54 protein-coding genes and 4 tRNA genes are annotated in these 55,184 nt (G+C 67.2%); 38 read left to right on the top strand and 20 right to left on the bottom strand.

The genetic code is table 11. The annotated features are described in order from the left end of the window. The first annotated feature begins 36 nt into the window (after positions 1-36). Together FHR94_RS20105 and FHR94_RS17065 are read left to right on the top strand one after the other, a co-directional pair. The gene (locus tag FHR94_RS20105) at positions 37-492 is read left to right on the top strand and encodes a type II toxin-antitoxin system Phd/YefM family antitoxin (protein ID WP_425485398.1); all 456 of its coding nucleotides are present in this window, start codon (positions 37-39) and stop codon (positions 490-492) included. After that, complete coding sequence (locus FHR94_RS17065) at positions 489-752, top strand: Txe/YoeB family addiction module toxin (protein WP_183327508.1); 264 nt, start codon at positions 489-491, stop codon at positions 750-752. The genes FHR94_RS20105 and FHR94_RS17065 overlap by 4 nt, the downstream gene beginning before the upstream one ends. Positions 753-902: 150 nt before the next feature. Here the strand turns inward: FHR94_RS17065 and FHR94_RS19895 are convergent, their stop codons facing one another. Then, entirely contained in the window at positions 903-1,322 is a 420-nt protein-coding gene (locus FHR94_RS19895) for a type IV pilin protein (protein ID WP_281376067.1), read from the bottom strand. Positions 1,323-1,624: 302 nt separating this feature from the next. Here FHR94_RS19895 and pilB point away from each other — a divergent pair, with 302 nt between their 5' ends. From pilB to FHR94_RS17045, 3 genes are all read left to right on the top strand, one after another. Continuing rightward, entirely contained in the window at positions 1,625-3,421 is a 1,797-nt protein-coding gene (gene pilB / locus FHR94_RS17055; RefSeq protein ID WP_183327507.1) for a type IV-A pilus assembly ATPase PilB, read from the top strand. Positions 3,422-3,716: 295 nt separating this feature from the next. Further along, on the top strand, positions 3,717-4,949 hold the full coding sequence (locus FHR94_RS17050) for a type II secretion system F family protein (RefSeq protein ID WP_183327536.1): 1,233 nt from the start codon (positions 3,717-3,719) through the stop codon (positions 4,947-4,949). A 175-nt stretch (positions 4,950-5,124) separates the two neighbouring features. Continuing rightward, complete coding sequence (locus FHR94_RS17045; protein WP_183327505.1) at positions 5,125-5,910, top strand: ribonuclease H family protein; 786 nt, start codon at positions 5,125-5,127, stop codon at positions 5,908-5,910. Positions 5,911-5,991: 81 nt separating this feature from the next. On the opposite strand, the gene FHR94_RS17040 is transcribed toward FHR94_RS17045, so the two are convergent. Further along, a tRNA-Ala gene (locus FHR94_RS17040) sits at positions 5,992-6,067 on the bottom strand. 236 nt (positions 6,068-6,303) lie between these two features. Between FHR94_RS17040 and uvrY the strand changes: the two genes are divergently transcribed. From uvrY to nadB, 8 genes are all read left to right on the top strand, one after another. Beyond that, positions 6,304-6,954 carry a UvrY/SirA/GacA family response regulator transcription factor gene (gene uvrY / locus FHR94_RS17035; protein ID WP_183327503.1) on the top strand — a complete coding sequence of 217 codons (651 nt, stop codon included), beginning with the start codon at positions 6,304-6,306 and terminating at the stop codon, positions 6,952-6,954. A gap of 76 nt (positions 6,955-7,030) precedes the next feature. Further along, positions 7,031-8,845, top strand: a complete 1,815-nt coding sequence (gene uvrC, locus FHR94_RS17030) for an excinuclease ABC subunit UvrC (RefSeq protein WP_183327501.1) — start codon at positions 7,031-7,033, stop codon at positions 8,843-8,845. Between the two features lie 67 nt (positions 8,846-8,912). Next, positions 8,913-9,461: a CDP-diacylglycerol--glycerol-3-phosphate 3-phosphatidyltransferase gene (pgsA, locus tag FHR94_RS17025; RefSeq protein WP_183327499.1), complete on the top strand. Its 549-nt coding sequence runs from the start codon at positions 8,913-8,915 to the stop codon at positions 9,459-9,461. 63 nt (positions 9,462-9,524) lie between these two features. Beyond that, positions 9,525-9,599: transfer RNA gene (locus tag FHR94_RS17020), tRNA-Gly, on the top strand. Between the two features lie 27 nt (positions 9,600-9,626). Beyond that, a tRNA-Cys gene (locus FHR94_RS17015) sits at positions 9,627-9,700 on the top strand. A gap of 33 nt (positions 9,701-9,733) precedes the next feature. Next, positions 9,734-9,820, top strand: a tRNA-Leu gene (locus tag FHR94_RS17010). Positions 9,821-9,877: 57 nt separating this feature from the next. After that, a complete protein-coding gene (locus FHR94_RS17005) occupies positions 9,878-11,014 on the top strand; it encodes an FUSC family protein (RefSeq protein ID WP_183327497.1) in 1,137 nt (378 codons plus the stop codon). Beyond that, on the top strand, positions 11,014-12,594 hold the full coding sequence (gene nadB / locus FHR94_RS17000) for an L-aspartate oxidase (protein WP_183327495.1): 1,581 nt from the start codon (positions 11,014-11,016) through the stop codon (positions 12,592-12,594). The genes FHR94_RS17005 and nadB overlap by 1 nt, the downstream gene beginning before the upstream one ends. Positions 12,595-12,604: 10 nt before the next feature. On the opposite strand, the gene FHR94_RS16995 is transcribed toward nadB, so the two are convergent. Together FHR94_RS16995 and FHR94_RS16990 are read right to left on the bottom strand one after the other, a co-directional pair. Next, on the bottom strand, positions 12,605-13,003 hold the full coding sequence (locus FHR94_RS16995; RefSeq protein ID WP_183327493.1) for a protein YgfX: 399 nt from the start codon (positions 13,001-13,003) through the stop codon (positions 12,605-12,607). Then, positions 12,963-13,256, bottom strand: a complete 294-nt coding sequence (locus FHR94_RS16990) for an FAD assembly factor SdhE (protein ID WP_183327491.1) — start codon at positions 13,254-13,256, stop codon at positions 12,963-12,965. The genes FHR94_RS16995 and FHR94_RS16990 overlap by 41 nt, the downstream gene beginning before the upstream one ends. A 135-nt stretch (positions 13,257-13,391) precedes the next feature. On the opposite strand from FHR94_RS16990, the gene FHR94_RS16985 reads away from it, so the two are divergent. The 3 genes from FHR94_RS16985 to lapB all read left to right on the top strand — a co-directional run bounded on the left by FHR94_RS16985 (position 13,392) and on the right by lapB (position 15,307). Continuing rightward, the gene (locus tag FHR94_RS16985; RefSeq protein ID WP_281376066.1) at positions 13,392-13,754 is read left to right on the top strand and encodes an integration host factor subunit beta; all 363 of its coding nucleotides are present in this window, start codon (positions 13,392-13,394) and stop codon (positions 13,752-13,754) included. Positions 13,755-13,815: 61 nt separating this feature from the next. Next, on the top strand, positions 13,816-14,121 hold the full coding sequence (locus FHR94_RS16980) for a lipopolysaccharide assembly protein LapA domain-containing protein (protein WP_183327486.1): 306 nt from the start codon (positions 13,816-13,818) through the stop codon (positions 14,119-14,121). A 1-nt stretch (position 14,122) separates the two neighbouring features. Further along, on the top strand, positions 14,123-15,307 hold the full coding sequence (lapB, locus tag FHR94_RS16975) for a lipopolysaccharide assembly protein LapB (protein ID WP_183327485.1): 1,185 nt from the start codon (positions 14,123-14,125) through the stop codon (positions 15,305-15,307). A 53-nt stretch (positions 15,308-15,360) separates the two neighbouring features. Here lapB and pyrF read toward each other — a convergent pair whose 3' ends face one another. Then, positions 15,361-16,062: an orotidine-5'-phosphate decarboxylase gene (gene pyrF, locus FHR94_RS16970; protein WP_183327483.1), complete on the bottom strand. Its 702-nt coding sequence runs from the start codon at positions 16,060-16,062 to the stop codon at positions 15,361-15,363. Positions 16,063-16,355: 293 nt separating this feature from the next. Between pyrF and FHR94_RS16965 the strand changes: the two genes are divergently transcribed. From FHR94_RS16965 to FHR94_RS16940, 6 genes are all read left to right on the top strand, one after another. Next, positions 16,356-16,634, top strand: coding sequence for a ComEA family DNA-binding protein (locus tag FHR94_RS16965; protein WP_183327481.1), 279 nt, complete (start codon positions 16,356-16,358; stop codon positions 16,632-16,634). 183 nt (positions 16,635-16,817) lie between these two features. Further along, positions 16,818-17,339, top strand: coding sequence for an FxsA family protein (locus FHR94_RS16960; RefSeq protein WP_183327478.1), 522 nt, complete (start codon positions 16,818-16,820; stop codon positions 17,337-17,339). A gap of 212 nt (positions 17,340-17,551) precedes the next feature. Beyond that, positions 17,552-17,845 carry a co-chaperone GroES gene (locus tag FHR94_RS16955; RefSeq protein ID WP_183327476.1) on the top strand — a complete coding sequence of 98 codons (294 nt, stop codon included), beginning with the start codon at positions 17,552-17,554 and terminating at the stop codon, positions 17,843-17,845. Positions 17,846-17,903: 58 nt separating this feature from the next. Continuing rightward, on the top strand, positions 17,904-19,547 hold the full coding sequence (groL, locus tag FHR94_RS16950) for a chaperonin GroEL (protein ID WP_183327474.1): 1,644 nt from the start codon (positions 17,904-17,906) through the stop codon (positions 19,545-19,547). A gap of 290 nt (positions 19,548-19,837) precedes the next feature. Then, positions 19,838-20,572, top strand: coding sequence for an RNA methyltransferase (locus tag FHR94_RS16945; RefSeq protein WP_183327473.1), 735 nt, complete (start codon positions 19,838-19,840; stop codon positions 20,570-20,572). 136 nt (positions 20,573-20,708) lie between these two features. Further along, positions 20,709-21,188 (top strand): phosphate-starvation-inducible PsiE family protein, encoded by a 480-nt coding sequence (locus FHR94_RS16940; RefSeq protein WP_183327470.1) that lies wholly within the window; start codon positions 20,709-20,711, stop codon positions 21,186-21,188. A 47-nt stretch (positions 21,189-21,235) separates the two neighbouring features. Here FHR94_RS16940 and FHR94_RS16935 read toward each other — a convergent pair whose 3' ends face one another. From FHR94_RS16935 to FHR94_RS16885, 11 genes are all read right to left on the bottom strand, one after another. Next, positions 21,236-22,588, bottom strand: coding sequence for a Na+/H+ antiporter family protein (locus tag FHR94_RS16935; protein ID WP_183327468.1), 1,353 nt, complete (start codon positions 22,586-22,588; stop codon positions 21,236-21,238). 299 nt (positions 22,589-22,887) lie between these two features. Further along, positions 22,888-23,913 (bottom strand): Lnb N-terminal periplasmic domain-containing protein, encoded by a 1,026-nt coding sequence (locus FHR94_RS16930; RefSeq protein WP_246390027.1) that lies wholly within the window; start codon positions 23,911-23,913, stop codon positions 22,888-22,890. Positions 23,914-23,974: 61 nt separating this feature from the next. Beyond that, complete coding sequence (locus FHR94_RS16925; protein ID WP_183327466.1) at positions 23,975-24,958, bottom strand: branched-chain amino acid transaminase; 984 nt, start codon at positions 24,956-24,958, stop codon at positions 23,975-23,977. Then, the gene (locus FHR94_RS16920) at positions 24,955-26,118 is read right to left on the bottom strand and encodes an arginase family protein (RefSeq protein WP_183327533.1); all 1,164 of its coding nucleotides are present in this window, start codon (positions 26,116-26,118) and stop codon (positions 24,955-24,957) included. Before FHR94_RS16920 ends, FHR94_RS16925 begins: the two co-directional genes overlap by 4 nt. Positions 26,119-26,165: 47 nt before the next feature. Further along, entirely contained in the window at positions 26,166-27,107 is a 942-nt protein-coding gene (lhpI, locus tag FHR94_RS16915) for a bifunctional Delta(1)-pyrroline-2-carboxylate/Delta(1)-piperideine-2-carboxylate reductase (RefSeq protein ID WP_183327464.1), read from the bottom strand. A 1-nt stretch (position 27,108) separates the two neighbouring features. Beyond that, positions 27,109-27,465, bottom strand: a complete 357-nt coding sequence (locus FHR94_RS16910; RefSeq protein WP_183327462.1) for a RidA family protein — start codon at positions 27,463-27,465, stop codon at positions 27,109-27,111. A gap of 62 nt (positions 27,466-27,527) precedes the next feature. Beyond that, positions 27,528-28,562, bottom strand: coding sequence for a histone deacetylase family protein (locus FHR94_RS16905; protein ID WP_183327460.1), 1,035 nt, complete (start codon positions 28,560-28,562; stop codon positions 27,528-27,530). 16 nt (positions 28,563-28,578) lie between these two features. Then, a complete protein-coding gene (locus FHR94_RS16900; protein ID WP_183327458.1) occupies positions 28,579-29,856 on the bottom strand; it encodes a TRAP transporter large permease in 1,278 nt (425 codons plus the stop codon). Further along, positions 29,853-30,398, bottom strand: a complete 546-nt coding sequence (locus FHR94_RS16895) for a TRAP transporter small permease (RefSeq protein WP_183327456.1) — start codon at positions 30,396-30,398, stop codon at positions 29,853-29,855. The genes FHR94_RS16900 and FHR94_RS16895 overlap by 4 nt, the downstream gene beginning before the upstream one ends. Positions 30,399-30,475: 77 nt before the next feature. Beyond that, a complete protein-coding gene (gene dctP / locus FHR94_RS16890; RefSeq protein WP_183327454.1) occupies positions 30,476-31,549 on the bottom strand; it encodes a TRAP transporter substrate-binding protein DctP in 1,074 nt (357 codons plus the stop codon). Positions 31,550-31,752: 203 nt separating this feature from the next. Beyond that, on the bottom strand, positions 31,753-31,947 hold the full coding sequence (locus tag FHR94_RS16885; protein WP_221188521.1) for a hypothetical protein: 195 nt from the start codon (positions 31,945-31,947) through the stop codon (positions 31,753-31,755). 283 nt (positions 31,948-32,230) lie between these two features. On the opposite strand from FHR94_RS16885, the gene FHR94_RS16880 reads away from it, so the two are divergent. Together FHR94_RS16880 and FHR94_RS16875 are read left to right on the top strand one after the other, a co-directional pair. Further along, positions 32,231-32,752, top strand: coding sequence for a LabA-like NYN domain-containing protein (locus FHR94_RS16880; protein ID WP_183327529.1), 522 nt, complete (start codon positions 32,231-32,233; stop codon positions 32,750-32,752). Continuing rightward, a complete protein-coding gene (locus FHR94_RS16875) occupies positions 32,752-33,963 on the top strand; it encodes an alpha/beta hydrolase family protein (RefSeq protein WP_183327452.1) in 1,212 nt (403 codons plus the stop codon). The genes FHR94_RS16880 and FHR94_RS16875 overlap by 1 nt, the downstream gene beginning before the upstream one ends. Positions 33,964-33,988: 25 nt before the next feature. On the opposite strand, the gene FHR94_RS16870 is transcribed toward FHR94_RS16875, so the two are convergent. Continuing rightward, positions 33,989-34,993 carry a M23 family metallopeptidase gene (locus tag FHR94_RS16870; RefSeq protein WP_183327450.1) on the bottom strand — a complete coding sequence of 335 codons (1,005 nt, stop codon included), beginning with the start codon at positions 34,991-34,993 and terminating at the stop codon, positions 33,989-33,991. Next, positions 34,990-35,910: a DUF6544 family protein gene (locus tag FHR94_RS16865; protein WP_246390025.1), complete on the bottom strand. Its 921-nt coding sequence runs from the start codon at positions 35,908-35,910 to the stop codon at positions 34,990-34,992. The genes FHR94_RS16870 and FHR94_RS16865 overlap by 4 nt, the downstream gene beginning before the upstream one ends. A 170-nt stretch (positions 35,911-36,080) precedes the next feature. Here FHR94_RS16865 and FHR94_RS16860 point away from each other — a divergent pair, with 170 nt between their 5' ends. The 14 genes from FHR94_RS16860 (at position 36,081) to FHR94_RS16795 (ending at position 53,274) form a co-directional block, all read left to right on the top strand. After that, complete coding sequence (locus FHR94_RS16860; protein WP_183327448.1) at positions 36,081-36,620, top strand: (2Fe-2S)-binding protein; 540 nt, start codon at positions 36,081-36,083, stop codon at positions 36,618-36,620. Further along, on the top strand, positions 36,617-37,615 hold the full coding sequence (locus tag FHR94_RS16855; protein WP_183327446.1) for an FAD binding domain-containing protein: 999 nt from the start codon (positions 36,617-36,619) through the stop codon (positions 37,613-37,615). Before FHR94_RS16860 ends, FHR94_RS16855 begins: the two co-directional genes overlap by 4 nt. Then, complete coding sequence (locus tag FHR94_RS16850; protein ID WP_183327444.1) at positions 37,612-39,843, top strand: xanthine dehydrogenase family protein molybdopterin-binding subunit; 2,232 nt, start codon at positions 37,612-37,614, stop codon at positions 39,841-39,843. The genes FHR94_RS16855 and FHR94_RS16850 overlap by 4 nt, the downstream gene beginning before the upstream one ends. Positions 39,844-39,869: 26 nt before the next feature. Beyond that, entirely contained in the window at positions 39,870-40,529 is a 660-nt protein-coding gene (locus FHR94_RS16845; RefSeq protein WP_183327442.1) for a nucleotidyltransferase family protein, read from the top strand. Positions 40,530-40,624: 95 nt separating this feature from the next. After that, a complete protein-coding gene (locus FHR94_RS16840; RefSeq protein ID WP_343064681.1) occupies positions 40,625-41,605 on the top strand; it encodes an XdhC family protein in 981 nt (326 codons plus the stop codon). A gap of 105 nt (positions 41,606-41,710) precedes the next feature. Beyond that, a complete protein-coding gene (locus FHR94_RS19990; protein WP_183327440.1) occupies positions 41,711-42,688 on the top strand; it encodes a GNAT family N-acetyltransferase in 978 nt (325 codons plus the stop codon). A gap of 189 nt (positions 42,689-42,877) precedes the next feature. Continuing rightward, positions 42,878-43,717: a class I SAM-dependent methyltransferase gene (locus tag FHR94_RS16830; RefSeq protein ID WP_183327438.1), complete on the top strand. Its 840-nt coding sequence runs from the start codon at positions 42,878-42,880 to the stop codon at positions 43,715-43,717. Positions 43,718-43,787: 70 nt separating this feature from the next. Continuing rightward, positions 43,788-44,069 carry a DUF503 domain-containing protein gene (locus FHR94_RS16825; protein WP_183327436.1) on the top strand — a complete coding sequence of 94 codons (282 nt, stop codon included), beginning with the start codon at positions 43,788-43,790 and terminating at the stop codon, positions 44,067-44,069. Between the two features lie 302 nt (positions 44,070-44,371). After that, positions 44,372-45,535, top strand: a complete 1,164-nt coding sequence (locus tag FHR94_RS16820) for a TAXI family TRAP transporter solute-binding subunit (protein WP_183327434.1) — start codon at positions 44,372-44,374, stop codon at positions 45,533-45,535. Positions 45,536-45,609: 74 nt separating this feature from the next. After that, a complete protein-coding gene (locus tag FHR94_RS16815; RefSeq protein ID WP_183327431.1) occupies positions 45,610-47,619 on the top strand; it encodes a TRAP transporter permease in 2,010 nt (669 codons plus the stop codon). A gap of 170 nt (positions 47,620-47,789) precedes the next feature. After that, a complete protein-coding gene (locus FHR94_RS16810) occupies positions 47,790-49,214 on the top strand; it encodes an enoyl-CoA hydratase/isomerase family protein (protein WP_183327429.1) in 1,425 nt (474 codons plus the stop codon). Next, positions 49,211-50,407: an acyl-CoA dehydrogenase family protein gene (locus FHR94_RS16805; RefSeq protein WP_183327427.1), complete on the top strand. Its 1,197-nt coding sequence runs from the start codon at positions 49,211-49,213 to the stop codon at positions 50,405-50,407. Before FHR94_RS16810 ends, FHR94_RS16805 begins: the two co-directional genes overlap by 4 nt. A 31-nt stretch (positions 50,408-50,438) precedes the next feature. Next, a complete protein-coding gene (locus tag FHR94_RS16800) occupies positions 50,439-51,560 on the top strand; it encodes an acyl-CoA dehydrogenase family protein (RefSeq protein WP_183327425.1) in 1,122 nt (373 codons plus the stop codon). A gap of 55 nt (positions 51,561-51,615) precedes the next feature. After that, positions 51,616-53,274: an electron transfer flavoprotein-ubiquinone oxidoreductase gene (locus FHR94_RS16795; RefSeq protein ID WP_183327522.1), complete on the top strand. Its 1,659-nt coding sequence runs from the start codon at positions 51,616-51,618 to the stop codon at positions 53,272-53,274. Between the two features lie 104 nt (positions 53,275-53,378). On the opposite strand, the gene FHR94_RS16790 is transcribed toward FHR94_RS16795, so the two are convergent. Next, complete coding sequence (locus FHR94_RS16790) at positions 53,379-54,341, bottom strand: NAD(P)H-dependent flavin oxidoreductase (RefSeq protein ID WP_183327423.1); 963 nt, start codon at positions 54,339-54,341, stop codon at positions 53,379-53,381. A gap of 53 nt (positions 54,342-54,394) precedes the next feature. Further along, positions 54,395-55,184, bottom strand: a 790-nt coding sequence (locus tag FHR94_RS16785; RefSeq protein WP_183327421.1) for an electron transfer flavoprotein subunit alpha/FixB family protein, incomplete at its 5' end; no start/stop codon positions are given.

The raw sequence follows: 55,184 nt of genomic DNA, 5'->3' as shown, positions 1-55,184 counted from the left end.
CCAGGCATCGATTGGCCTGTCACGTCCCACCCCACGATGGCAGCCCTCGGCGCGACCCACGAGCAGCGTTGCCATCGCTACCGGGAACTTTTTCGCCACCAGCTCGCCCCCGGCATGGTCGACCCGATCCGCCAGACCACCCCCAGCGGCCTGATGCTCGAGGCTGCCATTGGGGTCTGTCCCCGATTGCCAAAAGCGTACGGCATAACGTACTATTCGACGCAGGTATCACCCGAGGAGGGCTTCCCCATGTCCACCATCACCGCCAGCGAAGCCCGTGCCAATCTTTACCGGCTGATCGACGAGGCTGCTGAATCGCATCAGCCGCTACTGATCACCGGCAAGCGCAACAAGGCCGTGCTGATTGCCGAGGAAGACTGGCAGGCGATCCAGGAGACCCTGTTTCTGCTCTCGGTCCCCGGCATGCGTGAATCGATTCGTGAGGGCATGGACACGCCTATCGAGGAATGCGATGAGGCGCTGGACTGGTGAGCTGGCGCCTGGTCTACACGAAACAGGCGCAGCAGGATGCCAGAAAGCTGGCCTCCAGCGGCCTCAAGCCGAAGGCGCAGGAGTTGTTGGCGCTGCTTGAGGAAAACCCTTACCAGACCCCGCCTCCTTACGAGAAGCTGATAGGCGACCTCGCCGGCGCCTACTCCCGCCGCATCAATATCCAGCACCGGCTGGTCTACCAGGTGCTGGATGAGGAGAAGACCGTCAAGGTGCTGCGACTCTGGAGTCACTACGAATAGCCAATCGTCGACAAGGGGCCGCAAGCCTCGGCGTCGCGAAGATTGACGCCCTGATAATAGAAAACGGCCGGCAAAGGCCGACCGTCTTCGTTAATTGGGGTCTGTCCCCGATTAGCTTCGTCCCCGATTAGCTTCGGGGTCCATCCCCGATTAGCCCGCAGTCTTTTCAACCACCGAAGCAGTTTGCACAGTTACTGTATATGCTTGTGAACTCGCATTAGAGGAGGGCGTAACCTCAAAAGTGCTAGTCAGTTCAGTCGGTTCACCACCAGTGGTATAAGTACATGCTCCATCCGAAGGAAAAGTTGGGACTGTTGTACTATCATCATCGTCCATCAGTGCTGCTGCTGCACTTGTAGCATATGCTTTTGCTTCTGCTTGACATGCCTTTTCGGCAGCACCTGTCCGATACTGGTTGTACTGCGGAATCGCCACCGCCGCCAACACCCCAATAATCGCCACCACGATCAGCAGTTCGATCAGGGTGAAACCGCCTTGGCCCCCCGGCCCGCCCTGCATCTTGCTCATGTGCTTCATGCCTTGCCTCTTCTGTCCTGTCATTTCGGTCATGGGTCGTCCCCTTGCGTCCACTTCGCCTGGCGCGGGTGCGCGGTCGCACCGCGATCCGTCGGTGGCACCCAGACGGTTTCGTGCCCACCTTGGCAGTTACAATAAATTACGCCCTGCAACCCCGCAAGCGAATTAGCGAGAAAAATCGTCATGCTCTTGCGCTAGGTCATACTTGGGCATGACACCATCCTGGTCAAGCCAGGGCCGAAGGTCGCATGGCTCACGCTGGGCGCGGGCGGTGGGGAGGGGGTAGAATCACCAGCCAGGACCCCGACGGACGACTGACTGCCCTGCGAGGCGCCATGAACGACTATCGCCCCCCCGCGCAAGAGACGCCGCCCACCCACGCCGCCGGTGGTGGTGAATCGCCGTTGGCCGGCGCGGCCGACCGGCGCGGCCGGCGGGGCCTCACCCGGCGCCTGGTGGCGGAGGGGCTGCTGAGCGAGGCGGCGGCGACCCGGGCCGAACTGGAGGCCCGCCAGGCCGAGATTTCGCTGATGCGTCACGTGATCGAGACCGGCATGGTGCCGGCCCGCCAGGCGACCCTGGCCGCGGCCCGGGAGTATGGCCTGCCGGTCATCGACCTGGACGCCCTGCGCCTGGAGAGCCTGCCGCCGGCCAAGGAGTTTCCCGAGAAGATCCTGCGCCAGCTGGGGGTGCTGCCGCTGACCCGCTACGGGCATCGCCTGACCGTGGCGGTGCCCTACCCCTCCACCCTGGCCCAGCTGGACGAGCTGCAGTTCGCCACCGGCCTCACGCCGGAGGGGGTGCTGGCCCCGGTGGACCAGCTCGGCCCGGTGCTCGAGAGCTACCTCACCCACGGCGAGCGGCATGCGCTCGAGGAGATGGCGGGCATCGACGACGCCGTGGGTCAGCTAGAGATCGACGAGGGGGTGGTGGACGCCGATGACGACCAGGCCGTGGCCGCCGCCGGCGACGACGCGCCGATCGTCAAGTTCGTCAACAAGATCCTGCTCGACGCCATCCGCCGCGGCGCCTCGGACATCCACTTCGAGCCCTACGAGACCAGCTACCGGGTGCGCTTTCGCATCGACGGCATCCTGCACGACGTGGCCCATCCGCCCTTCGCCATGCGCACCCGCATCGCCGCGCGCCTGAAGGTGATGTCGCGGCTCGACATCTCGGAGCGGCGCCTGCCCCAGGACGGCGCCATCAAGCTCAAGGTCTCCAGCGCCCGCTCCATCGACTTTCGTGTTAATACCCTGCCCACCGTCTACGGCGAGAAGGTGGTGCTGCGGATCCTCGATCCGGCCTCGGCGCAGCTGGGCATCGAGCAGCTGGGCTTTACCCCGGCGCAGAAGGCCATGTACGAGAGCGTGCTCGACGACCCCCAGGGCATGATCCTGGTCACCGGCCCCACCGGCAGCGGCAAGACGGTGACCCTCTATACCGGCATCAATTTGCTCAACCAGGTGGAGCGCAATATCTGCACCGCCGAGGACCCGGTAGAGATCAAGGTACCGGGGGTCAACCAGGTGAACGTGCTGCCCAAGATCGGGCTCGACTTCGCCAGCGCCCTGCGGGCCTTCCTGCGCCAGGACCCCGACGTGGTGATGGTCGGCGAGATCCGCGACCTGGAGACCGCCGAGATCGCCGTGAAGGCCTCCCAGACCGGCCACCTGGTGCTCTCTACCGTGCACACCAACTCGGCGGCCGAGACCCTGACCCGCCTGGCCAACATGGGGGTGGCGCCGTTCAATATCGCCAGCTCCGTGAGCCTGATCATCGCCCAGCGCCTGGCGCGACGGCTGTGCCGTCACTGCCGCCAGCCGGCGGAGATCCCCCGGGAGGCGCTGCTCAAGCAGGGCTTCACCGAGGCGGAGGTCGACAGCGCCACCATCTTCGAGCCGGTGGGCTGCAAGCACTGCACCCAGGGTTACAAGGGCCGAGTGGGCATCTACGAAGTGGTACCGATCTCGGATGCCATGAGCCAGCTGATCATGACCGAAGGCAACGCCCGAGACTTCGACCGCCAGGCCCGCGAGGAAGGCCACCCCGACCTGCGCCGCAGCGGGCTTTTGAAGGTGATGCAGGGGCAGACCAGCTTGTCCGAGGTCAATCGGGTGACGAAGGATTGAACAGCGCCCAGCGCCCAGCGCCCAGCGCCCAGCGCCCAGCGCCCAGCGCCCAGCGCCCAGCGCCCAGCGCCCAGCGCCCAGCGCCCAGGTAGCGTGAGGATCCGAGGTCCGGGAAGCAAGGGGCAAGGGCCGAGGGCTGAGAAGCAAGGGACAAGGGACAAGGGACAAGGGGCAAGGGGCAAGATGAAAGAGGCAAGGGGCAAGGATGTGGGAGTGGGGTTTCCTTGGCCCTAGGCCCTTGCACCTGGGCCCTTTTAGCCCTGGGCCCTGACAAACAGGAGCTTGAAGAATGAACATGGCGACAAAGCCCATGCAGAAACCTCAGAAGATCAAGCTCTACCGCTGGCGCTGGACGGGCAAGGGCCCGCAGGGGCGCAAGGTCAGCGGCGAGGTCATCGCGGCCCGCCGCTCGGAGGTCGAGCATGAGCTGGCCGGCCAGCGGATCATGGTCAACCGCATCCGCCGCAAGAGCGGGATCGGCGGTGGCATGGGCAAGATCAAGCCGCGCGATATCATGCTCTTCGCCCGCCAGATGGCGACCATGATCCGCGCCGGGATCCCGGTGCTGCAGGCCTTCCAGGTGGTGGCCGAGAGCCTGAAGAAACCGGCCATGCGCGCCTTGGTGCAGGAGCTGATGAACGATGTCTCGTCCGGGTCGAGCTTCTCGGAGGCGCTGCGCCGCCACCCGCTGCATTTCGACCGGCTGTTCGCCAACATGGTCGAGGCCGGCGAGCAGTCCGGCTCCCTCGACAACATGCTCGAGCGGGTGGCCAGCTACAAGGAGAAGATCGAGTCGCTCAAGAGCCGGGTCAAGAAGGCGCTGTGGTACCCGGCGGCGGTGATCTCGGTAGGGTTCGCCGTCACCGCGCTGCTGCTGGTCAAGGTGGTGCCGCAGTTCGAGAGCATGTTCCAGGGCTTCGGGGCCGAGCTGCCGGCGATGACCCAGATGACCATCGCACTGTCGGAATTCGCCCAGGCCTACTGGCTGTGGGGCGTGATCGGGGTGGTCGCCGCCGTATGGCTGGTGCGTGCCGGCATGCGCCGCTCCGAGCTCTTCGCCTACCGCATGCATGCCCTGGCGCTGCGCCTGCCGGTGCTCGGCGATATCCTCGACAAGTCCTCGGTGGCCCGCTACTCGCGCACCCTGGCCACCACCTTCGGCGCCGGGGTGCCGCTGATCGAGGCGCTGCAGACCGCCGAAGGCGCCTCGGGCAACAAGGTCTACGAGCGCGCCATCGCCCAGATCCGCGAGGACGTGGCGGCCGGCCAGCAGCTGCACTTCTCCATGCGCCTCACCGAGAAGTTTCCGGCCCTGGCGGTGCAGATGGTGGGCATCGGCGAGGAGGCCGGCTCGCTGGACGCAATGCTCAACCGGGTGGCGGACTACTACGAGGAGGAGGTCGACAACAAGGTCGATACCCTTACCTCGCTGCTCGAGCCCTTGATCATCGTGGTGCTGGGGGTGCTGGTCGGCGGCCTGGTGGTCTCGATGTATCTGCCGATCTTCGAGCTGGGCAGTGTGATGTAGCGCCCAGCGCCCAGCGCCCAGCGCCCAGCGCCCAGCGCCCAGCGCCCAGCGCCCAGCGCCCAGCGCCCAGCGCCCAGCGCCCAGCGCCCAGGTAGCGTGAGGGGCCGAGGAGCAAGGGGCAAGGCCCCGGCCACTATTATGATTCGTTGAACATTACCGCCACGGAGCGCACTGCATGGCAGCAAGGAAAGGCCCCAAGTTCTATGTCGTTTGGGTGGGACGGCAGACCGGTATCTTCACCACCTGGGAGGCGTGTAACCGCCAGGTGAAGGGCTACCCCCAGGCGCGTTACAAGTCCTTCGCCTCCCGGGACGACGCCGAAGCCGCCTTCGCGAAAGGCCCAGGCGGCGTCGCGCCCACTAAGCCGGCGAAGGCATCGAGCGGCGCGACGCGTCGGAAGAAGGCGCCAGCTCAGGACAGCTCTACCCTGCCGGGCAAGGCCTTCGACACGGAGATCTACTGCGACGGGGCCTGTGAGCCCAATCCTGGCGATGCCGGCTCGGGCATGGCCATCTACCGCCACGGCACCCTCGCCGAGCTCTGGTATGGGCTCCACAATCCCAGGGGGACCAACAACACCGCCGAGTTGAACGCCTTTCTGCAGGCGCTGCAGGTGGCCAAGGAAGAGATCACGCAAGGGGCGTCCGTGCGGATTCACTGCGATTCCACTTACACCATCAACGCCATCACCAAGTGGGCCAGCGGGTGGAAGAAGCGTGGCTGGAAGAAGGCCGATGGCGAGGCGATCAAGAACCCGGAGATCATCCAGCCGACGCATGCGCTGTACGAGCGCCTTAAATCGGCGGTGACCATCGCTCACGTCAAGGGCCATGCCGGGGTGGAAGGCAATGAGTTGGCCGACCGCATGGCGATGTATGGCGCCGACCGGCAGGAACGCGAGTTCTGCCGCTACCCCGGCGGCTATACGGTGGCGGACATTCTCAAGCTGCGACGCGGGTAAGGGCACACGCGGGTGAAAGGCGTCACCACGAAAAAAGCCGCCTGACGATGTTCGCCGGGCGGCTTTTTCTGTGAAAGCTGTTGGTGGAGCCTAGCGGGATCGAACCGCTGACCTCAACACTGCCAGTGTTGCGCTCTCCCAGCTGAGCTAAGGCCCCACGCCGTCTCGCCGTTGCTTCCTTGCGAGAACGAGGCGTACTCTACCGACCCGATTGATGGGCGTCAACCCTCTAGGGAAAGATGCATATCAGGTACAATAACGAATTCCACTTAGGAAAAAGTTATGGCACTATCTAGGTGCCATGTGACAGACAGCTGCCCCGAGGGCCTCGTCATCGACCCGTGTCCAGGTACCGGCTAGCAATGGATTTTCACCGTTTTCAGGAGTGCTGCCTTGATCAGGGTTCTCGTCGCCGATGACCACCACCTCGTCAGGACCAGCATTGCCCACCTGCTGGATGCCGAGCCGGATATCAGCGTGTGCGGTGAAGCCGCGGATGGCGAGAAGGCCATCACCCAGTCCCGCACGCTCAAGCCCGATGTGGTGCTGATGGACATTCGCATGCCCGGCATCGGCGGGCTGGAGGCGACCCGCAAGATCAGCCGCTATTCCGACGACATCCGTATCCTGGTGCTCACCGCCTTCCTCGAGGATGCCTTCGCCCAGCGCCTCCTCGAGGCCGGCGCCCATGGCTTCATCAGCAAGGGATGCCGGCATGACGAGATGGTCGAGGCGATCCGCAAGGTCTTCAGTGGTCAGCGCTATATCAGTCCCGAGATCGCCCAACGCTTGGTGCTCTCCCGCCTTGACTCCCACGACAATCCCTTCGACCAGCTTTCCCAGCGGGAGCTGCAGGTGGCGATGATGATCGTCAATTGCCAGAAGGTGGCCGATATCGCCGATCGCATGTTCCTGAGCCCCAAGACCGTCAACACCTACCGCTACCGCATCTTCGAGAAGCTCGGGACGCGCTCCGACGTGGAGCTGACTCACCTGGGCATCCGCCACGGCCTGGTGGACGGCTTCCCGAAGAGCGGCGACTAGGGCCATAGCCGGGCGGCACGATCTGGTAGACTCACCCGTATCACTTCACTGCATCGCCTGCCCGGCACACTGCACCATGAGCTTCGATTCCCGTCACTTCCTCGCCACCGTCAGCGAGGCCCCCGGGGTCTACCGCATGCTGGACGAGCAGGGCGAGACCCTCTACGTGGGCAAGGCCCGTCGCCTCAAGGCACGCCTGGCCAGCTACTTCCGTGGCGCCCTCAATGCCAAGACCCAGGCGCTGGTTGCGCGCATCGCCGATATCCAGGTCACCGTGACCAACAGCGAGACCGAGGCGCTGCTCCTGGAGCAGACCCTGATCAAGGAGCAGCGCCCGCCCTATAACATCCTGCTGCGTGACGACAAGTCCTACCCCTACATCTTCGTGACCGACCGCCATCCCTTCCCGGCACTGGAATACAAGCGCGCCCGCAGCCGTCATGACGATGGCCGCTACCTTGGGCCCTATCCGAGCAGCGGCGCGGTGCGCGAGAGCCTGTCGCTGATGCAGAAGATCTTTCGCATCCGCAACTGCGAGGACAGTGTCTTCGCCCACCGCACCCGCCCTTGCCTGCAGTACCAGATCCGGCGCTGCAGTGCGCCCTGCGTGGGCTATATCGGCGAGGCGGACTATCGCCGCGATCTGGAACACGCGGTGCAGTGCCTCGAGGGCGAGAGCGAGCAGGTGACCGGGGAGCTGAGCGAGGCGATGGAGGCCGCGAGCCAGGCGCTGGATTTCGAGGAGGCGGCCCGGCTGCGCGACCAGATCCAGCACCTGCGCCAGCTTCAGCAGCGCCAGTTCGTCGATACCGGCGGCGGCGATGCCGATGTCTTCGCCCTGGCCAGCCGCCCCGGGGCGCTGTGCATCTCGGTGTTGACGGTGCGCCAGGGGCGCCTGCTGGGCGCCCGTCACCATGGCCCTGCCAACGGGCTCGATCTGGGACCCGAGGCGCTGCTCGGCGATTTCATCAGCCAGTTCTACCTGGGCCAGGCCCGCGAGATTCCCGCCGAGGTGATCACCAGCCATGCCGTGCCCGATGCCGAGCTGATCGCCCGCGCCCTGGCCGAGCGGGCCGGCCGGCGTGTGCGGCTCACCGACCAGGTGCGGGGTCACCGGGCCCAGTGGCGGGAGCTCGCCCGCACCAATGCCGAACAACAGCTCGCCGGCCAGCTGGCCGACCAGAACCAGCTGGCGCGCCGCTTCGAGGCCCTGCGCGAGGCGCTGGCGCTGGACGCCCCCCCGCGGCGCCTGGAGTGCTTCGATATCAGCCACAGCCACGGCGAGGCCACCGTGGCCTCCTGCGTGGTGTTCGACGAGAACGGGCCGCGCAAGGCCGACTATCGCCGCTTCAATATCGAGGGCGTGGCCGCCGGCGATGACTATGCCGCCATGCGCCAGGCGCTGACCCGCCGCTTCCGCCACCTGGCGGAGGGCCAGGGCGAGCGGCCGGACATCCTGGTCGTCGACGGCGGCAAGGGCCAGCTGAACATGGCCCGCGAGGTCTTCGCCGACCTCGGGGTGACCGGCGTGCACCTGCTGGGCGTGGCCAAGGGCAGCACCCGCAAGGCCGGCCTGGAGACGCTGTTCCTGGAAAGCGTCGACCGCACCCTGGACCTGGACACTACCTCCCCGGCGCTGCACCTGATCCAGCATCTCCGCGACGAATCCCACCGCTTCGCCATCGCCGGCCACCGGGCCCGGCGCGACAAGGCGCGGCGCACCTCGACCCTGCAGGATATCCCCGGCGTCGGCCCGCGCCGACGCCGCGAGCTGCTGCGCTTCTTCGGCGGCCTTAAGGGCGTGCGCGAGGCCAGCCGCGAGGAGCTCGCACGGGTTCCCGGCATCAGCACCACCCTCGCCGAGACGATTCATCGCGCCCTGCATGGATGAGCACGACCAAGCTGGATAGAATGGAGTCCCCTACGGCTTACCCCCTCAGGCAAGGACCGCGGCTTCGATGAACATACCCAATCTCCTGACCCTGGCCAGAATCCTCTCCATCCCGCTGCTGGTGGTGCTGTTCTATCTGCCCTTCTCCTGGAGCATGCCACTGGCCGCGGCGCTGTTCGCGCTGGCTTCGGTGACGGACTGGCTGGATGGCTACCTGGCCCGCCGCTGGGACCAGTCCACCCCCTTCGGGACCTTCCTCGACCCGGTGGCCGACAAGCTGATGGTGGCCGTGGCCCTGGCGCTGCTCATCGAGCGCTACGACGCCAGCTGGCTGACACTGCCGGCGCTGGTGATCATCGGCCGCGAGATCGTCATCTCGGCGCTGCGCGAGTGGATGGCCGAGATGGGCAAGCGCGGTGCAATCGCGGTCTCGTGGCTCGGCAAGCTCAAGACCACCCTACAGATGGTGGCCCTGCTGCTGCTGCTGGCCTTCGCCCCCGGCACGCCGATCGCCTGGCTGGGCGTGGCCACCCTCTACGCCGCCGCCGTGCTGACGCTGTGGTCGATGATCGAATACCTGCGCGCCGCCTGGCCGCACCTGAGCCGCTCGATGTGATCAGCGTTCAAGAAAAGCGGTTGACAGTCACCCACTTATCCGTATAATTCGCTCTCGAGTCAGGCGGGAATAGCTCAGTGGTAGAGCATCGCCTTGCCAAGGCGAGGGTCGCGAGTTCGAATCTCGTTTCCCGCTCCATTCCCCACGAATGGCATGACTCATCGAGGCTGGATGGCAGAGTGGTTATGCAGCGGACTGCAACTCCGTGTACGCCGGTTCGATTCCGACTCCAGCCTCCATCATTCCTGATCCTACCCGCTCGAACCCGTGCCGCCCGGATGGCGAAATTGGTAGACGCAAGGGACTTAAAATCCCTCGGTGGCAACACCGTGCCGGTTCGAGCCCGGCTCCGGGCACCAGCGCATCGGCTCCTCTCACGGCAAGCTTCGAGCCTGACCTAGACCGGGGCGTCGCCCATGATCCTCTCGCGCCTGCGCGATCCCTACTTCACCCATCGCCATCGACGCAAGTTGCATGTGCTGCGCGTGGGGATCGCCCTGTGCGTGACCTTCGGCATCGTCCAGCTGTTCGCCATCCAGCATGGCGGCTGGGCGCTGGTCAGCACCGTCATGGTGATGGGCAACCTGCCACATATCGGCGGGGTCCTCGACAAGGGCCGCCAACGCCTGCTCGGCACCCTGCTCGGCGCCGGCGGGGGCCTGCTGCTGATCCTCACGCCCCTGTCCGCCGGCGCGGTATCCCTTGGCGCCTTGATCGGTATCGCCGCCGCCACCTGGTTGACCTTCGGCAAGCGGCACGGCTACAGCGGCCTGATGTTCGCCATCAGCCTGCTGCTGGTGATCGGTGACGGCACCCACGACCTCGACATCGCCCTGTGGCGCAGCTTCGATGTGCTGCTCGGCACCCTGGTGGGGATCGCGGTCACGGTGCTGCTGATGCCCCAGAAGGCCACCGACATCATGCGCTTCATGCTGGCCGATAACCTGGATCGCATGGCCCGCCTCTATCATGCGCACACCTCGGCCACCGCCGCCCCGGACATCGATGCCCGCGCCCTGCTCAAGGCCACCAGTGGGCTGCTGGTCAAGCAGCGCGGCCTGGTCGACGCCATCCACCGGGAGCACCGCCTCACGCGCAGCGAGTTGGACGACTCGATCTCCCTGCAGCGGCGCATGCTGTCGACCATCGAGCTGCTGCTGGAAACCCACTGGACTACCCGCGCCGGCCATGAGCGCATCGACGCCATGGTCGGGCTGCGCGACCAGCAGCATGCCCTGGCCCGGGACATCGGCACCCTGGCCTTCCAGGTCCGCACCGGCCAGCCCATCGAGGTGGCCATCACCCCCTTCGAGCTGCAGCGTCACGCCGCCCTGGCCAGCGATGCCCACGCCGAGGACGGCAGGACCCTGTTCAGCCCCAGCGGGTATCTGTGGCTCAATCGTGAGCTGGCCCGACTGACCAGCGAGCTCGTGCAGCGCCTGGGCGGGCTCGAGCGGCTGCCTAGTAGACGCCTGCGCAAGCGCGCCCCGGCCCACGGCCTGGCCGCGGCCAACGGGCCACCGGCCCCCCAACCGACGAGGAAAGGCAGTTGATGGACGACAGCACGCATGACGTTCTGATCATCGGCGGCGGGGTCGCCGGGCTGGTCCTGGCCCTCGAGCTCGCCGACCACCGACGCGTCACGCTGCTGAGGCCGTCCAGTGACGACCAGGGTGCCAGCCGCTGGGCCCAGGGCGGCATCGCCGCGGTGCTCTCGCCCGCCGATGACATCGAGGCCCATGTCGCCGATACCTTGGTGGCCGGCGACGGGCTGTGCGACGAGCGGACCGTGCGCTTCACCGTGGAGCACGGCCCCGAGGCCATCACCTGGCTGTTGTCGCTGGGCGTGCCCTTCACCCCCGACCCGGACCCCGACGCCGGCTACCCTTATCACCTGACCCGGGAAGGCGGCCACGGAGCGCGGCGCATCATCCATGTCGATGACGCCACCGGCCGCGCCGTGGTCGAGACCCTGATCCGCCATGTCGAGGCGCATCCGGCCATCACGTTGCGCTCGGACCTCACCGCCCTCACCCTGATCGGCGATATTAACGGCCACTGCCGCGGGGCGCGCTGCCTGGATGAGACCGGTGGGCTGCAGGCGCTGCTGGCCGCGGACACGGTGCTCGCCACCGGGGGGGCCAGTGGCCTCTATCGCCATACCACCAGCCCCCACCCGGCCAGCGGCGAGGGCATGCTGATGGCGGCCGAGCTGGGCGCCGAACTGATGAACCTGGAGTTCCAGCAGTTCCATCCGACCTGCCTGTTCGACCCCGATGGCCCGCCCTTTTTGATCAGTGAGGCGGTGCGTGGCGAAGGCGGCCTGCTGCTCAACGCTCATGGCGAGCGCTTCATGCCGGCCATCGACTCCCGGGCGGAACTCGCCCCGCGGGACATCGTGGCACGCGCCATCGACGCCGAGATGCAGCGTACCGGCACGGACCATGTGCTGCTCGACATTCGCCACCTCGGTGACGCCGCGATTCGCCACCACTTTCCGACCATCCAGGCGCATTGTGCCAGCCGCGGGCTGGACATCACCCGCGCCCCGATCCCGGTGGTGCCGGCGGCCCACTACAGCTGCGGCGGCGTGGCGACCGACCTGACCGGTGCCACGACGGTGCCCGGGCTTCACGCCGTCGGTGAGGTCGCCTGTACCGGCCTGCACGGCGCCAACCGCATGGCCAGCAACTCGCTGCTGGAGTGCCTGGTCTTCGCCCGCAGCTGCGCGGCCGATCTGCGCACGCCCCGGCCGGCCGCCACCGCGGCCCTCCTCCCCTGGCCGCATGGCGCCACACGCCTCCCTCAGGAGGAGATCGCCCGGCTCGGGGCCGCCATGCGCCAGGTGATGAGCGCCCGGGTCGCCATCGTCCGCTACGATGAGGGGCTCGACGAGGCCGCCACGACCCTGGCCAGACTCAGCGACGATCTCGCGCCCCGGATCGCCAGCGCCGCACCGGACGTGGCGCTGACCAGCCTGTGGCAGGCTCTGCGCCTGGCCCGACTCACCGTGGCCTGCGCCCGGGCGCGGCGTGAGTCGCGCGGCCTGCACCACAACCCCGACTGCCCACACCACGGCGATGCCGTCCCCCGTCCCTCGCGTATCCACCTGGGCGATCTCGGCCGCGAATGAGCGGGGCCGATCAGGGCATGTGAACCAGCGCCCGTCGCAGGGCGCGTCGAGATGCCGCATCGCTGCTGTCCGGCCACACCCACAGGCGCCGGCCATCGAGCCGGAGCCCGACCAGCCAGGGCCCCAGGTAGTCGCAGCTCAGCCGAACCTCTTGCCAGTTTCTCTCGCGCCCCTCGCGCCAGGCCCAGCACGTGCGCCCACCGATCTGGGGCGTAAGGCGCAGTTCGCCTCGCCTCTGACGGCGCCCCCAGCCGGGCAGCAGGCTGGCCAGCAGGAGCCCGCCCGGCAGCGCGAACCAGAACGGCGCCGCCCACAGCAGTACGCCGCCCAGGATCAGGACCACCAGGCCATGCAGGGCCAGGGCCAGTCTAGACGGGGCGATGGGCAGCGTTGTCGGGAGACTCGGCATGCTCGACGATCATCTGCACGATACGCCGCCGGGTGGGCTCCTCGGGCCACTCGCGACGCATCAGCCAGGCGAACAGATCCTGATCCTCCTCGTCGATCAATGCCCGGTAGGCGGCCTGATCCGCCGCGTCGAGCCGGTCGTAGCGCTGCTCGAGGAAGGGAATCAGCAGCAGGTCCAGTTCCCACATGCCACGGCGGGAGTGCCAGTAGAGGCGCTTGCGCAGGGCGGCGTCCGGGGATGCATCGTCGTTCAAGGTCGGCCTCGTCGGTCGTGTGAATGTGGCGCCAGTATACGCCAGCCCGGCGATCGCTGGCAGCCCACCCCACCGTGACTGGCAAAGCGCTCGACTAAAGGTCGTAGTGCGTTGTTTTATCGGGAGTTACACAGTATGCTTAACGAAAACAACACAGGCCGGGTGCGCGTAGACCCCGCCAGGACCGCACGGAGAGAGCCGATGACCAAATCAGAACTGATCGAGCAGATCGCCACGCGACAGCCCGAGCTGTCGGTAAAGGAAGTCGAAGCCGCGGTGCGCCTGATCCTCGATGACATCACCGATACCCTCGCCGACGGCGGTCGTGTCGAGATCCGCGGCTTCGGTAGCTTCTCGCTGCACTACCGCGAGCCCCGGGTCGGCCGCAACCCCAAGACCGGCGAACCGGTCGCGCTCGACGGCAAGTTCGTGCCACACTTCAAGCCTGGCAAGGAGCTGCGCGAACAGGTGGATGCCAGCCGCGCACTCGGCTACTGACAGGCGTCGGCCACGCCGGCATTCGACTCCTCTACCTCACCTTCGACACGGGAAAAAGCACATGCGTTGGCTCAAAGGCCTGATCCTGGCCATCATCCTGCTGGCGGTGCTGCTGATCGGCATCCTCTTCGCCGTCAACAACCAGCAGGCCATGCCCCTCAACCTGATCTGGATCGAGCTGCCGCCGGCATCGCTCTCCGTCTGGCTGCTGGCCTCCCTGGTGGCCGGCGTGTTGCTCGGCATGCTGGCCATGAGCGGTATCTACCTGCGCCTGCGCGCGCTGCTCACCCGCGCCCAACGCCACAACCAGCAACAGCGCAAGGAACTCGACAAGCTGCGCATTCAGGAGATGAAGGAACTCCCCTAAAATGCCCGATCTTCTGCTGCTGGCCCTGTTGTTGGCAGCGGTCGCCATCGGTTGGTGGCTGGGCCGCCGCGAACGGCAAGGCGCCGACCCCGCCACCCAGCCCCCCACCCTGGCCAAGGACTATTTCGTCGGCCTCAACTACCTGCTCAACGAGCAGCAGGATCAGGCCATCGAGACCTTCATCGGCGCCCTCGAGGTCAACAGCGACACCATCGACACCCATATCGCCCTGGGCAATCTCTTCCGCTCGCGCGGTGAGGCCGACCGGGCGGTGAAGGTCCACCAGAACCTGCTGGCACGCCCGACCCTCACCGACCACCAGGGGGACCGGGTACAGCTGGAGCTCTCCCGGGACTTCCTCCATCTGGGGCTGCTCGACCGTGCCGAACGCTTGCTGCAGGGACTGGTCCGCGATAGCCAGGATGACGCGCTGCGCCAGTCGGCCAAGCGACTGCTGGTCGATCTCCTGGAACGCGAAGGAGAATGGCAGGCGGCCCTCGACGTGGCCACCCCCCAGTTGGTCAAGCAGCACGAAGACATCGCCCGAGCCGCCGCCCACTGGTTCTGCGAGCTGGCGGCCCGGGAGCGCCAGTCGGCCAGCCCCACGCTGGCGCGGCGTCACCTCAAGCAGGCGCTGGCCACCGATCCGCGCTGCGTGCGGGCCAACCTGCTGCTGGCCGAGATGGAGCTCGACACCGCCCGCTACCGGCAGGCCATCCGCCTGCTCAGGCGCATTCCCGACCAGGACCCGGCCTTCACGCCGACCATGCTCGAGCCGCTCGCCCGCGCCTATCGCCTGTTGGACGACGAACCGGGGCTGATCGACTGCCTCCATGAACTACTGGATACCGCCCCCTCCATCGACGTGACCCTGCTGCTGGCCGAGACACTACGCCACCAGCACGGCACTCCTCAGACCGCCCAGGCGCTGGTCAGCGAGCAGCTCGACCGCCAGGTCAGCCTGGCCGGGATCGACTACCTGCTGACCCTCTACCAACAGACCTCGGCGGAGACGGCCAAGGAGCGCTTCGCGCTCCTGCAACGTCATGCCCGCACCCTGCTCCAGGCCCAGCCCGCTCACCGCTGCCGCCGCTGTGGCTTCACCGGTGACCAGCTGCACTGGCGCTGCCCGCGCTGTCGCAGCTGGGGCACCATCAAGCCGATCAGCGGCTTCCCGGCCGAGTAGCCGCCTCTTCCTGCCATCAGGCACCGACATACGAGCCCGCGCGCAGGGCTGGATCAGCCAAGGCCCAGCTCCGCCTCGATGCGGTCCAGCGCCTCCATCGGCTCCTCGGCCCGGGTCACCGGACGTCCCACCACCAGGTGCGTGCTGCCCGCGGCCATGGCCGCGGCGGGGGTCATCACGCGCCGCTGATCGCCGGTGGCGGCGAAGGCCGGCCGGATGCCGGGCGTCACCTTAAGGAAGGCCTCCCCGCACAGCTCGCCCAGGCGGCCGGCCTCCTGGGCCGAGCAGACCACCCCGTCCATGCCGCTGTCGCGGGCCAGCATCGCCAACCGCTCGACCTGCTCGGCCGGCGAGGCCATCACGCCCACCTCGGCCAGGTCCTCGGCCTCCAGGCTGGTCAGCACCGTCACCGCGATGAGTCGGGTATCGAGGCCATGGCGCTCCAGGCGCTCACGGGCCGCTTCCATCATCCGCCGCCCTCCCGAGGCATGCACATTGACCATCCACACGCCCTGCTCGGCCGCGGCCTGGACGGCCCCGGCCACGGTATTGGGAATATCATGGAACTTGAGGTCCAGGAACACCTCGAAGCCGCGCCCGTGCAGGGCCTCAAGCACGTCGGGGCCGCTGCGGGTGAACAGCTCCTTGCCGACCTTGAGGCGACACCGCGCCGGATCGAGGCGGTCGGCCATGCACAGGGCGGCATCCAGGGAGGCATAGTCGAGGGCGATGATCAGCGGGGACTCGGGCAACACGGGCAGGCTCCTGGCGGAATGGAGGGACACGGGCAGTATACCAGCCACGGACGCCGGCGCATGCGACGACGGCGTGCAATTATATCAGCGATGGCTTACATGACCCTGCGGCAATCCATGACAGGCGAAGGGCCGGTTGGGAACTAGCGTTAGATCAGGCAGGTGAATGAGTTATCTCATCCTTGCCTCGACCAGGGCAATCGCAGCTGAACATGACGAGGGGCGCCGACGGATCAGTCCCAGTCTAGATGCAATAGCCCTGCGGTCTCGACGTCACGACACGGAGAAACACCATGAAAAATGCCATCAAGGGAACCCTGCTGGCGGCCGCCCTCGGGCTCGCGCTGGGCACCGCGCCCCTCACCCTGGCCCAGGAGCTGGCGCCGATCAACGTCAACACGGCCGATGCCGTACTGCTGGCCGAACTGCCGGGCATCGGCACCAGCAAGGCCAGTGCCATCATCGAGGACCGCGAGGCCAACGGGGCCTTTAAGAGCGCCGAGGACCTGACCCGGGTCAGCGGCATCGGCGAGGTGACCGTCGAAGGCCTCGCCGACCAGGTCACCTTCTGAGACTGGCCCGTGACTCCCGGCCCGAGGCGGCCGGGAGTTTCCACGGGATCGGCCCCCTGCCCGCCACCGCACGCCCTTCCCCTCGGCGACGACATCATGTCCTCGCGCCCACAAGATCCCTCCTGCCCTTGATTTCAGCGCTCTTGCCCCCACTCCTTGGTCATCCGCTACCCTGGAGTCATCATGCCCTTTCTCGTCATCTTCAGTCTCTTCGCCCTCCTCGACTTCGTCATCCTCTTCTCCGTGGGCAGCCAGATCGGTTTGCTCACCACCCTGGTCCTGGTCCTGGCCACCGGCGTCATCGGCCTGCACCTGATCCGCCGCGAGGGGGTGGCCACCTTCGCCCGTGCTCAGGAGCGCATGGCCCAGGGTGAGCTCCCCTCGAGCGAGCTGCTCACCGGGGCGGCCCTGATCTTCGGCGGCGCCCTGCTGATGGCCCCTGGTTTTCTCTCCGATGCCCTGGGCTTCATGTGCCTGATCCCCAATGCCCGCCGCCTGCTCGGCAAGTGGCTGGGCTGGCTCGGCCTCCGCCTGCAGGGCCTGCACACCCGAACGGACCGGTACCGCCCCCGGCAGGGGACGGATGCCGACTGGCAGCAGGCCAGCAGCGAAACGCCGCACGATGACGCCTCGAACGCCGATCGCCAGGCCCAAGGCCAGCCGCTGGAGGGCGAGTTCATTTCCCGTGACGAGCGTCGCGGCTGACAGGCGAAAAAATTTTTCGACCGGGCCTTGAAAGCCCAGCCCCGGGCCCCACTTATCCGACGTCAGCAACAGGATCCGGCACCCGGCTCGACCGGTTGCCATCGACAAGGAAGGCGCGCTGCGCCTCCACCCCGCGAGAGGACTTGCGGGTCGATGATGAAACCCGCCGGGGCAAGGCCTCGGCACAGCAAACCATCAGGAGAACGTGAGCAATGAACATCCGTCCCTTGCACGATCGCGTCGTCATCCGTCGCGTTGAAGAAGAGCAGAAGACAGCAGGCGGCATCGTGCTTCCGGGCAACGCCCAGGAAAAGCCGACTCGTGGCGAGGTGCTCGCCGTCGGTAACGGCCGGATTCTGGAAAGCGGTGATGTCCGTCCGCTGGACGTCAAGGTCGGTGACACCGTGATCTTCAAGGAAGGCTTCGGCGTCGAGAAGCAGAAGATCGACGGCGAGGAAGTCCTGATCATGAGCGAATCCGACATCCTGGCCGTCGTCGAAGGCTAAACCGCGACACGCCCCCGTTCGATTCTGACGTTCACGAACTCACAGGAAGCAAACGAAAATGGCAGCGAAACAAGTCAAGTTCTCCAATGATGCCCGCAACCGCATGGCCCGTGGCGTCGACCTCCTGGCCAATGCCGTCAAGGTCACCTTGGGGCCCAAGGGCCGCAACGTGGTGATCGAGAAGTCCTTCGGCGCGCCGACCGTGACCAAGGATGGCGTCTCTGTGGCCAAGGAGATCGAGCTTAAGGACAAGTTCGAGAACATGGGCGCGCAGATGGTCAAGGAAGTCGCGTCCAAGACCTCTGACGTCGCCGGTGACGGCACCACCACCGCTACCGTGCTGGCCCAGTCCATCTTGACCGAAGGCCTGAAGGGCGTGACCGCCGGCATGAACCCGATGGATCTCAAGCGTGGCATCGACCAGGCCGTGGTCGCCGCTGTCAAGGAGATCGAAACCCTGTCCGTGCCCTGCACCGACTCCAAGGCCATCGCCCAGGTCGGCACCATCTCCGCCAACGGCGACGCCCGCATCGGCGCGATCATCGCCGAGGCCATGGAGAAGGTCGGCAAGGAAGGTGTCATCACCGTCGATGAAGGCCGTGGCTTCGAGGACGAGTTGGATGTCGTGGAAGGCATGCAGTTCGATCGCGGTTACCTGTCGCCCTACTTCGTCACCAACCAGGACACCATGGCGGTCGAGCTCGAGGACCCCTACATCCTGCTGGTCGACAAGAAGATCTCCAACATCCGCGAGCTGCTGCCGACGCTGGAAGCCGTCGCCAAGGCCGGCAAGCCGCTGGTGATCATCGCCGAGGACATCGAGGGTGAGGCGCTGGCCACCCTGGTGGTCAACACCATGCGCGGCATCGTCAAGGTCGCCGCCGCCAAGGCCCCGGGCTTCGGTGATCGTCGCAAGGCCATGCTGCAGGATATCGCCATCCTGACCGGCGGCACCGTGATCTCCGAGGAAGTGGGTCTGACCCTCGAGCAGGCCACTCTGGACCACCTGGGCACTGCCAAGCGCGTGACCATGTCCAAGGAGAACACCACCCTCATCGATGGCGCCGGCAACGACGGTGACATCGAGGCGCGCGTCAACCAGATCCGCGCCCAGATCGAGGAGACCTCCTCCGACTACGATCGCGAGAAGCTCCAGGAGCGGGTCGCCAAGCTGGCCGGCGGTGTCGCCGTGATCCGTGTCGGTGCCGCCACCGAGGTGGAGATGAAGGAGAAGAAGGCCCGCGTCGAGGACGCCCTGCACTCGACCCGTGCCGCCGTCGAGGAAGGCGTGGTGCCGGGGGGCGGTACCGCCCTGGTGCGCGTACTGACCAAGGTCGCCGGCCTGAAGGGTGACAACGAGGACCAGACCCACGGCATCGCCATCGCCGTGCGTGCCATGGAATCCCCGCTGCGTCAGATCGTCACCAACGCCGGTCAGGAGGCGTCCGTGATCCTGAACCGCGTCAAGGACGGTGAGGGCAACTTCGGCTACAACGCCCAGACCGGCGAGTTCGGCGACCTGTTCGAGATGGGCGTGCTGGACCCGGCCAAGGTCACCCGCTCCGCGCTGCAGTCCGCTGGCTCCGTCGCCGGCCTCATGATCACCACCGAGTGCATGGTCGCCGAGGATCCGGAAGAGAAGGAAGCCGCGCCGGACATGGGTGGCATGGGTGGCATGGGCGGCATGGGTGGCATGATGTAAGCCAACCCCCTGATCGCCCAGGCAGCTGCCTGATCGAGCCCCCGCCGGGAGACCGGTGGGGGTTTTTGTTGCGCCCCGCGCTACGGGCCACGGGCCACGGGCCACGGGCCACGGGCCGACAATAGCTCGTAGCTCGTAGCTCGTAGTTCGTAGCTCGTAGTTCGTAGCTCGTAGCTCGTAGCTCGTAGCTCGTAGCTCGTAGCTCGTAGCTCGTAGCTCGTAGCTCGTAGCTCGTAGCTCACGTACACTGTCGCCTTCCGCCCTCTCGACACGAAAGCGCAAGCCCCCAGATGCTATCGAACATCCGCATCGTCCTCGTCCAGACCTTCCATCCCGGCAATATCGGCGCCTCGGCGCGGGCCATGAAGACCATGGGCCTGCGTGACCTGGTGCTGGTCACCCCGCGGCAGTTTCCCGACCCCGAGGCCTCGCGACTGGCCGCCGGGGCCGAGGACGTGGTCGACAATGCCCGGGTGGTGGGCTCCCTGAAGGAAGCCGTGGTCGACTGCGTGCAGGTGGTGGGCGCCAGCGCCCGGCTGCGCAGCCTGCCGCTTCCCCACTACGACGAGCCTGATGAGATGGCGCGGTCGCTGGTGGCCAACGCCGTCGACGACCCGGTGGCCCTGGTCTTCGGCCGCGAGCGCTTCGGGCTGACCAACGACGAGATCCGTTGCTGCAGCCATCAGGTGAGCATCCCTGCGAATCCCGACTACGGCGTCCTCAACCTTGCCCAGGCCGTCCAGGTGCTGGCCCATGAGGTCTTCACCGCCTGGCGTCGCCGGCCCGAGAGCGACTATCGGGCAGCGCGTCCCAACACCGACCGCGCCCCGACCCGCGAGCAGCTGGACCACTTCCACGATCACTTGACACACATCATGCAGCGGAGCGGCTTCATCACCCAGCCCCATGCGCGTACCGAGGAACAGCTCCAGGCGCTGTTCGCCCGGGCACAGCCGTCACGCAAGGAGCTCTCCCTGCTGCGCGGTTTGCTCAGCTCGCTGGAACGTGGCCTGGAGGACGGCTGAACCGTCGGGAAGCGTCGTCTGGGGACGATGCCCAGGGTGGAAGGGAATCACGCCACGACGCCTTGCGTCGTGGCGTTTTTGTTGGCGCCCTGCGCACCGCCTGGCAAAGTAGCGCCAGGCCCCGAGGAGAGATGCCATGAGCAGTCAGCCCGAGGAACGCCCCGTCAAGCGACAGCATCTGCTGCACGATGAGCTGCCAGCGGAGCACGAGGATCCGCTGATCGGCAGACTGCATCGCATCATCCGCATCGGTGTGAAGGTGCTGGCCGTGCTGATGGTCTTCGTGATCCTCTGGGGAATCGTCGACGTTGTCTACGTGCTCTATCGGCAGCTGGTTTCGCCGCCCTTCATGCTGCTGGAGGTCGGCGATATCTTCCGACTGTTCGGCGCCTTCATGGTGGTGCTGATCGCCATCGAGATCTTCATCAACATCCGGCTCTATCTCGGCACCAACGTGCTACCCATTCAGTTGGTGATCGCCACGGCGCTGATGGCCATCGCCCGGAAGGTGATCGTGCTCGATATCGACGAAGTCGCCGCCGAGTATGTCGTCGCCATCGCCGCCGTGGTGCTGGCACTCGGCATCACCCACTGGCTGGTGGCACGCAAGTACTAGTCAACCACGACGACAGCGGGTCGCGGTCATTCGAGCCAATCGCGCGATCAGAGGGTCATGGCCGCTAGCCAGCCGAAGGCGATCAGGGGGATATTGTAGTGCAGGAAGGTGGGCACCACGCTGTCCCAAATATGATCGTGCTGGCGGTCGACGTTGAGCCCCGAGGTCGGCCCGAGGGTCGAGTCGGAAGCTGGCGAGCCGGCATCGCCCAAGGCGGCGGCGGTGCCCACCAGCGCCACGGTGGCCAGAGGCGAGAAGCCGAACTGCACCGCCAACGGCACGAAGATCGCCGCGATGATCGGGATGGTCGAGAAGGACGAGCCGATCCCCAGGGTGATGAACAGCCCCACCAGCAGCATCAGCAGCGCCGCCAGGCCGCGGTTGTCGCCGATCACGTCGACGCTCGACTGCACCAGGGTCTCGATCTCGTCGGTGGCGGTCATCACCGCGGCGAAGCCCGACGCCGCGATTATGATGAAGCCGATCAGCGCCATCATCCGCATGCCGCTGGTGAAGAGGTCATCCGCCTCGCGCCACTTGAAGATCCCACCCAGCGACAGCAGGGCGAAGCCCACCAGGCCACCGAACACCATCGAGCCGGTATATAGCTGGATACCCAGGGCCGCCACGATCGCCCCTCCGGACATCACAAGCCCCAGGGTATGCGGTGTTGCGTGGGTCTCGGGGTGATGGTGAGGCACATTGGTGGTGGCTAGCTCACGGGCCTCATAGGCCCGGGGCCGGCGATAGCTGAGAAACAGCGCGACCAGCAGGCCTAGCGCCATGCCCGCCACCGGCACCCCCATGGCCAGAGGCACCATGCCGCGGCTGACCGAAAGCCCCAGGGCCGTGCCGGCCTGGTTGATATTGGCCAGCAGGATGTCATTGAGGAAGATCGCCCCGAAGCCTACCGGCAGCAGCATGTAGGGGGCGGTGAGGCCGAAGGTCAGCGCGCAGGCCACCGCCCGGCGATCCAGACGCAGCTCGTTCATCACCTTGAGCAGCGGCGGAACCAGGATCGGGATGAAGGCGATGTGCACCGGGATCAGGTTTTGCGACGAGATCGACATCAGCAGCACCGCGCCGAGCAGCAAGTACTTTACCGTGGCCTGGTGGCTGGCGGATGCCTCCTGACCCAGCAACGTGATCAGCCACCGAGCCAGCAGGTCCGGCAGCCCGGAGCGCGAGAGCGCCACCGCGAAGGCGCCCAGGGTCGCATAGGCCAGGGCCACCTTGGCCCCGCCGCCCACGCCCTCGTTAAAGGCCGCAAGCGTCGCCTCGATGGAGAGCCCGCCGACCAACCCGCCGACCAGGGCCCCGACCACCAGGGCAAAGACCACCGAGACCCGTGCCAGTGACAGTCCCACCATCACCAGCACCGCAATTATCACCGCATTCATGACAGGTTTCCCGAAAAAGGAGTTGGGTTGAAACGAAACGGCGAAGGATTCTACCAGAAGGCGGGTTACCCTGCCGAAGCCTCTACCCGGGCTGATCATGTCGCGGAAACACCACCGTCACCCGCCTGTCATCGACACGCGCTATAACAGGCGTGGCCGCGGGGCGGCCAGGCAAGGGACACTGCCGACCTATCGCCAGGGATGCGACGGGGCAGGAGGCCCTACAGGGAGCTTGGCATCGGGACGATGCCCAGGGAGGAGCCGGATGACCGCCACGACGCTCGCGTCGTGGCGGTTTTCTATATGGATGTCTCCCCCGATCGCCAGCCCGGGATCCCTTGCCGGATACGTCGCGAGAAATCCGCCTCGGCGTCGGCGTGCCGCGCCCGCGCGGTGATATCCCCGCGTCGGCGCAGCTCACACAGGGCATAGCCCGATACCAGGCCCCCATGGTCGTGGATGTAAGCCGGCAGCAGCCCGGTCAAGAGCAGGCGATGGTCCATGGGCAGCCCTTCGATGATGCGCCGCATCATCACGAACACCAGGGTCGTACAGTTGGCGGTGATGGTGTGATAGAAGCGTGGCTCACGCGCCAGGTCATTGGCGCCCTCCACCAGCGAAAGCAGCAGGGCGCGCCGGGCCTGGGGCGAGAGGGTGACGTGATAGAGCGTCACTCGCTCCCCGCGCACATTGCTGCGCAGGCGCACCGCGTCCCGCTCGTCGGCCGCGATGATCGCCAACTCGTAGCGCTTGAAGAAGCCGCCGATTTCCGAGAAGGGCTCCCCGCGCTGGCGGCGTACCTCCACCGAGAAGGTCACGAACTCGACGTCTTTCCCGCCCGTCTGCCGGAACCCGAAGCTGATCAGCACGTGGGCGATGCCGGGACGCCCCCAGCTGGAGACGAACAGGTCCACCGAAACCAGCCGCGACAGGTCATACACCCGGCGCTCCCAGGCCACCCTGGCCACATCACGGGTCTGCCAGTCGAAGCAGCGCACATGGTGCAGGGTCAATCGATCCCCCTCGAAGGTCCCGGTCGCCAGGTGGGCCACGTCCTCGGCCCAGTCCAGATCCCTGGCCGGCACGAGCGTACGCCACCAGGCCAGCAGGACCGTCATCTGCCCGGCCATGCCGATGACGGGGACCAGACGCGCGCCCTGCCAGTGCAGCCACAGCCATCCCCCACCCGCGACCACCCAGGCCGTGACGACCAGATGACGCCCGGGTGCCGCCAGCGGCAGCCGATGCCCCAGAGCCAGGGCACCCCACAGGGTACAGAGCCCCATCGTCAGGCGCAGCGCACCGTCGAGCAGCATGAAGAGCATGGTGATCCTTCCGGCCTGGGGGCGACAGGCTACCACGGCCGGAGGCGAGCAGGGGGCAGCGTCAAGGCCCCGCGCCCTGGACGGGCGTCAGCCAGCCGGCGAAGCCCTGCAGGTCATCGCCCAGTTCCCCACGGGTGACCCGGCGATAGAGTCCCTGCAGCCGGGCGGTGAGCGAGTCCGGTGCGATGGGCTCCCCTGGCGCCGGCGCGCCCGTGCGGGCCCCGATATGGCGGCCGTCGAGCTCGCGCAGCGGCAGGAGTTCCGCGGCCGTCCCGGTGACGAAGGCTTCGTCGGCCAGGTAGAGTTCATCGCGGGTGATGCGCCGCTCGATGACCTCGAGGCCCAGCACCTCCCGGGCCAGATGAATCACGCTGTCGCGGGTGATGCCTTGCAGGCAGGAGGTCACCTCCGGGGTATGCAGCACGCCGTCACGCAGTAGGAACACGTTGGCCGCCGAGGCCTCGGCGACATGGCCCTCCGGGTCGAGCATGATCGTCTCGTCGAAGCCCGCCTTGACGGCGGTGTTGAGCGCCAGCATGGAGTTGACGTAGTGGCCATTGGTCTTGGCTCGGCACAGGCTGATGTTGACGTGATGACGTGCCCAGGACGAGGTCAGGGCCCGCAGGCCGATGGAGGCAGCCTCGGGCGAGATATAGTCGCCCAGGTCCCAGGCCGCGATCATCACATGGGTGGTCAGCCCCTTGGCCCGCAGGCCGAGTCCCTCGGCGCCCAGGTAGATCGTGGGCTTGAGGTAGGCGTTGGTCAGGTCGTTGCGAATTAGGCATTGTCGCTGGGCCGTGATCAGTTCATCGGCACCGAATGATAACGGTATATCCAGCGCATGGGCACTGTCGAGTAGACGCCGCGTATGCTCGGCGACGCGAAACAGCTGTGCCCCGTCCGGCCCGGCGTAGGCACGCACGCCCTCGAAACAGCCCATGCCATAGTGCAGGGTGTGGGTCAGCAGATGGGTCGTGGCCTCGCGCCAGGCCAGCCAGTCGCCGTCCTGCCAGAGCCAGCCGTCGCGGTCATACAAGGGCGTCATGGGTTACTCTCTCTGTGATCCTGAGGAGGTCTTGATGCCGGGGAGGAGATCGCAAACCAACGCTCGCGCCAGTCGTCGATCAATGCACGTTGATGAGGCTGGAGGTCCTGGTAGTCCCAGGCGGCGATCTCGTCATTCTGGGGGTCCGGCACGGCGATGTCGCTGCCCACGAGGGCCTGAATCGCCGCATGGCCGCACAGCGGCACATAGCCCTCGGAGTACCCTCCTTCATGGACCAACACCAGCCGTCCCCGGCAAACGCGCTCGGCCAGGGCCTTCACCTGCCGCGTCATGGCGGCGAAGGCCTCGCTGTTGAGCAGCATCTTGCCCAGGGGATCCTTGGCACAGGCATCGAAGCCGCAGGCCACCACGATCAGCTCGGGGCGAAAGGCCTCGAGGGCCGGCAGTACCAGCGACTCCATGGCCTGGGCGTAGGCACCCAGGCCGCAGCCCGGCGGCAGCGGCAGGTTGAGGCAGGCGCCCTGCCCTCTCCCCTCGCCCTGTTCCTCGAAGGCACCGCTCCCCAAGGGATAATTGCCGGCCTGGTGCAGCGAGACCGTGAACACCTCCGGCTCAGCGTAGAAGGCCGCCTGCTGGCCGTTGCCATGGTGGACGTCCCAGTCGAGGATCGCCACGCGCCCCACCTGCCCCCGGGCACGGGCGCGCATCACGGCGACCGGGATATTGCCCAGCAGGCAGAAGCCGCGGCCCCGATCGGCCTCGGCGTGATGCCCCGGCGGGCGACACAGGGCATAGGCGGCGGGTAGCTCGCCGGTGGCCACCGCCTCCACCGCGGCAAGGGCGAGACCGGCGGACTGTCGGGCCGCCGCTAGGCTGCCCGGCTGGTAGGGGGCCCCCTCCCCGGCATCGCCGCCCCGGACACGGTCGCCGGCCTCGAGAGCCTCGAGATAGCCCGTGGTATGGAAGCGCTCGAGGTCGATGCGTTCGGCCGGCGGTGCCTTGCGCACCACGAGTTCATCGATCAGCCCCGATACCTCCAGCAGGTTCTTCAGGCGGCGCTTGCTCTCCGGGCTCTCCGAAGCTGGCTGGGGCTGCAGGAACGCCCCCGGCGCCGAAAAGACCCCGATGGCCCCCGGGTCGTGCCAGAAGCAGCGCTCATGCCAGAAGAAACCGGCGGCCGGCGCTCCGGTGGCCGGCACTCCGGCGGCCGGCACTCCGGCGGCCGGCGCTCCGAAGCGTTGCTTCGTCACCCGCCTGCCTCCTGCTGTTCCCACACCTCGATAGCCGCCGCCAAGTCCTCCAGCGAGGCCCCCACCGACTTGAACAGGGTGATCGCCTCGGGCGAGCTGCGCCCGGGGCGCTCGCCCTTGAGGACCTCCGCCAGCTCGGCGCGGATATCGTCGAAGGCGAAGGCCCCCTCGTCGATGGCCTGCAGGATATCGCCCGCCTCGCCCTTGGCGCCGGCATAGGTATCGACGAACACCTCGCTGCGCGCGAGGCAGTCGGCGTCGGTCTCGCGCATGTCGGGACGGAAGGCGCCAATCAGATCCAGGTGCGTCCCGGGGGACAGCCACTCGCCACGAATCAACGGTGCGGTGGAGAGGGTCACGCAGCTGATCAGGTCCGCCTCCCGGGTCGCGGCCTCCAGGTCGGCGACGGCCTCGGTCTCGAACCGATCGGCGTACGCGGCGGCCAGATGCTCGGCCTTCTCGGAATGCCGGCCCCAAATGCGTACCCGCTGGATGGGCCGTACCGCGGCATGCGCCTCGATGACCATGGGCGCCAGCTTGCCGGTGCCCACCACCAGCAGGGTTCCAGCGTCCTCCCGGGCCAGGCTACGGGCCGCCAGGGCCGAGGCCGCCGCCGTACGCCGGCGGGTCAGCTCGCTGCCGTCGAGACAGGCCAGGGGCCGGCCATGGGCCCCTTCGCACAGCAGGTAGACCCCGGCGATGGCCGGCAGGCCATGGTCGGCATTCTGGGGAAAGACATTGACCATCTTCACGCCGATGTAGCCGTCGGGCTCCCAGGCCGGCATCAGCAGCATGGTCGCCTCCCCGTCGCGGCGCTGCATGGCATGGTGATGGCGCGGCGGCGACTCCACGCCCTCGCGAAAGGTCGTGGCCAGCCGCTCGACCAGGGCCGGCCAGACCAGCGAGGCCGCCACCTCGTCTGCGGTGATGATGCGCATCTCAGGCCTCCGGCAGTGCCGCGGTGACCATGATTTCCACCTTCCACTCCGGCTTGGCCAGCTTCGCCTCCACGGCGGCCCGCACGGGCGGTCGGCCCGGTACCACCCAGGCATCCCAGGCGGTGTTCATCTGGTCGAACTCGGCCATGCTGGTGACCCAGATCTGCGCGGCGAGCAGATGCTCCTTGGAGGTGCCGGCCGTGGCCAGCAACTCGTCGATGCGGGCCAGCACCTGTTCGGTCTGGCCGCGCATGTCGGCCGTGGCATCTGTCGGCACCTGACCGGCCAGGTAGACGGTGCCATTGTGGATGGTGAGCTGGCTCATCCGGGTATTGCTGTCGTGATAGCTAATGCTCATGGCGTGCTCCGTTCGTTGACTGCGCTGGCTGCCTGTCGCGGCAGATGTGGGATGGGCACCCGTCAGGCGCCGGTGAAACCGTCCATGAAGGCGGCCAGGTTGTTGCCCAGGTGCTCGGTGGGATAGCCCCCTTCCTGCACCAGCACCATGGGAAGCCCCAGGGCAGCAACCCGCTGCCCCACGACATGGAAGTCCGCCGTCTCGAGACATAGCCCCGCTAGCGGATCCTCCTGATGGGCGTCCAGTCCCAGGGCGAGCACCACGGCCTCGGGCCGGAAGGTCGCCAGCGCCTCGATCAGTCGGTCCAGGGCGGCGAGAAAGGTCGGCCCGTCACTGCCGATCGCCAGCGGCAGGTTGACGTTGGCGCCCTTGCCCTCCCCTTCACCCTGCTCGTCGGCCCCGCCCCAGAAGAAGGGATAGAAATCTGCCGGGTCGGCATGCAGCGAGCCGGTCCAGACATCCCCGCGGTGGTAGAAGATATCCTGGGTGCCGTTGCCGTGGTGCAGGTCCACGTCGAGGATCGCGACCCGCTCCATGTGCTCGCGCAGCACCGTGGCCGCCAGCCCCGCGTTGTTGAGAAAGCAAAATCCCCCGGCCCGCTCGGGCCCGGCATGGTGGCCCGGTGGCCGGCACAGCGCGTAGGCGGAGCGATCCCCGGCCGCCACCGCCTCGGCCGCCGCCTCCGCGGAGGCGGCACTGGCGAGGATACCGGTGAAGCTATCGGCGGTCATGGGACAGGCCATGTCATGCATGTGCCACCCGACCAGCCCCACCGGGTGACGGGGATAGTGATGGCCACCGCCGCAGGGGTGCACGTTGGGCGCGACGACCTCGGCGGCGTCCGGCAAGGCCTGCCAGCGGGCATGGATGGTCTCCAGGAACGTCAGGTAGCGCGGGGCATGGATCTCGGCGAGCCGGCGGCGCAGGCCCGAGCCGTCCGCGACAGTAGGCGCCGTCAGAGCCAGGCCCATGTCGGCCAGACCCTGCGACAGCATCTCGGCGCGTATCGGCCCCTCCGGCGAGGCTACCGGGCGACCACGCAACAGGAAGCTCGGCGGCGCATGGCGCTCCTGATCGGGATGATAGAAGAGTTTCAAAGCAGCCTCCTTTGCATCAGCCCAGTAGCGAGGGAATCCAGGTAGAGAGTATCGGGAAGGTGACCAGCAGCAGGATCACCGCGAGGAAGGCGACATAGAACGGCAGCGAGGCAATGATCGCGCGTTCGAAGGGCACCTGGGCGATGCGCGCGGCGGTCATCAACGTCATGCCCACCGGCGGCGTAACGTTGGAGATGTTGAGCACCACGATCATCAGGATGGCGAAGTGCAGCGGGTCCACGCCCAGTTGGACCATCGCCGGCACCAGCACCGGGGCCACCACCACTAGCGCCGGCAGCACGTCCATGACGGTGCCGATCACGATCAGCAGCGCACAGACCAGCAGCAGCTGCAGGAAGGTCGAGTCGCTGAAGGTGGTGATCAGGCCCGCCGCGTCCCGGGCGATGCCGGAGCGGGTGACGAACCAGCCAAGCACCGCCGAGGTGGCCAGCAGGAAGAACACCACCCCCGAGAAGCGCACCGTCACCACCAGGGAGTGCCAGATCTTGTGCCAGGTGAGGTTGCGATAGAAGACCACGCCGATGGCGATGGTATAGACGGCGGCAAAGCCTGAGGCCTCGGTGATGGTGGTCAGCCCCGAGAGGATACCGCCGAGGATGATCAGCGGCACGACCATCGCCGGCAGCGCCACCAGGAAGGAGGTGATCGCCACCTTGAACGGGGTCGGCGGCTGCTTGGGATAGCCCCGTTTCCAGGCCAAAAAGAAGCTGACCAGCAGCAGCGTCAGGGCCATCAACAGGCCAGGGATGATGCCCCCGGCAAACAGGTCGATGACCGAGATATCACGCAGCAGCGTGGCATAGACCACCATCACCACGCTGGGCGGGATGATGGGACCGATGATCGACGAGCAGGCGGTAACGGCCGCGGCATATTCGGCATCGTAGCCCTGCCTCTTCATCTCGGGGATCATGATCTTGCCGATGGCGACGGTATCGGTGATCGCCGCCCCGGTCAGCCCGGCAAAGAACACCGACACCGAGACGTTGACGTGCGACAGCGCCCCGCGGACCCGCCCGAACAGCGCATTGTTGAAGGCGATCAGCTTCTGGGTCAGCCCCCCCTGATTCATCAGCTCGGCGGTGAAGATGAAATAGGGCACGGCAATCAGCAAAAAGCCCGACACGCCCGAGAACATGCGGTCGGCGATGATGCCAAGCATCCGTTCGCCGCCCATGGCGAAGCCGCCGGCCAGCCCGGACATCGCCATCACCACGGCCACCGGGGCGCCGATCAGCAACAGCACGATGAAGGTGACGATCGCAGGGGTCATGGGCGCTCCTCCCTGTCCGTGGACTCGATGAGCTCGTCGATGGTCGACTGATCATCGATGAAGTGTTCCAGCAGGTCGAAGCCCTGCACCAGATGTAGCAGGATAACCAGGCCGCTCAGCGGCACCACGATGGCGGTGAACTTGCTGTGAACCTGAATCTGGTCGGAGACCATGTACACCTGGCTCGCCCCTTCGAAATAGACCCAGCCGTACCAGACCAGCATCAGGGCGAACACCGCGATGACCACCAGGCAGAGCACGGCCGCGGCCTTGAGCAGTGGCCTTGGCAGGCTGCGCACCAGCAGGGTCATGGCCACATGCTCACCGTAGCGCAGCGAGATGGTCATGGAGAGAAAGCCGATCCAGGGCAAAAAGAGCCGGGCCAGGGAGTAGGTCCAGCTCAGCGTGCTGCCGGTGGCCAGCTTGTACACGAAGGCGGTGAAGGAGATACCCAGCATGATCAGGACACAGGCCACGCAGAGCACTATGGCCAGCTGGTTGACGGCGTCGCTCAGGCGGCGCAGGGGCGAGAGAAGCGGCATGGGGAATCCTCGGGGCATGCAGCGCCCGGCCTAGCGGCCGGGCGATGGGCATGGTGGCGGTCGCGAGAACGGCCACCTCAGCGAGCGTAGGTGGCGACATCCTCCTCGACCACCTGCTCGCCGACCCGCTCCACTTCCGTCAGGAAGGCATCGACCCGCGCCTCATCGATGCCGAAGTCCTCGGTGATCCACTGCCGCCAGGCGGGGCGGGCGATCTCGGCCATGCGCGCCCGCTCCTCGGGCGGCATGATGTAACACTCCTCGAAACGCTCGCAGGACTCGACCCAGCTGGCCGTGGCCAGGGCACCGGCCAGGCCGTGACCCAGCTTGATGGCCTCCCGGGCCGAGGTGACGATGACCTGCTGCTGCTCCTCGCTGAGCTCCTGGAACCACGCCTCGCTGACCAGCCAGGCGGCACTGTTGTAGACGTGCCCGGTCAGGGTGGTGTAATCGGTCACCTCATCGAAGTTGTAGGTGACATTGAGCACCGGGGCATTGAACTGGCCGTCGGCCAGGCCGGTTTCCAGTGCGGTGATTAGCTCACCCCACGGCAGGGGCGTCGCCGAGGCCCCCAGGGCCTTCATGATCGCCACATGACCCGGGTTCTCCTCGGTCCGAATGTTGAGTCCCTCGAGGTCCTCCACCGTCTTGATCAGACGCTCGTTGTTGGTGAAGGCCACGAAGCCCCCGCCATCGTCGAAGGTCCCGAGGTAGCGCATGTCGGCTTCCTCGATGGTTCCGGACATGAACTCGGCAAACCATTCACCATCGAAGAAGGCCCAGGCCTGGCGCCAGTCGTCGAACAGGAAGGGCGCCGTCATGAGCTGGTAATCATCATAGAAGGATGACATGGCGCCGGTGGTGATGATGGTGGACTGCAGGGTGCGGCCGCCCTGGACCTCGGAAGCCGTCTCCACTTCCGTGCCCAGTTGCCCACCACCGAAGATCACCACCTCGATTTCGCCGCCGGTACGCGTCTCGACCAGGTTCTTGAAATGAACCAGCGCCGGGTAAACCTCGTTGTTGGTCATGTCCTCGGGAAGCAGGGTCGTGATGGCCATCTCGGTGGACTGGGCCTGGGCATGGGTCGCCGCGATGGCCAGGGGCAGGGCGGCGATGGCCGCCACCCGGGGAAGCACCTTCGAGCTCATGGGGTATCCTCGCGTCGTCTTGTCATTGTTGTGCTGCGCCCGAATGCCGGCAGGCCTTCTGGTGTGACGGCCCGGCGAGGCAGCTGCTCATCAGGCTAGAACACGGAGCAAGACTTTGCTCGCCGGCAAGTACGAGGCGTCTGGCCGAGAAGCGGCTGGGCAGGCGTCCGGTGGCGACCGCCATCGGCCAGATGATGCTTGTCTCAGCAGCGCCCCTGCATCTCCAGTCCGGGCGGACAGAAACCACCGCGACGGTGGTCGTCGCGATGGCCATGGCCGCGCTCGTCGTCGATGATCACCAGGGGCTCGGACTGGATGCGCGCTGGGGTGTAGCTGCAGCCGGCCAGTACCAGGCCGGTGGCCAGCAGGGCAGTGAGGAGCATTGGGTGTCGAGTCATAAAACCTCCATGTGAGATATCTCAGAAAAAAGTCGTACCAAATTTCATTATAGCAAGGCCCGGTGCCGGCCCCATGTGGCGCAGCGGCGTCACCGCTGTCGCCATCAGGAGACAGTAGCCTTGCCGCGGTTACCGGGCGATAGTGGTACCCTTGCGACGGTAACACGCCCTCTCCTGCCCACCGGAACCGCCCAATGGATGCACTGCGTCGCCACTCCCTCATCGACACGACAACGGTCGTCGGCCCGGCGTCTCTATGGGCCGGCGCATGACCCGACCGTGGATGTCACGGCCCGAGGGGCGCCCGGCCACCACCCCCACGAGGCAGGCGGTCCTGCTGCTCGTCGACGTCCAGAATCTCTACTACACCGCCCGACAGGCCTATCAGGCCCAGGTCGACTACCATGCCCTCTGGGCACGTGCCACGGCGAACCGCCAGGTGGTCAAGGCCATCGCCTATGCCATCGACCGGGGCGACGAGAAGCAGCGCCGTTTCCAGAACATCCTGCGTAACATCGGCTTCGAAGTGAGGCTCAAGCCGTTCATCCAGCGGGCCGATGGCTCGGCCAAGGGCGACTGGGACGTTGGCATCACCCTGGATGCCGTGAAGCATGCCGGCCAGGCCGAGGTGGTGGTGCTGGCCTCGGGGGACGGTGACTTCGCCCTACTGGCCGACAGCTTGCGCCAGGCGCAGGGGGTGGACGTCGAGGTCTATGGCGTGGCGCCCCTGACCGCCGATGCGCTGATCCAGGCGTCCACCCGCTTCGTGCCCATCGAGGGAGAGCTATTGCTGGAGAGACGCTGATGCGCTTCTCCGACGCCAAAAGCCCTTTATCATTTTGTGGCCACGGCGCCGGGCCCGCCCCGGGCCTTGGCGCCGCCCTGCTGGCATCGCTCCTGGCGCTCGTCCTGCTGTCTGGGTGTGCCGCCCTGGAGCGAGGGCATGACGCCCTGCTGGTGCTGGGAGACCTCGCCGCGGGCGACGAGCCGAGCCGCCTGAAGCGTCACACCTCGACGCCCGACCGTGAGGATCTGGCCTACACCGTGGCGGGCCGCGCTTACGTGGCAGATCTCTACCACCCGGCCACGCCGCACCGTGGGGCCCTGCTCCTGGTGCATGGCCTCACCGAGGCGGGCCGTCGCGACCCCCGCCTGATGGCGCTCGCCCGGACCCTGGCTCGCGTCGGTTTCACGGTGATGGTGCCGGAGCTCCCGGGCCTGCGAGACTTCGATGTCGGTATGCGCGAAGTGGAAGGCATCGCCGATGCCATCCGCCATGCCACGGCCGAGGTGGCGGCGGCCGAATCGGGCACGGCGCTGGCCGCTATCAGCTTCGCGGTGGGCCCGGCGCTGCTCGCCGCCATGCAACCGGAAACGGCGCACCGGGTGCCCTTCGTGATCGCCGTGGGCGGCTACTACGACCTCACGGACATGCTCCGCTATGTCACCACCGGCGTGGATCGCGGGGCGTCCGGCCGAGACGTCCCGTCGCCCCGACGCGAGGCGCGCTGGCTGATCCTGTTGAGCCAGCTGCACCGACTGGAGGATGCCGGGGATCGAGCACGGCTGGAGGCGATCGCCCGTCGTCGCCTGGCAGGCGACGACGAACCGATGCCCGAGGTGCAGCACCTCGGGCCCGATGGCAAAGCCCTCTATGAGCTGATCACCAACCGGGACCCGAACCGGGTGGCCGCGCTGGTCGAGGCACTGCCCGCGTCGCTGGAGACCCAGTTCGAGGCCCTCGACCTCTCCGCCCGGAATCTCGAGTCGCTGCAAGCGCGGCTGGTACTGATCCACGGGCCGGACGACCGGGTGATCCCAATCAGTCATTCTCGGCGGCTGCGCGATGCCCTGTCGCCGGGCCAGGCCCGCCTGTTCGAGACCCGGGCCCTGGGGCATGTAGAGGTCTCGGCCGACTGGCTGGAGGGCTGGACCCTGTGGCGGGCGATCTATCATGTGCTGGCGCTGGCGGACCTCACCGCTCGGCCTGGCACCACTCCTCCCGCGCGACCGTGAAGACACGCAGCCATGCTTTGGACGCCTACCGGGCTTGACCAGGCCGATCGCCGGAGAGCTCACCCTCAAATCTGTCCCGGCCTCGAAGCCGTTCGTTCCGCACCAGAAAGCGGCCATCGATCCTGAGTGCCAGTGGCGTTCCCGAGATCGGCGGATCACCCTCTGCGGCGGCACGCTGCGCATGGATATGCAGATGCGGCTCAGTGCTGGCGCCGGAATTGCCCACCTCACCCAGTCGAGTCCCGAGGGTCACGTTCTGGCTCGGAGAGACCGCGACACTGCCTTGCCGCATATGGGCAAAGACAATCACCGCGTCCCCACAGCGCAGCAGCACATGGTTGCCCAGCCGGTTGACCGTATCCTGATCGGGCACCTGAAAATCCGGCATGTGGTCTTCCGTCGCCATGACCTCTCCCGCGCAGGGCGCATGCAGGTCGGCACCGAAAATCGCGTAAGCCGCTGGATCGGCCGGACGCAGCCCCGCCGCTCTAGTGCCCCAGTTCGTCAGGCCGAAGAAGTCCACTGCGTAGGACTGCCCGCGCCAGGGGCGGTAGCGGTCCATCTCCGGGTCGAGCGTACGAAGATGCGCGTTCACGATCTCCCTCGAGCCACCGCTGCCGACAAGATAGGTGCCGGGGCCGAAGGGATTGGCGATATCGACCACCGGCACCGGCGGCAAGACCCGACCCGCAACAGCCGCGGGCCCATACCAGGCACCGAGACCCAGCAACACGAATGAGGCCGTTATCGACGCCCATCCCCCGACCCCGGAAGGCAGCACCGCCAGCCCCGAGAGGTGGCCCCGCAGCACGTGCACGAGAATGGCCAGCACGAAGAGACCGGCATACAGGCGCGGCAACCACCAGGGCACGACAGCCCATTGGGCGACCAGCGCGAAGGCCAGAAGAAACGCCCCGACCCCTGCCACCTGCATGGCATAGCCCATCAGGCTGTGCGCCGGCGCGAGCGCCAGCCACAGCAACAAGCCTAATGGCAAGACAATCTGTGAAACAAGAACGAGCCAGATCATTCGTCTGCCTTTTGACCGGGAAACCGGATCGCCGTCACATCAGCCAGGAAGAAAGGGAAATAGTCCTCGGTGTCGAACATGTTACCTGCCTCCACCCGATATGGGAGTCGATAGCCTCCGACCTCGCGGAAGTCCGACAGGTAGCCGCCGAAGGGCTGCCACCGGTACACCTTGTCGGGGTTGGCATCGCTCCAGCGCTGAAAAGAGACCTCGATAGGGCGCCCCACGGCATCGACGGTGACATCGACCGCCTGCGACAGTGCCCCGTGGCTGACCGTGACTCGCGCCGTGTCCTCATCCACCGGCTCCCAAGCCACGCCTGGCCCAGGCAGAAGTGCCGCGGGTGTCCAGAAGACGGCCTCGGCCACATAGCGGCCAAACGCCGAGCGCCTGTGATCCGGGTCGCCGCCTATCCGGGCAACCGGGATGAGCCACAAGAAGCGAAACCGGGTCCATCGGCCCGAATCCGAGCCCGAGATCGGCAGGCCGCCCAGCGTGCGCATGGACCAGACGAAGCCCTCGGGTAAGGCCAGGATCTGGCGTGCCTCCATGGGCCGGTAGCTGGGAGCGTCCTGGGTGCCGAGGCTGAACTGTCCTCGCATGTCGATCTCGGTCACCGGATAGAGCGCCGCGCCTGGCAGGATGGTGAAACCGAAATAGCGTTGTGCCGGATCGGGCAGGTCCGCGACCCTATCCTCCGTAAAGAGGGGCGGCTCGAGGGGCTGCAGCGCGACAAGTCGCTCCCATTCGATCCTGTCCGCCCGCTTGTCGAGCATCAAGAGTATGCAAAGCGCCAGCACGGCAACGACGAGCAGAACAAGGGTGATAGCCAGAAGCTTCATGGATAATGGCAACGACATAGGAGCATCGGGAAAATAGTGCCTTGCTTCGGTCTGCAAGCCGGTGACCCAGATCAATGCAGGTGTCGAGCCACCATCCTGCCACCGCATTAGCGGCAAGACCACGTTACAGCCTTGTCGCGTCCGGCAACCTCTCCTAGCTTGAAAGTCATTCGCCTTGCGCAACGGTACGGCCCGCCGGTGTCGCCGACGTTCCCGACGTGCCGAAAATCTGATGAGGAGCCGGCATGCAGGAGACTCCCGAGCATCCCCCTGAAGCGACGGTATCCGTCCACCTGAGGCTGAATGGCATCCCGGTCACCATCGAGGTCTCCCCCAACGCCATCCTGCTCGACGTGCTGCGTGAGCAACTGGGCCTGACCGGCACCAAGAAGGGCTGCGATCACGGCCAGTGCGGAGCCTGCACGGTGCACCTCGATGGCCGGGCGATCAACGCCTGCCTGCGCCTGGCCGTGATGTGCGAGGGTCAGGCGATCACCACTATCGAGGGGCTCGCCAACGAGGGGCTCGCCGCCGGAGATGCGCTGCATCCGGTCCAGCAGGCCTTCCTCGACCACGACGCCTTCCAGTGCGGCTACTGCAGCCCGGGGCAGATCATGTCGGCGGTGGCGCTGCTCGAGGATCGCCGCGTCGCCGGCGACATAGGCACGGTGCGCGAGGCGATGAGCGGCAACCTCTGCCGCTGCGGCGCCTACCAGAACATCCTCGCGGCGATCCAGGATGCCCGCCTGCGCCTGCACGGCCAAGAGGGAGGAGACGACGCATGAGGACCTTCGCCTTCGCCCGCGCCGATAGCGTCGAGCGCGCAGTGGAGCGCCGCCAGGGCGAGCCGGCCAGCGCCTTCGTGGCCGGCGGCACCACCCTGCTCGACCTGGTCAAGCTCGATGTCATGCGCCCATCCCGGGTCATCGACATCAACGCCCTGCCGCTGAAGAGCGTCGAGCGCCTCCACGACGACCGCCTGCGCATCGGCGCCCTGGTGACCAACACCGACCTCGCCTACCACCCGGACGTGCTCGCGGATCACCCTCTGCTGTCCCAGGCGATCCTGGCCGGCGCCTCGACCCAGGTACGCAACATGGCCACCACCGGCGGCAACCTGATGCAGCGCACCCGCTGCCCCTACTTCCGCGACCCGACGGCGGCCTGCAACAAGCGCGAGCCGGGCAGCGGGTGCGATGCCCGGGACGGCTTCAACCGCATGCACGCCGTGCTCGGCGGCAGCGACCAGTGCGTGGCGGTGCATCCCTCCGACATGTGCGTGGCCCTGGCCGCCATCGGCGCCACCCTCACCCTGCAGGGGCCAAATGGCGAGCGGGAAATCGATGTCGCCGACTTCCACCGCCTGCCCGGCGCCACTCCCCATCTCGAGCACGACCTCGACGACGAGCTGATCGTCGCCGTCACCCTGGCGCCCCCGCTCAAGCCGCTGGGCACGGCCTACGTCAAGCGGCGCGATCGCGCCGCCTACGAGTTCGCCCTGGCCTCCGCCGGGGCCATGCTGTCGCTGGACGAGGACCTGATTGGCGAGGCGCGCCTGGCGCTGGGTGGCGTGGCCACCAAGCCCTGGCGCTGCCACGAGGCCGAGGCGCTGCTGGCGGGCAAACGGGCCGAGATCGCCGCCTTCGAGGCGGCGGCGGACGTCGCCCTGGCCGATGCCGAGCCGCTCTCCCACAACGCCTTCAAGATTCCGCTGGCCCGTCAGGCCATCGTGCGGGCGCTGCGCGATGCCGCCCGGGTCGCCAGGGAGGATAATGCATGAGCGCCACCCCCGAGCATCACGTTGTCGGCCGACGCACGCCGCGCGTCGACGGCGAAGCCAAGCTCACCGGCCACGCCGACTACACCGTCGACCACCGGCTCGTGGGCATGCTCCACGGCTATCCGGTGCCAGCGAGCATCGCCCACGGCCGGCTCGAGGCGCTTTCGCTCGATGCCGCCCGCGCCATGCCCGGCGTGGTGGACATCCTCCACCACGGGCACTTCCCCGACCTGCATCGCTCGCCGAACAGCATGCGCGATGGCGATGCGGTCAGCGAGGTGCGCCTGCCGTTCGAGGACAACCGGATCCATTATCACGGCCAGTACGTCGCCCTGGTGGTCGCCGAGACCTTCGAACAGGCGCGAGCCGCGGCCTTCCGGGTGGCGCCACGCTACCGGCAGGAGCCAGGGGCTATGCCCGGCCTGGCGGCCAGCGACGCCGAGGGCAGTGAAGCCGGCGAGTACACGCGCGGCGAGCCCGAGCTCGCCTTCGGCCTGGCACCGGTGATCCTCGACGAGACCTACACCATGGCCGCCGAGAGCCATGTACCGCTGGAACCGCACGCCACCCTGGCCGAGTGGCGCGAGCAGGATCAACGGCTGGTCGTGCACGAATCCACCCAGGGCGTCTTCTACCAGCGCAATGCCCTGGCGCGCATCTTCGACCTGCCGGAAGAGCGGGTCGAGGTGATCTCGCACTACATCGGCTCGGGTTTCGGCAACAAGCTGTTCATGTGGCCGCATGCCGTGGCCACTGCCGCGGCGGCAAGGATGCTCGGCCGCCCGGTCAGAACGGTGCTGCCCCGCCAGCAGGACATGATGACCACCGGAAATCGTCCCGCCTCGCGCCAGCGCCTCCGCCTCGGCGCCGAGCTCGACGGCACCCTGGTCTCGATCCAGCACGACAGCCTCACCGAGACCTCGATGGTCGACCACTATGTCGATGCCTGCGGGGGCGTCACGACGAGTGCCTACGCCTGTGACAATGTCGCGACCCGACAGCGCATCCTGCCAGTCCATCACGGCACGCCCTGTCCGATGCGAGCCCCGGGGGAGGTGTCCGGCCTCTTCGCGCTCGAAAGCGCCATCGACGAGCTGGCCGTGGCCCTCGACATGGACCCGCTGGCCCTGCGCCTGAAGAACTACGCGGACCAGGACCCGCAGCGCGGCCTGCCGTGGTCGAGCAAGCACCTCGACCGCTGCCTGGAAGGCGCGGCCGAGCGGTTCGGCTGGGCCGCACGGGACCCACGGATCGCCAGCATGGTCGACGGCGACGAGATCATCGGCCAGGGCATGGCCTCGGCCACCTGGTTCGCCGGGCGCCAGCCGTGCGCGGCGCGAGTGACCCTGCTCGCCGATGGCACGGTGGTCGCGGCCTGCGGCACCCAGGATATCGGCACCGGGACTTACACCATCGTCGCCCAGACGGTGGCCGAGCTCACCGGCGTGCCGATCGAGCGCGTCGAGGTCCAACTGGGCGAGACGAGCCTGCCCGCCGGCCCGCTCTCCGGTGGCTCGATGAACACCGCCTCCACGCTGCCGGCGGTCGCCGCTGCCACCCGCGACGCCTTGGCGGCCCTGAAGGCGGTCGCCACCGGGCCAGGGGGCGACTTCGCGGGCCTCGCCCCCGAGTCTCTGGGGGTCGAGTCGGGCGCCCTGGTGGCCGAGGGCCGACAGGCCAGCTTCGCCGAGATCCTCGCGCACCGCCGCCTCGCCGACGTCACCGGCGAGGGCAACGCCGCACCGGGGGACGAACGCCGGGAGTACAGCTTCCGCTCCTTCGGTGCCCACTTCGTCGAGGTACGCTGGGACCCGGGCATCTCCCGGCTGCGGGTGGCCCGGGTGGTCAGCAGCATCGATGTCGGCCGCGCCATCAACCCCGTCGCCGCACGCAACCAGGTGGAAGGGGCGATCGTGATGGGCATTGGCATGGGGCTGCTCGAAGGCCTCGACTACGACCCGCGGGACGCCCGGCTGGTCAACGCCAACGTCTCCGACTACCGCATCCCGGTCCATGCCGACATGCCAGAGATTGATGTCGAACTGCTCGACTATCCTGACTACCGTTTCAACGAGCTCGGTGCCCGCGGCATCGGCGAGATCGGCCTGACCGGGGTCGCGCCGGCCATCGCCAACGCCGTCTATCATGCCACCGGCAAGCGCCTCCGCGACCTGCCGATCACCGTGGAGAAACTGCTGGCGTCGGACGAGGCACCGACCGGCCTGTGACGATGCCACGCCAGAGACGCCTCGCGATGCGCCAAGAGTCAGCACGAGCGGAACGCCCCTCGAACTCGAACGCGCGCGTGGTGGCGGTAATCCTGGCCGCCGGGGCGTCCCGGCGCTTTGATGGCGAGGACAAACGCCGGGCCCGGCTGCCGGGTGGCCAGCCCCTGCTGGCCGCCACGGTGGCCAACGCTGCGGCGGCCTTTCCCCGGCTGCGCGTGGTGATCCGCGACCAGGACGAGCCCGAGGCGCTGGGACTTGCACCCGACACCCCCATCATCCGAGCGCCCCATGCCCGCGCCGGGCTCGGCGCGAGCCTCGCCGATGCCTTCGCCGTCCTTAAGGCCGACGGCGAGCTGGCCGGGGCTGCGGCCGCGGCGATACTGTTGGGCGATATGCCCTACCTGTCGCCCGATACCCTGAGGGTGCTACGAGACAGCGCCACTCCGAAGCGCATCGTGCGGCCCCGACATCGGGGCCGGCCGGGGCATCCGGTGCTGTTCGGCCGCGCGTTCTGGGATGAGCTCACCGCCCTGGTCGGCGACGAGGGCGCGCGCAGCATCATCGCCCGCCACCGAACGCACTGCCTCGAGTTCGAGGTCAACGATCCCGGCATCCACATCGATATTGACGTGGCCGCGGACCTGGCGACCGCTGCCCTGCCCCTGGACGCCTGCCCCCACTCCTGACGCCCATCGTGTTGGCCGATGAGGGGCGGCAAGCCGGCGAATCTGCGTCCAGACTGAAGCCATACGAATCGTCCCAAGCTACCCTGGAGATCCTCTTGCCTTCCTCTACCCTGCGCGCCCTGGATCTGGAAGTGGTCGAGGCCGCCCGACGTTGGCATGCCGAAGGGCACGAGCTCTGGTGGTGCACGGTACTCTCCACCTTCGGCTCCGCGCCCCGTGAGCCGGGCGCCCTGCTGGTCACCCGAGCCGATGGCCGGCATGTCGGCTCGCTCTCGGGCGGCTGCGTGGAGGAGGACTTCCTGGCGCGCCTGGCGGCCGGGGCCATCCAGCAGGCCCCGGTTCAGGTCATCGCCTATGGCGATGGCGCCGATGCGATCGACGCCAGCCAGGTGAGCCTGCCCTGCGGTGGGCGTCTCGAGGTGCTGATCGAGCGCTGGTCCGCCGACAGCTGGGCAGCCCGCGAGCTAGAGTCGTACGCCGAGGCCCTGCGGGGCGGAACCCTGCTGGAGCGTCGCGTGACGCTCGACACCGGTTTCAGCCAGTGGACGACGGCCGATACTCTGGGCTCGCGCGTGGAGCTCCTTGCCCGGGAGGCAAGGATTCGTGTCGGCCCGGCAGCGCGGCTGTTGATCGCCGGCATCTCGCCGGTCAGCCAGTACTGCGCACAGTTCGCCCAGTCGCTCGGCTTCGAGGTGGTGATCTGTGATCCCCGTCCCAAGGTCTGGGCCGATTTCGTCCCCGGCCACGCCCGCTGCCTGCGTGAGCTGCCCAGCGAGTATCTCAGGCGTCATCCCGCCCACTCGATGACCGCGGTGGTGGCCCTGACCCATGACCCTCGCCTGGACGACCTGACCATGATCGAGGCCGTGCGGGGCGAAGCCTTCTACATCGGGGTCATGGGCTCGAAACGCACCTCCGAGAAGCGCGCCGAGCGGCTCCGGCGCAGCGGCGGTCTGGACGACGAGGCGCTGGGGCGCATCCGCATGCCGATCGGCCTGGACCTGGGCAGCAAGACGCCGGCCGAGATCGCCCTGGCGACGATGGCCGATGTGATCCGGGTGATGCGTGGGCGCTAGTTGATGAACCGGATCATCCGGCCCGCGACCGCTTCAGGCGCCCCTGCCATCGAGCCCTGGTGACCGAGCCGTTCATCCGCCGAGTGCCTGCCTTGAGGGAGCCTCATGGAACCTCGCCTGCTCTACTCCCTGGCGGCGGACGCCATCCTGATGGTCCACGCGGCCTTCGTGGTGTTCGTGATCTTGGGACTGGCGCTGACGCTGATCGGCAAGCGTCGCGCCTGGCAGTGGGTGCGCAACCCCTGGTTCCGCCTCACCCATCTGGTGGCGATCGGGGTCGTGGTGCTGCAGGCCTGGCTGGGCGCCCTCTGCCCTCTCACCGCCTGGGAGATGGCACTGCGGGAGAAGGCGGGGGACGTCGTGTACACCGACTCCTTCATCGCCTACTGGCTGCATCGGCTGCTGTACTATCAAGCCCCCGCCTGGCTGTTCCTCCTCGTCTACACCCTGTTCGGTGGCCTCGTCCTGCTCAGCTGGATCTGGATCCGCCCCCGCCCCTTCGGCCGCCAGGGACATCGGGACGCCAAACCAAACCAGCTGTCACGTCGCGAGGCGCAAACACACAGCGACGTGCTCGAGGCGCCCGGCGTGCATCTCCGCCCCACCCAGCCAAGCGATTTCGCCTTCGTCTGCACCGCCGAGTCGGCGCCGGAAAACCGCCGTAACATCGAACTCTGGTCCCGGGCCGACCACCTGGCCTGCATCGACCGCGAGGACTGCTCCCACCTGATCATCGAGGACGACGAGGCCGAGCCCGTGGGGTACGTGATCCTCCAGGGCCTGACCAGTGCGGAACGCGACATGCTTCTGCGGCGTATCGTGATCACCCGCAAGGGAGAAGGCATCGGCCGGCGTGCGGTCGAGGCGATCATCCGCCTGTGCTTCGACACCCTGGGGTTCCGTCGGCTCTGGCTGGAGGTGCACGCCGACAACACCAGCGCCCGCCAGCTCTATGAACGCCTCGGCTTCCGGGTCGAGACCGTCCACCAGAGCGACACCGCTCCCAGTGCCATGGTCCGCATGGCACTGCTTGCCGGTGACCATCAGTCCGAAACGCCTCCCGAGCCGCCCGCGAGTCCCTGATGAGGTCTGTCTATGTGCCGCATGCCGTCTTCGAGATGGAGGCGACCTCCGAGGGCTCGTGGTTCTGCTCGCGTTTTTGTTAGGCGCTTCACGCCAGTCGCTCGACGTTCGCCCTCTACAATGAAAGTGACGAGCCAGTGAGCAGCCTGGTGGTGGGCGGCACCTGGTCCGACTCTCAGGGGGATAGCCATGCCCATTCTCGACCTCGACCCGATCCGCGATGCCTGGAGCAGCCTCGCGGCGGGCTATGACCGGATCGTCACGCCCACGCACCTGTGGCTGGGGCACGAGGCCCTGCGCCGGGCCGGCCTGACCAGGGGCATGTCGTTCCTCGACGTGGCCTGCGGCACCGGTGCCTTGAGCCTGCCGGCGGCACGCCTGGGCGCCCGGGTCACCGCCATCGACATCTCCCCCGCCATGGTCGAGCGGCTCAGGGCTCGGGCCCGGCAAGAGGGCTACGATAACCTTCAGGCCCGGGTCATGAATGGCTGCGCCCTACAGCTGAACGACGACGCCTTCGACATGACGGGGTCGCAGTACGGCGTCATGCTCTTCCCCGATCTAACGGCGGGACTCACCGAGATGGTGCGCGTCACCAAGCCGGGCGGCACGGTGGTGGTGATCACCCTAGGGCTGCCCGAGGAGGTCGACGTCATTCGCTTCATGATGGACGCCATCCAGGCCGCGGTGCCCGAATTCCCCGACCTCCCCCGGGACCCACCACCGCTGCCATTCCAGCTCGCACGACCCAACAAGTTGCGTCACCGGCTCATCACCACCGGCCTGAGAGACGTCCGGGTGGAGCGGGTCACCGAGACCATGGCCTTCGCCTCGGGCCAGGCGCTGTGGGACTGGCTGATGAACAGCAACCCTATCCTCGGCCAGCTGGTCGCCGACCTCTCGCAGCAGCAACAGGCCCGGGTCCTCGAGGAGCTGGAGGCCCGGATCCAGGCACGCGCCGGGAACGACGCCACCGCGGTGCTGACCAGCCGAGTCAATATCGGGTTCGGAACGAAACGCGAATGCTAATCGTCGCGAGAGACCCGGGGCCGGCCATCCGAACCCGGCAGGATCATGCACCCAGCCACCAGGAGCCGTCATGAACATCGGCATTCTCACCCTGCGGATCTCCCTTCCCGGCTGCGCCTCCCTCAAGGAGAAGCGCCAGCGGATGCGCGGCATGCACCAACGCTACGGCCGCAACCCGGCGGTGGCGGTCTGCGAGAGCGACCAGCGCGACCGTCTGGAGTCCAGCGAGTGGACCTTCGTGGTCGCGGGGCTAAGGGTCCCGGAAGTCGAGTCGCTGTGCAGCGAGATCGAGAACAAAGTGCAGCGCACCGTGGATGGGCGGGTGATGGAGGCGACCCGGGAGATCCTGTGACCGCTCATGCGCCTCCCGCATCGCGTCGAGCCGCGCCGGCATGCGCTTGGCATGGACCATCGCCGGATCGGTAGACAATAGTCCAACCCTCTACGGGATGGCGGCATCGATTGGTGTCCGCTCCTTGCGTCAACCATGGGGCCTCATCACCGTTCGCCATCACGGCCACCGACGTCCTTGCCCTGCCTACGAAGCGTTGCGTCTTGACAGTGCAACGATGCACTCCCTATTATCGCCGTGAAGCGTGAAATCAAATACCGCATAGCAAAACAAAAAGGCGCCATATGCCAAAGGAGTCGAAGATGCACCGTCTAGCTCGTTCGCTACTGCTCGCCACCCTGCCCGTCGGCCTTTCCCTCTCGGGGGCCGCCATCGCCAAGGAGGTGGAACTACCTAACACCATGGCGTGGACCGCCTATGGCACCGGTTCCAGCGGCTATGCCCAGGCCGTGGCCATCGGGGGCATGCTGCAGTCCGAGTACGGCACCTCGGTGCGCATCCTGCCGGGCGATAACGATGTCTCGCGCATGACCCCGCTCAAGCAGGGGCGTGTCGACCTCTGCGCCTGCGGCATCGCCAGCTACTACGGCGCCGAGGGCGTGATGATGTTTGCCCATCCCGACTGGGGGCCCCAGCCGCTGAGGGTGATCACCACCTCCACGGCCTCCTTCGGCCTCTCCCTGGCGGTGGCCGGCGACCTGGATGTCGAGACGCCCGCCGATCTCAAGGGCAAGCGCGTCGCCTATATCCGCGGCGACGACGCCCTCAACAAGGGCACCGAAGCCTACCTGGCCTTCGGCGGGCTGACTTGGGATGACGTGGAGCGGGTCGACTACCCGGGCTATGGCCGCTCCTTCGACGGCATCATCGCCGGCGACGTCGATGCGTCCTTCACCACCACGGTCACGCCCCCGGCCCAGCAGCTCGCCAGCAGCCCGCGGGGGATCAGCTGGCCGGTACTCGACCCGAACGATACCGAGGCCTGGGAGCGCATGAGGGCGATCGCGCCCTATTTCCGCCCTCATGAGGTCACCTCCGGTGCCGGCGGCATCAGCGCCGACAACCCGTTGCCCAGCGCCAGCTATCCCTACCCCATCGTGGTCGCCAACCAGGATCTCGACGACAAGGTCGCCTACGGCCTGATCAAGGCCCTTCAGGAACACCACGACGACTACAAGGATGCGGCACCCGGCGCGAAGGGGTATGCGCTGGAGCACCAGGACCTGACCTGGGTCATCCCCTTCCATGATGCCGTGGTCGACTACTACCAGGAGATCGACGTCTGGACCGAGGAGATGCAGGTCCATCAGGACCGTCTGGTCAAGCGCCAGAACCTCCTCCTCGATACCTGGGAGCAGTTCATGTCCGGCGAGGTGCCCGAGGAAGAGGACGCCTTCCGCGAGGCTTGGATGACGGCCCGGGCCGAGGCCCTGACCGAGGCCGGCTTCGACCCCATCTTCGAATGACTGCGGCGGGGTGGCCCAGGTCGCCCCGCTCCCCTCCTTCCTGAACGCCCTGCTTCAACGCCCTGGACCCCGATATGACCCAAGCAAAAACACAAGACGGCTCTGCGCAGCAGGCCAGGGAACAGATCAGCCAGACTCGCCCGCTGCCGTCCGGCCTGGCATGGATTCCGGGTGCCGTCACGGTCGTGCTGCTGCTGATGACCCTGGACTACCTGTTCAATCTCGGCTGGCTAAACATCGTCACGGGCCTCGAAACCCAGTTCTACTATGCGGTAGTGGCCCTGCTGCTGCCGCTGGTCTATCTGCTCTGGCCGTTCCGGCCCTCCGCCTGGCATGCCATTCCCTGGTACGACTACCTGCTCAGCGCCGTGACGTTGATCATCGGCGGCTATTTCGTCTATAACGCCGACGCCATCCTCGAGCGCGGCTGGGCCTTCGCCGCGCCGGACACCGCCATCTGGGTCAGCTACGCCTACTGGCTACTGATCATCGAAGCCGCCAGGCGTGCCGGCGGCTGGCCCATCGCGGTGATCGTCACCGCCTTCTCGCTCTACCCGCTGGTGGCCGATGTGATGCCGGGGCCGATCCAGGCCTTCCCCTCCTCCCTCGAGGAGACGGCCATGTACCACACCATGAGCACCGAGAGCATCATGGGTGTGCCGCTGCAGGCCTTCGCCGGCTTGGTAATCGGCTTTTTGGTATTCGGGGTGGTGCTACAGAAAAGCGGCGGCGGCAAGTTCTTCATCAACCTGGCCTTCGCCCTGCTCGGCCATGTGCGGGGTGGCCCGGCCAAGGTCTCGATCTTTTCCAGCGGCCTGATGGGCTCGATGAGCGGCAGCGTGATCAGCAATGTGCTGACCACCGGGGTGCTGTCGATTCCCGCCATGCGCCGCATCGGCATGGGGCGCTCCTTTGCCGGCGGCGTCGAGGCCTGCGCCTCCACCGGCGGCGTCTTGATGCCCCCGGTCATGGGCGCTACCGCCTTCGTCATGGCCATGTTCCTCGACGTGCCCTATGCCGCCGTGGCGCTGGCCGCGGTGATCCCGTCGGTCCTCTACTTCCTGGGGCTGTTCATCCAGATCGACGCCTATGCCGCCCGGCACGAGATCAAGGGGCTGCCCAGCGTGGACCTGCCCTCACTGAAGGCTACCCTCAAGGAGGGCTGGTACTTCATCTTCGTCTTCGCCCTGCTGGTATGGATGCTGCTGGTCATGCAACGCGAAGCCGTCGCGCCCTTCTATGCCACCGCCCTGCTGCTGATCCTCAACCAGCTCTCCAAGCACAACCGCTGGCGGTGGAAGGATGTGGGTGAGACGCTGTCGGGTGCCGCCAGGCTGTTCGCCGAACTGGTCGCCATCCTTGCCGGGGTCGGCATGCTGGTGGGCTCGCTGTCGATGACCGGCCTGTCCGGCACCATCGCTAACGACTTCATCCATCTGGCGGGGGGCAGCGTGCCGATGCTGCTGATCATGGGCGCCCTGACCAGCTTCGTGCTGGGTATCGGCATGACCGTGACCGCCGCTTATATCTTCCTGGCCGTGGCCCTGGCGCCGGCCCTGATCCAGGGTGGCGGCCTCGATCCCATGGCCGTGCACATGTTCATTCTCTACTGGGGCATGCTCAGCTTCATCACCCCGCCGGTGGCGCTGGGCGCCTTCGCCGCCGCCACCGTGGCCGGAGCTCGGCCGATGGCCACGGGACTGCAGGCCATGCGCCTGGGCAGCGTGATCTACTTCATTCCCTTCCTGTTCGTGCTCAATCCCGCCTTGATCATGCAGGGCGCGCCGCTGCAGATCCTGCTGGTGTTCGTCCAGGCCCTGGTGGGCATCGTGCTGTTCGCCTCGGCCATGCAGGGCTACCTGATCTGGGTCGGGCGTCTGGGCCATGGTGTTATCCAGGAGGCAGTGATCCGCGGATTGGTGCTGCTCTCGGGCCTGACCCTGGCCCTGCCCGGTGGCGGCATGGTCCCGCTCACTCAGCTCGAACTGCTCGGCATCTCGCTGACCGCCCTGGTGCCTGGCGTGCTGCTGGCCAAATGGAGCCAGCACCATGCCCTCAACGGTTCGGTGCACCCCGGTCACTGACCCAGCCTGTTGCAACTTTCGGCCGCCCTCGGGCGGCCTTCTTTTTTATAATTTCGCAAAGCGAAATTTAATTTCATAAAGCTTGACCCCGTGAGGGAATCGCGACATCATTTGCTGATGTTTCAAAAAATAGATTCCTTATATCGCATAGCGGACAAGAGAGGATAAGCATGACAGCCTGTGTCCATTATCAACGCCAAGACGACATCGGCGTGATCCGCATCGACAACCCACCGGTCAATGCCCTCGGCCAGGCGGTGCGCAGCGGTCTTCTCGAGGCGCTCGAGCAAGGACTGGCCGATGACGCGGTACGCGTCCTGGTGCTGATGGCCGAGGGCCGCACCTTCATCGCTGGCGCCGATATCCGCGAGTTCGGCAAGCCACCCCGCTCCCCCCTGCTGCCGGAGGTGATTGCGCATCTCGAGGCCAGCCCCAAGCCCGTCGTGGCCGCCCTGCACGGGACCGCCCTGGGCGGTGGCCTGGAGGTGGCCCTGGGCTGTCACCTGCGCGTGGCGCTGCCGGGCACCCGGGTCGGCCTGCCCGAGGTCAAGCTGGGCCTGCTGCCTGGCGCCGGCGGTACCCAGCGCCTGCCGCGCCTGACCGGCATCGCCCCGGCGCTTGAACTGATCACCAGCGGGCGCCTTGTCGACGCCGAGGAGGCGCTGGCACTCGGCATCCTCGACCGGATCAGTGAAGCCGAGACCCCACTGGAGGCGGCCCTCGACACTGCTCGGGCGGTGCTCGTCGGCGACCTGCCGACGCGTCGCACCGGTGAGCTTCCCGCCCCGGCTGCCAAGCCGCAGGCCGTGGCCGACTGCCGCCAGGCCCTGGAGCGGGATTGCCCGGAACTCTACTCCCCCTTCCGGGCGCTGGAGGCCATCGAGGCCAGCAGTCGGCTCCCCCTGGAGGAGGGACTGGCCTTCGAGCGCCGGCTGTTCCTCGACTGCATGAGCTCGCCGCAGCGTGCCGGACTGATTCACGCCTTCTTCGCCGCCCGTGCGCCCCACCGGGTGCCGGAAGTCGAGGACGTCCCGGCCCTGACGCGCCTCGCCCTGCTCGGCGATCATCCGCTGTTCGAAACACTCAGACACCGAGGCGAGCGCGCCGGCATCACGCTCTCGGAGAAGCCCGAGGGCGTCGAGGCCTGCCTGCTCGCCCCGGGCAGGCAGTGCACGGCGGGGGAGACGCTGCGCATCGCCATCGTCTCCCCGGAGGCCGCCAACCGAGCTGTCGACGCCGAGTTGCTGCTGGTGGTGCCCGCTGAAGCGGGCTGCGTGGAGTTGGTCGATCTCGGTGCCGGCCCGCCCCATCAGCAAGCCGTCGCCAAGGCCCTCAAGGCATTGCGGCTGAGCGTGGTAGTCAGTCGCGGCGAAAGTATTCTCGCCTGCCTGCAGCGGGCCATGGAGGGTTCCGAGTCTTCCCGCGAGGCCCTGGAGCGAGCGGCTCTCGAGGTTGCCGAGGCGGGGCTCGCCTATCGCCACAGCGATATCGACCTGCTGGCCATCGAGGCCCTGGGCTATCCCCGCCATCTGGGTGGCCCCCACTATCAGGCAACCGCCGGCGCCTCAACCCCCTCATCGGAGAGCACCCCATGAACCTGAACTATACCCCCGACGAGTTGGCCTTCCGCCAGGAGGTGCGCGACTTTCTGGCCACCGAGCTGCCCGACGACATCCGCGAGCGCGTCCGGCTGGGACGGCGACTCTCCCCCGATGACCAGCTGCGCTGGCAGAATATTCTCAGTGAACGGGGCTGGCTGGCTCCCAACTGGCCAGTGGAGCACGGCGGCCCCGGCTGGGGCCCCGTGCAACGCCACATCTTTGAGGAAGAATGCGCCGCTGCCCACGCCCCGACCATCGTGCCCTTCGGCGTCAACATGGTGGCCCCGGTGATCATGCGCTTCGGCAGCGAGGCCCAGAAGCAACACTACCTGCCGCGCATCCTTGCCAATCAGGACTGGTGGTGCCAGGGCTACTCCGAACCCGGCGCCGGTTCCGACCTGGCCAGCCTCAAGACCCGCGCGGTGCGCGAGGGTGACCACTACGTCGTCACCGGGCAGAAGACCTGGACCACCCTGGGGCAGCACGCCAACATGATGTTCTGCCTGGTGCGTACCGACCCCGACGCCAAGAAGCAGGCTGGCATCAGCTTCCTGCTCATCGACATGACCAGCCCCGGCATCACGGTACGCCCGATCATCACCTTGGAGGGCGCCCACGAGGTCAACGAGGTCTTCCTCGACGAGGTCCGCGTGCCGGTGGCCAACCGCGTCGGCGAGGAAGGCCAGGGCTGGAGCTGTGCCAAGTTCCTGCTGACCCACGAGCGCACCGGCATCGCCGGTCTCGGCCACGCCAAGCAGGCGCTGCGCCATCTCAAGTCGCTGGCCACCCGGGTGCAGCACCGCGGCCGCCCGCTCCTCGAGCTGGCAAGTTTCCGCCAGCGGGTGGTAAAGGCCGAACTCGAGCTGATGGCACTGGAGGTCACCAATCTGCGGGTCATCGCGGCGGCCCGGGACGGCGGCGTGCCGGGAGCGGAGAGTTCGCTGCTCAAGGTACGCGGCTCCGAGCTTCGCCAGGAGCTCAGCGACCTGACCCGTCGCGCCCTGGGCCCGGCCGCCCTGCCCTTCTTCCCCGACTTCCTGCATGGCGACGCCGAGCTCGATGACCCGGCCCAGGCCGAGAGCGCCGCGGGCGCCGCCCAGTACTTCAACCGCCGCAAGCTCTCGATCTATGGCGGTGCCAACGAGATCCAGAAGAGCATCGTCGCCAAAACCATTCTTGGCATGTAATAGCTGATCCTCGGCATGTAAGGAGCCGCCCATGGACTTTTCCCTGACCGACGAGCAGCGCATGCTCACCGACACCCTCGACCGCCTGATGGCCGACCGGGTCACCCCCGAGCAGCGTCGCGCCATGCTCGAGGCACCGACCAATGAGCGCTCGGCACTTTGGCAGACCTTCGCCGAACTGGGGCTGCTGCACATGCCCTTCGCCGAGGAGGTCGGCGGCCTCGGCGGTGACGGCACCGACCTGATGCTCATCATGCAGGCGCTGGGACGCGGCCTGGTGCCCGAAGCCTACCTGGCTGGCCTGGTGCTGCCGGGCGACCTGCTAGCTCGCCTCGGCGATGCCGGGCAGCAGGCGCGCTGGCTGGCCCCGCTGCTGGAAGGCGAGCATCAGCTGGCACTGGCCTGGCAGGAGAACGACGCCCGCTACGATGCCCATGGCATCGCCACCGCCGCACGTCGTGATGGCGAGCGCTGGGTGCTGGAAGGCGGCAAACAGCTGGTGCTCAATGCCGCCTCGGCCGCCGCCGTGCTGGTCACGGCACGCCGCGACGACGGAGGCCTGGGCCTGTTCGTGGTCCCCGCCGACGCCACCGGCCTGTCGCGTCGCGACTACCGCACCATCGATGACCAGTCGGCCAGCGACCTGACCCTGGACGCCGTCTCGTTGAGCGACGACGCCTGTCTCGGACGGGACGTCGCCCAGGCCCTCGATGCCTCCCTGGCGCTCGGCCGCGCGGCGCTGTGTGCCGAGGCGGTCGGTGCCATGGAGGTCGCCTGCGAGCAGACCCTCGACTACCTCAAGGAGCGCCAGCAGTTCGGCACCCCCCTGTCGGCATTCCAGAGCCTGCAGCACCGCATGGTCGACATGCACCTGCACCTCGAGCAGGCCCGCTCCATGGCGATTCTCGCCGCCACCAGCCTCGATCGCCCTGCCGCCGAACGCGACTACCGCCTCGCCGCGGCCAAGGCCTACTGCGGCGAGGCCGCGCGCTTCGTCGCCGAACAGGCCATCCAACTGCACGGCGGCATGGGCATGACCGAAGAGTGCTACGTATCCCACTACGCCAAGCGCCTGGTGATGTTCGATCATTACCTGGGTGACGTCGATCACCACCTCGAACATGTCAGCGACCACCTCGTCGACGTGGTGTGATCCCGGGTTTCAACAAAGGAGAACGCAGGTGGAAGCACAAGTCGAACGCGATTCCATGGATTTCGACGTGGTCATCGTCGGCGCCGGGCCTTCGGGCCTGGCCGCGGCGTGCCGGCTGATGCAGCAGGCCAGCGAGGCCGAACAGGAGCTGACGGTGTGCGTGGTCGAGAAGGGCTCCGAGGTGGGCGCCCATATCCTCTCCGGGGCCGTCTTCGAGCCCCGCGCCCTTCAGGAACTCTTCCCCGACTGGGAGGAACGCGGTGCCCCGCTGACCACACCGGCGACCCGTGACGAGCTCTACCTGCTCAAGGATGCCGAGAAGGCCCAGAAGTTGCCCAACGCCCTGGTGCCCAAGACCATGCATAACACTGGCGGCCGGCGCTCCGGCGGCGACCAGACGCGCTACGTGATCAGCGCCGGCAACCTGTGCCGCTGGCTGGCCGAGCAGGCCGAGGCGCTGGGCGTGGAGGTCTTTCCCGGCTTCGCCGCCCAGGAAGTGATCGTCGATGAGGACGAGGTGGTGCGGGGGATCCAGATCGGCGATATGGGCGTGGGGGCCGACGGCCAACCCAAGGACGGCTACATGCCGGGCATGGAGCTGCGCGCCAAGTACACCCTGTTCGCCGAGGGGGCCCGGGGGCATCTGGGCAAGCGCCTGATCGACCGATTCAAGCTCGATGAAGGCAAGGACCCCCAGCACTACGGCATCGGCCTGAAGGAGCTGTGGGACGTGCCCGCCGACCAGCACGAGCCCGGCCTGGTGCTGCACGGCTCCGGCTGGCCGCTGGATAAGCACACCCATGGCGGCTGGTTCCTCTACCATGCGGAAAATACGCAGGTGGTGGTGGGGCTGATCATGGACTTGTCCTACCAGAACCCCTACCTGTCGCCCTTCGACGAATTCCAGCGCATGAAGCACCATCCGGTGCTCAAGCAGTATCTCGAGGGGGGCTCACGGGTCGCCTATGGCGCCCGGGCGATCGCCAAGGGCGGGCTCAACTGCCTGCCGAAGATGACCTTCCCCGGGGGGCTGTTGATCGGCTGCGATGCCGGCACCCTGAACTTCGCCAAGATCAAGGGCCTGCACACCGCCATGAAGTCCGGCCTGGTGGCCGCCGAAGCGGTGTTCGAGGCCCTTGCCTCAGGCGATGAAGGCGGCAACGAGCTGACCGCCTTTACCCAGAAGTGGGAAGCCAGCTGGGCCTACCGGGAACTCGACGCGACCCGCAGCTTCGGCCCGGCGATCCACAAGTACGGCACCATGGTCGGCGGCGGCTACAATTTCCTCGACCAGCTCGTCGGCGGCAAGCTGCCGACCCTGCACGACACCACCCCGGATCACGCCACCCTCAAGAAGGCGGCGGAGTGCGAGGCGATCGACTACCCCAAGCCCGACGGCAAGCTGTCCTTCGACAAGCCCTCCTCGGTGTTTTTGTCCAACACCAACCACGAGGAAGACCAGCCCTGTCACCTCAAGCTCACCGATCCGGAGCTGCCGATCCGCGACAACCTGCCGAACTACGCCGAGCCGGCGCAGCGCTACTGCCCGGTGGGAGTCTACGAGGTGGTCGAGGACGACGCCGGCAAGCCGAAGTTCCAGATCAATTTCCAGAACTGCATCCACTGCAAGACCTGCGACATCAAGGACCCGGCACAGAACATCACCTGGGTGGCGCCGGAAGGCGGGGGTGGGCCGAACTATCCGAATATGTAGGCTGCGGGCTGCGGGCTGCGGGCTGCGCCGGCAAGGTTAGCTCGTAGCCTGTCGCTCAAGGCTCGCAGCTGGCGCCAGGTGCCTGGGCTCGCCGCCCGAGGCCCTTAGCCCGCAGCGCCCAGGCGCCGCTGGGCCGCCCGATAATCGCGGACGAGTTCCGCGATCACCTCGCCGGCCCCGGGGCAATCACCGATCGCCCCTACGCCCTGTCCGGCGCCCCAGATGTCCCGCCAGGCCTTCGGCTTGCTGCCGCCGGCGGTCCCGTAGCGCATGGCCGTCTTGTCGCCCTCGGGCAGTGCCGCCGGGTCGAGACCGGCACGCTCGATGCTGGCCCGTAGATAGTTGCCGTGGACGCCGGTGAACAGGCTCGTGTAGACGATGTCTTCCGCCGCCGCGTCGACGACCATCTGCTTGTAGTCGCTTGGCGCATTGGCCTCGCGGGTGGCGATGAAGCGGGTCCCCACATAGGCCAGGTCGGCGCCCATGGCCTGCGCCGCCAGGACATGCTCTCCCCGGGTGATCGCCCCGGCCAGCACCAGGGGGCCATCGAAGAAGCGACGCACCTCGGCGACGAAGGCGAAGGGGTTCAACCGGCCGGCGTGTCCCCCGGCCCCGTGACAGACCAGGATCAGGCCATCGACCCCGCAGGCCACGGCCTTGCGCGCATGGCGCAAGGTAGTGACGTCATGCAGGACCCGGCCGCCATAGGCATGGACCCGCTCCACCACCCGATCCGGCGCGTGCAGACTGGTGATCACGATGGGTACCCGAAACTCGGCACAAAGCTCGAGATCATGATCCAGGCGATCGTTGCTCGGGTGCACGATCAGGTTGACCGCGAAGGGCGCTACCCGACGCTCGGGATCGACCCGGCGACAGGCCGCCAGCTCGGTGGTGATACGCTCCAGCCAGGTCGCCAACTCGCCAGCCGGGCGGGCATTGAGGGCCGGGAAGGCGCCGACGATGCCTGCCTGGCACTGCGCCAACACGAGCTCCGGGCCCGAGACGATGAACATCGGTGAGCCGATCACCGGCAGTTGCAGGGTACCTTCGAGCCAGTCCAGCATGATGTCTCCTGGTTGACAAAAGGCCCACCGAAGTGGGCCTGTGCAGGGAAACGCTACAGCTTCTGCTCGAGCTCGGGCAGCACCTCGAACAGGTCACCCACTAACCCGTAATCGGCGACCTGGAAGATCGGCGCCTCCTCGTCCTTGTTGATGGCGACGATCACCTTGGCATCCTTCATGCCCGCCAGGTGCTGGATGGCCCCCGAGATGCCCACGGCGATGTAGAGGTCCGGGGCGACGATCTTGCCGGTCTGGCCGACCTGCATGTCGTTGGGCACGAAGCCCGCGTCCACCGCCGCTCGCGAGGCACCGATCGCCGCGCCGAGCTTGTCGGCGATGCCCTCGAGCAGCTTGAAGTTCTCGCCGCTGCCCATGCCGCGACCGCCGGAAACGACCACCTTGGCCGCGCCCAGCTCGGGGCGGTCGGACTGGGCCAGCTCCTCGCCGATAAAGGACGACAGGGCGTTGTCGACCACCGTGTCCACGGCCTCGATGCTGGCACTGCCCTGATCTTGTAGAGAGCCGGCGACGGCATCGAAGGCGGTGGCGCGCACGGTGATCACCTTCAGCGCGTCGTCGCTCTGCACGGTGGCGATGGCGTTGCCGGCATAGATCGGACGCTTGAAGGTGTCGGCGGACTCGACGGCGATGATCTCGGAGAGCTGCGCCACGTCCTTGAGCGCGGCGAGGCGCGGCAGCACGTTCTTGCCGGTGGTGGAGGCGGCGGCCAGCACGTGGCTGTAGTCGTCGGCCAATTCGGCCAGCAGCTCGCCCAGGGGCTCGGCCAGCTGGTGGGCATAGACGGCGGCGTCGGCGACGCGCACCTTGGCCACGCCGTCGAGC

Origin of the sequence: Halomonas cerina, assembly GCF_014192215.1 — a bacterium.
In the GTDB taxonomy this organism is placed as follows: domain Bacteria; phylum Pseudomonadota; class Gammaproteobacteria; order Pseudomonadales; family Halomonadaceae; genus Halomonas; species Halomonas cerina.
Note: the sequence above shows the minus strand (reverse complement) of the source record. Positions and strands in the feature narration are given on the sequence as shown.

Excerpts from the sequence above, each read along its gene's own strand:
- FHR94_RS20105 (WP_425485398.1), top strand. The coding sequence starts at position 37 with ATGGCAGCCCTCGGCGCGACCCACGAGCAGCGTTGCCATCGCTACCGG.
- FHR94_RS19895 (WP_281376067.1), bottom strand. The coding sequence starts at position 1,322 with ATGACCGAAATGACAGGACAGAAGAGGCAAGGCATGAAGCACATGAGC.
- pilB (WP_183327507.1), top strand. The coding sequence starts at position 1,625 with ATGAACGACTATCGCCCCCCCGCGCAAGAGACGCCGCCCACCCACGCC.
- FHR94_RS17050 (WP_183327536.1), top strand. The coding sequence starts at position 3,717 with ATGGCGACAAAGCCCATGCAGAAACCTCAGAAGATCAAGCTCTACCGC.
- FHR94_RS17045 (WP_183327505.1), top strand. The coding sequence starts at position 5,125 with ATGGCAGCAAGGAAAGGCCCCAAGTTCTATGTCGTTTGGGTGGGACGG.
- uvrC (WP_183327501.1), top strand. The coding sequence starts at position 7,031 with ATGAGCTTCGATTCCCGTCACTTCCTCGCCACCGTCAGCGAGGCCCCC.
- pgsA (WP_183327499.1), top strand. The coding sequence starts at position 8,913 with ATGAACATACCCAATCTCCTGACCCTGGCCAGAATCCTCTCCATCCCG.
- FHR94_RS17005 (WP_183327497.1), top strand. The coding sequence starts at position 9,878 with ATGATCCTCTCGCGCCTGCGCGATCCCTACTTCACCCATCGCCATCGA.
- nadB (WP_183327495.1), top strand. The coding sequence starts at position 11,014 with ATGGACGACAGCACGCATGACGTTCTGATCATCGGCGGCGGGGTCGCC.
- FHR94_RS16995 (WP_183327493.1), bottom strand. The coding sequence starts at position 13,003 with ATGCCGAGTCTCCCGACAACGCTGCCCATCGCCCCGTCTAGACTGGCC.
- FHR94_RS16985 (WP_281376066.1), top strand. The coding sequence starts at position 13,392 with ATGCTTAACGAAAACAACACAGGCCGGGTGCGCGTAGACCCCGCCAGG.
- FHR94_RS16980 (WP_183327486.1), top strand. The coding sequence starts at position 13,816 with ATGCGTTGGCTCAAAGGCCTGATCCTGGCCATCATCCTGCTGGCGGTG.
- lapB (WP_183327485.1), top strand. The coding sequence starts at position 14,123 with ATGCCCGATCTTCTGCTGCTGGCCCTGTTGTTGGCAGCGGTCGCCATC.
- FHR94_RS16965 (WP_183327481.1), top strand. The coding sequence starts at position 16,356 with ATGAAAAATGCCATCAAGGGAACCCTGCTGGCGGCCGCCCTCGGGCTC.
- FHR94_RS16960 (WP_183327478.1), top strand. The coding sequence starts at position 16,818 with ATGCCCTTTCTCGTCATCTTCAGTCTCTTCGCCCTCCTCGACTTCGTC.
- FHR94_RS16955 (WP_183327476.1), top strand. The coding sequence starts at position 17,552 with ATGAACATCCGTCCCTTGCACGATCGCGTCGTCATCCGTCGCGTTGAA.
- groL (WP_183327474.1), top strand. The coding sequence starts at position 17,904 with ATGGCAGCGAAACAAGTCAAGTTCTCCAATGATGCCCGCAACCGCATG.
- FHR94_RS16945 (WP_183327473.1), top strand. The coding sequence starts at position 19,838 with ATGCTATCGAACATCCGCATCGTCCTCGTCCAGACCTTCCATCCCGGC.
- FHR94_RS16940 (WP_183327470.1), top strand. The coding sequence starts at position 20,709 with ATGAGCAGTCAGCCCGAGGAACGCCCCGTCAAGCGACAGCATCTGCTG.
- FHR94_RS16935 (WP_183327468.1), bottom strand. The coding sequence starts at position 22,588 with ATGAATGCGGTGATAATTGCGGTGCTGGTGATGGTGGGACTGTCACTG.
- FHR94_RS16930 (WP_246390027.1), bottom strand. The coding sequence starts at position 23,913 with ATGCTCTTCATGCTGCTCGACGGTGCGCTGCGCCTGACGATGGGGCTC.
- FHR94_RS16925 (WP_183327466.1), bottom strand. The coding sequence starts at position 24,958 with ATGACGCCCTTGTATGACCGCGACGGCTGGCTCTGGCAGGACGGCGAC.
- lhpI (WP_183327464.1), bottom strand. The coding sequence starts at position 27,107 with ATGCGCATCATCACCGCAGACGAGGTGGCGGCCTCGCTGGTCTGGCCG.
- FHR94_RS16910 (WP_183327462.1), bottom strand. The coding sequence starts at position 27,465 with ATGAGCATTAGCTATCACGACAGCAATACCCGGATGAGCCAGCTCACC.
- FHR94_RS16900 (WP_183327458.1), bottom strand. The coding sequence starts at position 29,856 with ATGACCCCTGCGATCGTCACCTTCATCGTGCTGTTGCTGATCGGCGCC.
- FHR94_RS16895 (WP_183327456.1), bottom strand. The coding sequence starts at position 30,398 with ATGCCGCTTCTCTCGCCCCTGCGCCGCCTGAGCGACGCCGTCAACCAG.
- dctP (WP_183327454.1), bottom strand. The coding sequence starts at position 31,549 with ATGAGCTCGAAGGTGCTTCCCCGGGTGGCGGCCATCGCCGCCCTGCCC.
- FHR94_RS16885 (WP_221188521.1), bottom strand. The coding sequence starts at position 31,947 with ATGACTCGACACCCAATGCTCCTCACTGCCCTGCTGGCCACCGGCCTG.
- FHR94_RS16880 (WP_183327529.1), top strand. The coding sequence starts at position 32,231 with ATGTCACGGCCCGAGGGGCGCCCGGCCACCACCCCCACGAGGCAGGCG.
- FHR94_RS16875 (WP_183327452.1), top strand. The coding sequence starts at position 32,752 with ATGCGCTTCTCCGACGCCAAAAGCCCTTTATCATTTTGTGGCCACGGC.
- FHR94_RS16870 (WP_183327450.1), bottom strand. The coding sequence starts at position 34,993 with ATGATCTGGCTCGTTCTTGTTTCACAGATTGTCTTGCCATTAGGCTTG.
- FHR94_RS16860 (WP_183327448.1), top strand. The coding sequence starts at position 36,081 with ATGCAGGAGACTCCCGAGCATCCCCCTGAAGCGACGGTATCCGTCCAC.
- FHR94_RS16855 (WP_183327446.1), top strand. The coding sequence starts at position 36,617 with ATGAGGACCTTCGCCTTCGCCCGCGCCGATAGCGTCGAGCGCGCAGTG.
- FHR94_RS16850 (WP_183327444.1), top strand. The coding sequence starts at position 37,612 with ATGAGCGCCACCCCCGAGCATCACGTTGTCGGCCGACGCACGCCGCGC.
- FHR94_RS16845 (WP_183327442.1), top strand. The coding sequence starts at position 39,870 with ATGCGCCAAGAGTCAGCACGAGCGGAACGCCCCTCGAACTCGAACGCG.
- FHR94_RS19990 (WP_183327440.1), top strand. The coding sequence starts at position 41,711 with ATGGAACCTCGCCTGCTCTACTCCCTGGCGGCGGACGCCATCCTGATG.
- FHR94_RS16830 (WP_183327438.1), top strand. The coding sequence starts at position 42,878 with ATGCCCATTCTCGACCTCGACCCGATCCGCGATGCCTGGAGCAGCCTC.
- FHR94_RS16825 (WP_183327436.1), top strand. The coding sequence starts at position 43,788 with ATGAACATCGGCATTCTCACCCTGCGGATCTCCCTTCCCGGCTGCGCC.
- FHR94_RS16820 (WP_183327434.1), top strand. The coding sequence starts at position 44,372 with ATGCACCGTCTAGCTCGTTCGCTACTGCTCGCCACCCTGCCCGTCGGC.
- FHR94_RS16815 (WP_183327431.1), top strand. The coding sequence starts at position 45,610 with ATGACCCAAGCAAAAACACAAGACGGCTCTGCGCAGCAGGCCAGGGAA.
- FHR94_RS16810 (WP_183327429.1), top strand. The coding sequence starts at position 47,790 with ATGACAGCCTGTGTCCATTATCAACGCCAAGACGACATCGGCGTGATC.
- FHR94_RS16805 (WP_183327427.1), top strand. The coding sequence starts at position 49,211 with ATGAACCTGAACTATACCCCCGACGAGTTGGCCTTCCGCCAGGAGGTG.
- FHR94_RS16800 (WP_183327425.1), top strand. The coding sequence starts at position 50,439 with ATGGACTTTTCCCTGACCGACGAGCAGCGCATGCTCACCGACACCCTC.
- FHR94_RS16795 (WP_183327522.1), top strand. The coding sequence starts at position 51,616 with ATGGATTTCGACGTGGTCATCGTCGGCGCCGGGCCTTCGGGCCTGGCC.
- FHR94_RS16790 (WP_183327423.1), bottom strand. The coding sequence starts at position 54,341 with ATGCTGGACTGGCTCGAAGGTACCCTGCAACTGCCGGTGATCGGCTCA.